This is a genomic window from Rhodococcus sp. 66b (assembly GCF_002076325.1).
Classification (GTDB): Bacteria; Actinomycetota; Actinomycetes; order Mycobacteriales; family Mycobacteriaceae; genus Rhodococcus_F; species Rhodococcus_F erythropolis.
In genome coordinates this window covers 173,015-230,685 of record NZ_MUZB01000011.1, presented here as the reverse complement: position 1 = coordinate 230,685, position 57,671 = coordinate 173,015, and the positions used below count along the sequence as shown (strand labels likewise).

The following is a 57,671-nucleotide window of genomic DNA, read 5'->3' as shown; positions in this document are numbered from 1 at the left end:
GTCGCTATCGCTGCTGGTTATCAGCGGAATAGACAAAATTTGCACACGACGAGACGGAGGAACCGTGGCCCTTCCCCAGTTGACTGATGAGCAGCGCGCTGCTGCTTTGGAGAAGGCAGCTGCTGCCCGCAAGGCCAGGGCTGAGCTCAAGGAGCGCCTGAAGCGTGGCGGCACCGACCTCAAGCAGGTCCTCAAGGACGCCGAAGACAACGAAATCTTGGGCAAGATGAAGGTTTCGGCACTGCTCGAGGCGCTGCCCAAGGTGGGCAAGGTCAAGGCTCAGGAGATCATGACCGAGCTGGAGATTGCACCGACCCGTCGCCTTCGTGGCCTCGGTGATCGGCAGCGCAAGGCTCTGCTCACCAAGTTTGACTTCGAGGCCTGAGCCGACAAGTGATGATTGCTGACGCGGCAGTGTCTGATGATTGCTGACGCAACAGTGTCAGAGAGCAAGACCGCAGTGCGGAGGGGTCGGCTGGTTGTACTGGCCGGCCCTTCGGCTGTCGGTAAGTCCAGCGTCGTTCGCGAGCTGAGAACTCGGTTGCCTGAACTCGTTTTCAGCGTTTCGGCGACCACTCGCGATCCCCGTCCCGGTGAAGTGGACGGCAAGGACTACCGATTCACCTCCCGTGAAGAATTTCAACGGATGATCGACTCCGGTGAACTTCTCGAATGGGCGGAAATCCACGGCGGTCTACAGCGCTCCGGCACCCCCGCAGCTCCGATCGAAGAAGCGCTCGAAGCTGGAAAGCCCGTACTCGTCGAGGTCGATCTCGCCGGAGCACGAGCTGTCCGCCAGGCGATGCCCGAAGCTCTGTTGGTGTTCATGGCTCCACCGAGCTGGGACGTTCTGGTGCAACGGCTGACCGGACGGGGAACCGAAACGGAAGACGTCGTGGCACGCCGACTCGAGACGGCCCGAGTGGAATTGGCCGCACAGGACGAGTTCGACACGGTCATCGTGAACGAGGATGTAAGCCGTGCTTGCGATGAGTTGGTATCCTTGTTGGTTGGGAACTGATTCCGCACCCTTCGGGAACCGATTTCCGCCCCGTTTCTCAGATATCCGGATCGATAAAACTAGTTCTTCAATGAAGATCTAATTCAGGAGACACAAGAGTGAGCAGCACTTCAGCCGCGTCCGCAGCAGGTCAGGGCGCTCTGCCTGCCTACGACACCCCGCTCGGCATCACCAACCCGCCGATCGACGAGTTGCTCGAACGCACCTCTTCCAAGTACGCCCTGGTCATCTACTCGGCCAAGCGTGCGCGCCAGATCAACGACTACTACAACCAGCTCGGTGACGGCATCCTCGAGTACGTCGGACCTCTGGTCGAGCCCGGTCTGCAGGAAAAGCCGCTGTCCATCGCGTTGCGTGAAATCCACGCTGATCTCCTCGAGCACACCGAAGGCGAGTGAGCACCACGTCTGCCGCACCCGAACCTCGTTCGGGTGTCGGGGGAGTGTCCGACGCGCCCACATCGATACGTAAGCGCATTGTCGTCGGTGTCGGTGGGGGTATCGCCGCGTACAAAGCGTGCTCGATCATCCGCAGCTTCACCGAGAGCGGTCATCACGTCCGCGTGATTCCGACCGAATCCGCTCTGGAGTTCGTCGGCCGCGCCACGTTCGAAGCACTCTCCGGCAACCCGGTTCACACCGGCGTCTTCAACGACGTCCCGCAGGTTCCGCATGTCCGCCTCGGACAGGAAGCCGATCTCGTTGTCATCGCGCCGGCAACCGCTGATCTGATGGCGCGAGCTGTCATGGGTCGCGCAGACGACCTGTTGACAGCCACCTTGTTGACCGCACGCTGTCCGGTCGTCTTCGCCCCCGCAATGCACACCGAGATGTGGGAGCACCCCGCAACGGTGTCCAACGTGGCGACACTGCGCTCGCGCGGCGTCCACGTGATCGAACCTGCCTCCGGGCGTTTGACCGGAAAAGACACCGGAGCCGGTCGACTTCCCGAACCCGACGAGATCGTCGGGTTGGCATCGTTGCTCCTCGAGCGCTCGGACGCGTTGCCGCGCGACCTGGAAGGTCGCCGCATTCTGGTCACCGCCGGCGGTACTCGCGAGCCGCTCGATCCGGTGCGCTTTCTCGGTAATCGCAGCTCCGGCAAACAGGGCTACGCGCTCGCCCGTCTGGCCGCACAACGCGGCGCTCACGTCACGCTGATCGCCGGTTACACGGCCGATCTTGCCGACCCCGCCGCTGTCGACGTCGTGCACATCAAGACGGCCGAAGATCTCCGGTTGGCAGTGGAGAAGCACGCACCGGGACACGACGGAGTCGTCATGGCTGCAGCTGTCGCGGACTTCCGCCCCACCACCGTCGAAGGCAGCAAGATCAAGAAGGGCGCAAACGAACCCGACTCGATCAGCCTCACCAGAAATGCCGACATCCTCGCCGGTCTCGTCGAAGCGCGTCGTGACGGCGATCTGGACGCTCGAACGGTGATCGTCGGATTCGCCGCAGAGACCGGTGACGCCCATGGTGACGTTCTCAGTTACGCCCGCTCCAAGCTTGCCCGCAAAGGTTGCGACCTCCTCGTGGTCAATGCGGTCGGCGAGGGCAAGGCGTTCGAGGTCGATCACAACGACGGTTGGCTGCTCGGTTCCGACGGCTCGGAGTCCGCGCTCGAGCACGGATCCAAGGCTTTGATGGCCAGTCGAGTACTCGACGCCCTGGTCAAGCTCTTCCCCGAGTAGCGACACGCGCCCGGTGGTGAGAGTTACCCCACGATAATCGGGTGAGCACAAGGGTGTTGCGCAGGCGGTCCAACCGTTATCGTCGGCTCAGCCCCCAGCTAACAAAGCATGACAAAACGGTCACCGAACGGTGATTCGGATACTTCAATAAGCTGTAGTCAAGAACTCAGTCGTCGAGAGGGAGATCTGTGAGCAAGTCCGGCAGTCGGCTATTCACCAGCGAGTCCGTCACCGAGGGGCACCCGGACAAGATCTGTGACGCGATCAGCGACTCGATCCTCGACGCGCTGCTCACCCAGGACCCGCGCGCCCGCGTGGCCGTCGAAACTCTGGTCACCACCGGCCAGGTTCACGTAGCCGGCGAGGTCACGACCACTGCGTACGCAGACATTCCGAAGATCGTGCGCGACACGGTCCTCGAGATCGGCTACGACAGCTCGGCAAAGGGCTTCGACGGTAACTCCTGTGGCGTCAACGTCGCGATCGGCGCGCAGTCGCCCGAGATCGCGCAGGGTGTCGATCACTCGCACGAGGCTCGCGTCGACGGAATCAGCGACGACGAGATCGACCGTCAGGGTGCGGGCGACCAGGGCCTGATGTTCGGCTACGCCACCACCGACACGCCGGAACTGATGCCGCTGCCCATCGCGTTGGCTCATCGTCTCTCTCGCCGGTTGACCGAGGTCCGTAAGTCCGGCGTGCTGCCGTACCTGCGCCCGGACGGCAAGACCCAGGTCACCATCGAGTACGACGGTGACAAGGCTGTCCGTCTCGACACCGTGGTCATCTCCACCCAGCATGCCGCTGACATCGACCTCGACAACCTGTTGACGCCCGATCTTCGCGAGAAGGTGCTTCACTCGGTGCTGACCGACGTGAACCTCACCGATCTCGACACCTCCGATGTTCGTCTGCTGGTGAACCCGACGGGCAAGTTCGTCCTCGGTGGCCCGATGGGTGACGCCGGTTTGACCGGCCGCAAGATCATCGTCGACACCTACGGCGGAATGGCTCGCCACGGCGGCGGCGCGTTCTCCGGCAAGGACCCGTCAAAGGTCGACCGAAGCGCTGCCTACGCCATGCGTTGGGTGGCCAAGAACGCTGTTGCCGCAGGTCTGGCCGACCGCATCGAGGTTCAGGTCGCCTACGCCATCGGCAAGGCAGCTCCGGTCGGACTCTTCGTCGAAACCTTCGGCACCGAGAAGACCGATCCGGCACGGATCCAGAAGGCGATCACCGAGATCTTCGACCTGCGTCCGGGAGCGATCATCCGCGACCTCGACCTGCTGCGTCCGATCTACGCGCAGACGGCGGCATACGGTCACTTCGGTCGCACCGACATCGACCTCCCGTGGGAGAGCACCGATCGTGCCGACAAGCTGCGTAGCGCAGCTGGTCTCTGATCACTGACGTACAGACGGGGCGCGGGTGGGCGCGGAAAGAGTAGCGGCAGAAGTCGATCCGGTCGCCCGGGTGCTGCCGATGCTCCCGCTCGCTCACCTCGACCGTGAATTCGACTACCTCGTTCCTCGTGAACTCGAAGCGGATGCGCAGCCCGGAGTCCGGGTGCGCATCCGCTTCGCTGGTCGTCTGGTGGACGGTTTCATCGTCTCGCGCGAGGCCACCAGTGACCATCAGGGGAAGTTCGGCTGGCTCGAACGCGTCATCTCGTCCGAGCGGGTCCTGACGGCCGAAATCGCGCAAGTCGTCGATCGCGTGGCGGAGCGTTATGCCGGAACCCGCGCCGATGTTCTCCGTTTGGCGGTACCGCCGCGCCACGCGAAGGTCGAGGCGGAACCGTGGGAGCCCGCCGAGCCGCCGTCCGCTCCTGAACCGATCGAAAATGGTTGGCATCTCTACAGATTCGGTGACGCCTTTCTGTCCGCGATTCGCGAGTCGAAAAGCCCGCGTGCGGTCTGGCAGGCGTTGCCTGGTGAAAACTGGCCACTGCGCCTGGCCGAACTGGCCGGGGCTGTAGCGGCAAGTGGTAAATCCGCGATCCTGGTTGTGCCCGATCAACGCGACCTGGACCGCGTCGTCGCCGCATGTACCGAACTCTCCGGAGCGGATGCAGTGGTGGGTCTGTCCGCAGGCCTGGGGCCTGCCATGCGATACCGAAGGTGGCTCGCTGCACTGCACGGGACCGCCCGGATCGTCGTCGGCACGCGCAGTGCAGTTTTTGCGCCGACGCCCGAGACCGGTCTTGTCGTCGTCTGGGACGACGGCGACGACAACTTGTCCGAGCCGCGGTCGCCGTATCCACATGCCCGCGAAGTTGCCGTCCTGCGTGGCTACGTCGCCGAGTGCGCCGTCGTGATCGGTGGGTTCTCCCGTACGGCAGAAGCGCAGGTACTCGTCGACTCGGGATGGGCGCACGATCTGGTCGCTACGCGGGACGTCGTTCGTGCTCACGCACCCAAGATCACCGCGCTCGCCGACAGCGATCAAGCCTTGGCCCGCGATCCGGGAGCCAGAGCGGCTCGTTTGCCCGCTATTGCATTCGCGGCCGCTCGGCGCGCTCTGGGTGAGGGCAACGGAGTCCTGGTGCAGGTGCCTCGGCGCGGGTACGTACCGACCCTGGCCTGCGGAAAGTGCCGTGCCCCGGCACGGTGCCGTCGGTGCAACGGCCCACTGGCTCTTCCCGCTGCGGCAGGTCCCGACGGCGCCGGGACACCGGCGTGCCGCTGGTGCGGGGTTGCCGATGCCGCCTACCGATGTCACGCGTGCGGGGCGAAAGCGTTGCGCGCGGTGGTGGTCGGTGCCGGCCGGACCGCCGAAGAACTCGGGCGGGCGTTTCCCGGTGTGAAAGTTGTTCTGTCCGGGGGCGGTGATGTGGTCAAGGAACTGCCACACGGGCCCGCGTTGGTGGTCTCGACAGTGGGTGCGGAGCCGGTGATGACCGGCGGCTACGGCGCCGCGCTCTTGCTCGACGGTTGGGCACTGCTCGGCCGGCCAGATCTTCGCGCCGCCGAGGAAACACTCAGACGCTGGATGTCGGCTGCTGCCATGGTGATTCCGCTGTCCGAAGGTGGTGAAGTTGTGGTTGTCGCAGACTCGGGTATCCCGACGGTGCAGGCGTTGGTCCGATGGGATCCGGTGGGGCACGCACAGTCTCAATTCGAGGAACGGGACGAGGTCGGCTTTCCTCCGGCCGTTCACATGGCTGCGATCGACGGTGGATCCGCAGCAATTGCGGAGTTGGTGGACTCAGCTGATCTGCCGGCAAGTGCTGTACTACTCGGGCCAGTGGAATTGCCTGCGGGGGAGAGGCTTCCGTATTCCGGTGAGGACGAGAGCGGTGTCGCGCCGGAGCGAATGCTGGTCCGCGTTCCACGCAAGGACGGTCGCGGCCTTGCGGACGCTCTGGCACATGCGAGGGCCGCGCGCAGTGCGCGGAAGTCATCGGGTCCGGTCCGCATTCAGATCGACCCACGCCGCATCGGCTGATTTTCGAGTTCTCCAAGGCCTGGTTGTGTGCAGCAAAAATCTTGCGCAACCCGATATGGCGATATATCGTCGAACTATCAACGATAGTGATGGAGGTTCGACGATGGATGCAAGTTTCCCGAACGAGGGGATGTTCGGCCGACGCGGTTTCTTCGGCGGTTTCGGCCGTGAGCAACGGCCACCATTTGTGATGTGGGTGCCGACGGACGACGGCGCGCCGGGCGATGGTCCCGGCGATCGAGACGGTGGACGACGCGGTCGACCGCACGAGCGGCCGGGCTTCGGTGACATGCCACGCAGAGGCCATCGGCGGGGGCGTTTCGGTCCAGACGGCGGACCCGGCCCCGGCTTCGGTCCGGGCGCTCAGTTCGGTCGCGGGCGAGGACGTGGCGGACGAGGTCGTCGTGGAGATGTGCGCGCTGCGATTCTGTTGTTGATCGCGGAAGAGCCGATGCACGGCTACGAATTGATTCAGCAGATCGTCGAGCGCAGCGGCGGCGTCTGGAAGCCGAGTCCGGGTTCCATTTATCCCGCGCTGTCCCAACTCGAGGACGAGGGACTGGTCATCATCGAAAAGGTCGCCGGCCGAAAGACCGCCAAGCTGACCGAGGAAGGCGTCGCATACGTCGAGGAGCATCGCGCCGATCTCGGGGCACCGTGGGATGACGTTCGTCTCAGCGTAGGGGATCCGGAGCAGGACCTTCGTGAACTGATCGGCCAGCTGATGGGCGCGGCCGGCCAAGTGGCTGCTGTAGGCACACCAGCGCAGGTCAAGGCCGCAGCCGACGTGCTTGTCGAGGCGCGCAAGTCGCTCTACCGAGTGCTTGCCGGTGATGACGCCGATGAAGGCGGCAATTGAGACGTCGGATACCTACTGTTCGGTAGGGTATGCGCCCCGAAGTTTCTGGTGTTACGGTCAGCTCCCTCGTAGGATCAGAGCAGGAGCAGGAACAATGGCTGGCGTCAAACGGTCTGTGGGACTGACATTTTCGGTAGCAGTGGCGCTGCTGATCGGAGCACCGCCGGCGATATCGGCTGCCGCACCGACGCTCCCGTCTGCGAGTGCCGACGCGATGGACGTTCCTCTCGACATCGGTCCGGGTCAGGCGACTCGTTCCGTTGCCACGGCATATGCGCATGCTCATCCAGGATCCGCACCTGCCGGGTCGAACGATTTCGCCTGTGAGCCTTCCGCCACGCATCCCCGACCAGTTGTACTCGCCCACGGAACCGACACCGAGGCGTACGCGGATTGGGCGGCCCTGTCGCCGGCACTGGCAGCTGACGGCTATTGCGTCTTCGCCCTCAATTACGGCGGTGCGATCAAAGAAGAAGACGGGGACGTCGCACACGAGACTTACGGCGTCGGTGACATAGTCGGTAGTGCCACCGCGTTCGGTTCTTTCGTCGATCAGGTGCTGACCGCGACCGGAGCGGACAAGGTCGACGTGATCGGCTACTCCCAAGGCGCGACGGTGACGCGGTACTACGTCAACAAAATGGGCGGCGACGCCTACGTCGATCATTGGGTCGGCTTGGCTTCGCCGACCTACGGAGGGGTGATGTTCGGGTTGGTTCCCATCGTCCGTGCAATCCCCGGCGGAGAAGACTTTGTCGAAGATGTCTTTTCGCGAGCTGTCCGCGAGCAGATGCAGGGGTCGGATACGTTGAACTCCCTCAACGACGGCGGCGACACCGTACCCGGAGTGCGCTACACGACTATCGGGTCCACTGTCGACGAGATGATCCAGCCGTCCTCGAACATCGCGCTCCGCGACGCCGGTGCCGAAAACATCGTCCTCCAGGATCTGTGCCCGTCGAACCTGACCGGCCACTTCCGCATGCCGTACGACCCCTACGTGATCGACGTCATCCGGACGGTCCTCGACCCCGATGCCGAGCGGCACGCTTCGTGCAGCGCAGTGCCGCTCGGCACGGATATTCCGCAAGTGGTCATCGATGCAAATTCGTGAGCTGCCAACTCGTGAGCTGCCAACTCGTGAGCACCGAGATCACGTGGGTCGGGATGTTTACTCGGCGAGCTTGGCAGTGGCCTGCGCCCACAGGAAGAACTTGTTCGTTCCGAGGTCGCGGACGGTCTTGATGTTGAACGCTGCCTTCAAATGTTCTGCGTCCGAATCGCTTACGCCGTTGAGTGCCGCGACCGGGGCGTCCGCCAATTCTTCGACGGACTTTCCTGCGTAGGCCTTGTCGAACTTACTGTCGATGCCTGCCATCTAAGTTCCTCCGTGTGATCGGTGTATCCCGTATCAGCCTCCGCCGAGTGGCGACGACAGAGACAGTCAATACCGAGGACCGGTGAATCTGCAGGGTTCTGATCAAAGAAATTGCTGAGAAAGTGGTTCGGTGTGGCGCGAGGTAGGTCGTAGCTCCCGCAGTCCTTAGACTGACAGTTCCACCCACCGACACATCCGGGAGCATTTTCGTGAGTTGCAGTCCACCGCGTTCGACAGGCCGATCGGCTGATCAGAGTCCGAAGAGCCCAACGAAACGGGAGAGCTGACATGCGCGTCGTGTTCGCCGGAACGCCCGAACCCGCGGTTCCTTCGCTGCGGCGTCTCATCGAGTCCGCCAACCACGAAGTGGTTGCCGTCGTCACGCGTCCGGACGCTGTGGCGGGCCGCGGTCGCAAAGTCACCCGCTCGCCGATCGGTCTGCTTGCCGACGAGCACGGCATCCCGGTCCTGACACCGGTCAAGGCGTCCGATCCCGACTTCGCAGCCGAACTCGCCCGCCTGGAACCGGACTGCGCACCCGTCGTCGCCTACGGAAACCTGTTGCCGCAGAACGTCCTCGACATTCCGAAATACGGTTGGGTCAATCTGCATTTCTCGCTGCTTCCGGCGTGGCGCGGCGCCGCGCCGGTGCAGGCTGCGATCAGTGCCGGTGACGAGGTGACGGGCGCCAGTGCGTTCCGTTTGGAAGCCGGCATGGATACCGGCCCCGTGTACGGAGTGATGACCGAGCGGATTCGCGACACCGATACGGCAGGCGACCTGCTCGGGCGTCTGGCGGAAAACGGCGCCGCCCTGCTCGAATCGGTACTCGACGGCCTGGAGGCCGGAGAGATCAACGCGGTTCCGCAGTCTGACGACGGCGTCTCGTACGCCCCCAAGGTGACGGTGGACGCGGCCCGCGTGCGGTGGGAATTGCCCGCTCGCACGGTGGACCGGCACATCCGAGCCGTCACACCCGCACCCGGGGCCTGGACGATGATCGGTGATCTTCGAGTCAAGGTCGGCCCGGTCACCGTTACGGACGAGACCCTGGCAGTCGGTGAGATCTCGGTACGCAAGGATGGTCTGTACATCGGTACCGCGACCACCGCGGTACGACTCGGGCAGATTCAGCCCCCGGGCAAGAAATTGATGTCGGCAGGGGACTGGGCACGCGGTGCCCGACTCGACGCGGAGGTACGAGCACAGTGACCGAATCACGACGACCGGCACGGCGGACACAGGGTCCCGGAGCCAAGAATGCAACCGGTGGCAAGAACACCAAGCCGAAGCAGGCCAAGCGGCCGGATCCGGCAACCGCCGGGCTCGATCAGCCGCGCCTGGCTGCGCGCGACGTCCTGCGCGCGGTCCGTGAACGTGACGCATACGCGAACCTGGTTCTGCCCGGGCTCCTGCGCGACCGCAAACTCGACGCACGCGATGCGGCGCTGGCAACCGAACTCGCGTACGGCGCGGCACGTGCTCAGGGCCTCCTGGATGCGGTGATCGCGCATGCGGCGGGTCGGCCGATCGAAGAGATCGACGGAACCCTGCTCGATGTACTCCGACTCGGCTCGTACCAACTACTGCGTACTCGTGTCGCACCGCACGCTGCTGTTGCCACCTCGGTCGACCTCGTTCGCGCCGAAAACGGCCAGGGCCGAGCAGGATTCGTCAACGCGGTCCTGCGCCGTGTTTCCGAACGCACCCAGGACGAGTGGGTCGAGCTGCTAGCGCCGAAGGACCCGGTCGGCCGACTCGCCTTCGAGCACGCGCATCCCCTGTGGATCGCGCAGGTATTTGCCGACTCGCTCGGCGCCGCAGCCGGAGAGCTCGAAGACGTCCTGATCGCCGACGACGCCCGCCCCGCCGTGCACCTCGTCGCCCGCCCCGGTGAGATCTCCGCCGAGGAGCTCGCACTGGTGACCGGCGGCGAGATCGGGCCGTACTCGCCGTACGCCGTGCATCTCGACGGCGGTGACCCCGGACAACTCGAGGCGGTCCGCCAAGGCCTGGCAGGAGTGCAGGACGAGGGCAGTCAGCTGGTTGCCCGCGCCCTCAGCATTGCTCCTCTCGAAGGTGAAGACTCCGGACGCTGGCTCGACCTCTGTGCAGGTCCAGGAGGAAAAGCGGCGCTTCTCGGTGCTCTTGCCGGCATCGAAGGTGGTCGACTCGACGCCGTCGAGCCGGTCGAACACCGTGCCGAGTTGATTCGCAAGACCACTCGCGAGCTTCCCGTGGACGTACACGTGGCGGACGGCCGCGTATCCGGGCTCGAACCCGGATACGACCGCATCCTCGTCGACGCTCCCTGCACCGGGTTGGGTGCGCTGCGTCGGCGCCCGGAGGCACGTTGGCGTCGCCAGCCGTCCGATGTGGCTCCGCTCGTGAAGTTGCAGCGTGAATTGCTTGCTGCCGCAATCGAACTGGTTCGCCCCGGCGGAGTGGTGCTGTACTCCACGTGCTCGCCGCACTTGTCGGAAACGCTGGCAGTGGTCGCCGATGCGGTGCGGCGTCATGGCGTCGTGGAACTCGACACCAAGGAATTGGTGCCAGGTGTCCCGGACGTCGGCGACGGATCGTCGGTTCAGTTGTGGCCGCATCGACACGGCACGGACGCTATGTTCATGGCCGCTTTGCGCAAGCCGCTGGCCTGATCGGATGACTTCTGGGCATCGGTAGTCGTATGGTGCCTACATGGTTACGTGGGAACAGGTTGTAGTGCTGGGTTCGGCTCTCCCCTCCGTGGAAGAGTCGACCTCGTACAACACCCCGGCACTCAAGGTGGCAGGTAAAACTTTTGCGCGGCTCCGCACCGAAGCGGAGGGCGCTTTGGTCGTGATGTGCGGTCTGGACGAGAAGGAGGCGCTACTCGCCAGTGGCGAGGCGGCTTTCTTCACCACAGATCACTATCACGGGCACGGATCGATCCTCGTGCACCTCGAACTGATCGACGAGGTGCAGTTGGGCGAGATGCTCGAAGATGCGTGGCGGATCAAGGCGCCCGCCAAGGTGCGAAAGCTCCGCACCGTCGTCAAGAACTGATCGGATTTCAGCGGCTCCGATGTGCATGCACGGTCGGCGATGAGTCACAGCTAAACTCGGCGGCGTGGCTTCCCCGATGATTGCACCGTCCATTTTGTCCGCAGATTTTGCTCGACTCGCCGATGAAGCGACTGCCGTGTCCGGCTCCGACTGGCTTCACGTCGACGTGATGGACGCGCATTTTGTTCCCAATCTCACGCTGGGTCTGCCGGTGGTCGAGAGTCTGCTGAAGGCGACGGACATTCCTCTCGACTGCCATCTCATGATCGAGAATCCGGAGCGCTGGGCGCCGCCGTACGCCGAGGCCGGTGCGTACAACGTCACGTTCCACGCCGAGGCCACCGACGACCCGCGTTCGGTTGCCCGCGATATTCGTGCAGCTGGTGCCAAGGCGGGGCTGAGCATCAAGCCTGGAACCCCGATCGACGACTACCTGGAAATCCTCAAGGACTTCGACACCCTCTTGATCATGAGCGTCGAACCCGGATTCGGTGGTCAGTCCTTCATGCCTCAGGTGCTCGACAAGGCACGCGCAGTTCGCAAGCTCGTCGACTCGGGTGAGCTGACGCTCCTCGTCGAAATCGACGGCGGCATCAACGCTTCCACGATCGAGCAGGCCGCTGAAGCAGGGATCGACTGCTTCGTCGCCGGTTCGGCGGTGTACGGAGCGAGTGATCCCGGTGAGGCGGTGCGCAAGCTGCGCGCGCAGGCCGCCTCGGCGTCGCCGCACCTGACGCTGTCGGTCTGAGCCGCTCGATGGCAAAGGGTGGACAGGCGTCGACGGCTGATCTTGACGCCGCGATGCAGATTGCGCTGGCCGCAGCCGATTCTGCGCGCGGATTCACCAGCCCCAACCCGCCGGTCGGCGCTGTCATCCTCGCCGCCGACGGCACCATCGCGGGCGTCGGTATGACACAACCGCCCGGTGGACCGCACGCGGAGGTCGTGGCTCTCGACGAGGCAGGCGATGCGGCACGTGGTGGAACGGCCGTGGTGACACTGGAACCGTGCAATCACCAGGGGCGAACCGGCCCTTGCTCGCAGGCATTGATCGACGCCGGGGTCTCGGCGGTCGTCTACGCAGTCGGTGATCCCAATCCCGAGGCTTCCGGCGGCGCAGCGACGCTCATGCGCGCTGGAATCAGCGTCACGGCCGGACTGAGAGCACCCGAGGTGGAAGCTGGTCCACTGCGAGCCTGGCTGCACAAACAGCGCACCGGTCGCCCGCACATCACGTGGAAGTACGCGGCCAGTCTGGACGGACGCAGCGCTGCCGAGGACGGAACGAGTCAGTGGATCACCGGTCCGCAGGCGAGGGCGCGCGTGCATGCTCAGCGGGCGCAGATCGATGCGATCGTGGTCGGCACCGGCACCGTGTTCGCCGATGATCCGTGGCTGACGGCGCGTCAGCCCACCGGTGAACTCGCGGCGCATCAGCCCGTACGCGTCGTCGTCGGAAAGCGTGAAATACCTTCGACGGCAAGCGTTCTCGATGACACCGCACCGACTTTGGTGCTCAACACCGACAACATCGACGAAGTAGTCGAGGCGTTGGGGGAGTACACAGACGTACTTCTCGAGGGTGGGCCCCGTCTGGCCGGAGCATTCCTCGCCGCCGGATATGTCGACGTCATCGAGGCGTACATCGCTCCGATACTGCTCGGCGCGGGCGCTTCCGCGCTCGTCGATGCCGGAGTGCACACCATCACCGACGCCCACCGATTCCGTTTGGAGTCCGCGGTAACGATCGGCCCCGATATTTTGTTGAGTCTGGTTCCGGAGAGTTCTGCTCCGGGGAACGAGGAGTAGGGCGCGTGTTCACAGGAATTGTGGAAGAACTCGGCGAAATTGTCGCCAAGGAAGAACTGGTCGATGCTGCACGCTTCACGGTGCGCGGGCCACTGGTCACCTCCGACGCCGGTCACGGCGATTCGATCGCGGTCAACGGCGTGTGCCTGACGGTCGTCGATGTGCTTGCCGACGGTTCGTTCACCGCAGACGTCATGCAGGAAACGCTGAACCGCTCGAGCCTGGCGAAGTTGGATGTCGGCTCTCGCGTCAACCTCGAGCGTGCCGCGGCGCTGAACAGTCGACTCGGCGGCCACCTGGTCCAAGGGCACGTCGACGGAACTGGCCACGTCATTTCCCGCTCGCCTTCCGAGAACTGGGAGGTAGTGCGGATCGCACTGCCGGACTCCATTTCCCGATACGTGGTGGAGAAGGGTTCGATCACTGTCGACGGAGTCTCGCTGACGGTCTCCGCGCTGGGCGGCGACCGCGGGTTCGAGTACTTCGAGATCTCGCTGATCCCGACAACGCTCGAGTTGACGACGCTCGGAACCGCTGTGGTCGGTACGCCGGTCAACCTCGAGGTGGACGTGATCGCCAAGTACGTCGAGCGGCTTCACTCTGCCGGTCGGTAGGACCAGGCTGATCGGACCCGTCCGATTGGTCGTAGGGTTGTCAGTGCATCCGTCGGATGCACTTGTTGTATTCGATGATGTTAAAAGTCAAGACTTTGGAGTGCGAGCACGTGACCAGGTTCGACAGTATCGAGCGCGCAGTAGCAGATATCGCTGCAGGTAAAGCTGTTGTCGTCGTGGACGACGAGGATCGCGAGAACGAGGGCGACCTCATCTTCGCCGCCGAGAAAGCCACCCCGGAACTGGTGGCGTTCATGGTCAGGTACACCTCCGGCTACCTGTGCGTGCCGCTCGACGGTGACGATTGCGATCGGCTGGGCCTGCCCCCGATGTACGCCACCAACCAGGACAAGCACGGCACCGCCTACACCGTGACCGTCGACGCCCGTGAGGGAATCGGTACCGGCATCTCGGCGTCGGACCGCGCTGCGACGATGCGTCTGCTCGCCAACCCCGAATCCGGTGCCAACGATTTCACTCGTCCCGGCCACGTCGTTCCGCTCCGCGCGAAGGAAGGCGGAGTGCTGCGTCGTCCGGGCCACACGGAAGCTGCAGTCGACCTCGCCCGCATGGCGGACCTGCGTCCCGCCGGCGTCATCTGCGAAATCGTCAGCCAGAAGGACGAAGGCGCGATGGCTCAGACCGACGAGTTGCGAGTCTTCGCCGACGAACACAACCTTGCTCTGATCTCGATCGCGGACCTCATCGCGTGGCGTCGCAAGCACGAGAAGCACGTACTGCGCATCGCCGAGGCCCGTATCCCCACCCGCCACGGTGAGTTCACCGCTGTCGGGTACACGAGCATCTACGACGAGGTCGAGCACGTTGCGCTGGTGCGCGGCGACATCGCAGGCCCCGACGGAGACGGTAGCGACGTACTCGTCCGCGTTCACTCCGAGTGCCTCACCGGCGACGTCTTCGGTTCGCTGCGGTGCGATTGCGGCCCACAGCTCGACGCCGCACTGGACATGGTCGCCCAGGAAGGCCGCGGCGTTGTCCTGTACATGCGCGGACACGAGGGTCGTGGCATCGGGCTCATGCACAAGCTGCAGGCCTACCAGCTCCAGGACGCCGGTTCCGACACAGTCGACGCCAATCTCGAACTCGGGCTACCGGCGGACGCCCGCGACTACGGCATCGGTGCGCAGATCCTCGTCGATCTGGGGATCTCGTCGATGCGTCTGCTGACCAACAACCCGGCCAAGCGTGTGGGTCTGGACGGCTACGGCCTGCAGATCACCGATCGCGTTCCGATGCCGCTGCGCGCGAATGCGGAGAACCTCACCTACCTGCGCACCAAGCGCGATCGGATGGGTCACGATCTGATCGGACTGGACGAGTACGAGGCGAACCAGAACACCGCACAGCCGGGAACCGCACTGTGAGCGGCGAAGGTCAGCCGCAGCTCGCGATCGCCGAGGCCAAGGATCTGAAGCTGGCGATCGTTGCCGGGCAGTGGCACGCGACGATCTCCGAGGCTCTGATCGCCGGCGCGCAGCGCGTCGCGCAGGAGGCACAGATCAAGGACGTGACACTGGTCCGTGTCGCCGGTGCGATCGAACTGCCGGTCGTTGCGCAGGCATTGGCTCGCACGCACGACGCCGTCGTCGCACTCGGTGTTGTCATCCGCGGCGGCACGCCGCACTTCGAGTACGTGTGCGACGCGGTCACCGCGGGCCTTACACGCGTCTCGCTCGACGAAAGCACTCCCGTGGGGAACGGTGTCCTGACCACCGACACCGAGCAGCAGGCTCTTGACCGTTCGGGGCTGCCGGGTAGCGTCGAGGACAAGGGCGCACAGGCCTGCGCCGCCGCACTGGACACCGCAGTGACCCTGCGCCATCTCCGAGCACCATGGACCGAGGATTCGTTTCGATGAGTACACCCGGCGACAACGAGAACTGGGAACTGATAGCGTCACCGCGTAAGTCGACGCGATACGCGATCGGAGTTGCTGTCCTCCTGGTGATCGTTCACGTCACACTTGCACTCCTGCTCCGCCAGGGGTCCACCGGCGTGTACTTCCGCGCCGCGGACCAACTTGCGATGGCAGGCATCGGCACCATTCTGGCTCTCGGTGTACTGATGTTGACGCGGCCCCGGGTCAAGGTGGGCAAGCAGGGAATCGCCGTACGAAACATCTTGGGCGAGAAGATCGTCGACTGGGATCTGTTCGAGGGACTCTCGTTCCCCGACGGCGCCGCCTGGGCACGCATCGAATTGCCCGACGACGAGTACATGGCAGTGATGGCGATCCAGTCCAACGACCGTGAGTACGCCGTCGACACGGTCGGCAAGTTCCGCGAACTGGCCGACCGCTACGCACCGGTCGCGCACAAGAGCAACTGACGTCTTCCGACCGGTTCGGTGCCCGCATCCTGCGCGTTTCCGAGTCGGTCGGTGGCGGCGACTAACCTGAAACCGTGCCGGATCCCTCGACTTACCGCCCCGCTACCGGAACCATTCCGGCTGCGCCGGGCGTCTACAAATTTCGCGATCCGCATGGTCGGGTCATTTACGTCGGAAAGGCGAAAAGCCTCCGTTCACGTTTGAACTCGTACTTCGCGGACGTCACGACACTTCATCCCCGTACTCGGCAGATGGTGACCACCGCCGGCAGCGTCGAGTGGACCGTCGTCAGTACCGAAGTCGAAGCGCTTCAGCTCGAGTACAACTGGATCAAGGAATTCGATCCGCGGTTCAACGTGCGGTACCGCGACGACAAGACGTATCCGGTTCTCGCCGTGACGCTCAACGAAGAGTTCCCGCGGCTGTTCGTCTACCGCGGTCCGCGGCGCAAGGGCGTCCGCTACTTCGGTCCCTACTCGCATGCCTGGGCGATTCGCGAAACACTCGATCTGCTGCTGCGAGTGTTTCCCGCACGAACGTGCTCGTCCGGAGTCTTCAAACGACACAACCAGATCGGCCGGCCGTGTCTGCTCGGTTACATCGACAAGTGCTCGGCGCCCTGCGTCGGACGAGTCAGCGCCGAGGAGCATCGTCAGATCGTCGAAGATTTCTGCGACTTCCTCGCCGGCCGCACGGACAAGCTGGTCAAAGATCTCGAAAAGCGCATGCAGCAGGCTTCCGAGGACCTCGATTTCGAGACTGCAGCCCGTCTGCGTGACGATATCGGGGCTTTGCGCAAGGCGCTCGAGAAGCAGGCCGTCGTACTCGGTGACGGCACCGACGCCGATCTCGTAGCCTTTGCCACCGATGATCTCGAAGCCGCCGTTCAGGTGTTCCACGTGCGCGGCGGACGCGTGCGGGGTCAGCGTGGATGGGTCGTGGAGAAGGCAGGCGATGCCATCGACTGGGCCGCACTCGACGCCGAGTCCGACCTGCCGATCCTGGTCGAGCAGTTCCTCACCCAGTTCTACGGTGAGCAGGCGGCACTCGAGCCGGGAGCGGGCTCCGAGGCCGGGATCAGCGCCGTTCCCAAGGAAGTTCTCGTGCCGGTCCTGCCTGCCAACGCGACCGAGATCCAGGTGTGGCTGAGCAAGCTTCGGGGATCGCAAGTGCAACTGCGGGTTCCGCAACGCGGCGACAAGAAAGACCTCGCCGAAACGGTCCAGCGAAACGCGAAAGAGGCTCTGGCGCAGCACAAGCTCAAGCGCGCCGGCGATTTCACCTCGCGTTCTGCGGCGCTTCAGGGCATCCAGGAAGCACTGGACCTGGACTCGGCTCCGCTACGAATCGAATGCATCGACATCAGTCACGTCCAGGGAACCGACGTCGTGGCGTCACTGGTCGTGTTCGAAGACGGGCTCCCGCGTAAGTCGGACTACCGCCATTACGCGATCAAGGAAGCTGCCGGCGACGGTCATTCCGACGACGTGGCGAGTATCGCCGAGATCACTCGCAGGCGGTTCCTGCGACACAACCGCGACCTGGGCATTCTCGCTGCGTCGGCGTCGACCATGGACGCGGACGGTGGGGATCTGGCTCCCGAAGCGGCGATCGACCCGGCGACGGGCCGGCCTCGGCGGTTCGCCTATCCACCCAATCTGTTCGTCGTGGACGGCGGCGCCCCTCAGGTCACGGCCGCAGCGGCGGTCCTCGACGAGCTGGGGGTCACCGACGTCGCGGTAGTCGGCTTGGCCAAGCGACTCGAAGAGGTATGGGTACCGGGGGAAGAAGATCCGGTCATCCTTCCCCGAACGAGCGAGTCGTTGTACCTCCTGCAACGCATCCGAGACGAAGCCCACCGCTTCGCGATCACGTTCCATCGCAGCAAGCGCTCGAGGCGGATGACGGCTTCGGCTCTGGACTCGGTCAAGGGGCTCGGTGAAACTCGCCGTACTGCTCTGGTGGCTCACTTCGGTTCCGTGGCGAAGCTGAAAACGGCAACGGTCGAGGAGATCATGCAGGTCCCCGGTATCGGTGAGACCACAGCCACAGCAGTTCTGGCCGCACTCGGCACGGATTCGGCTGCAGCCGATGCGGGTGCTGAAGCTCGAGCGCTGCCAGCCGCGGTAGGGGATGATGAGCTGGACAAGGAATCCGAATCGTCTGTTACCTCTGCTGACGCGCCAAGCGCCGAATCCGGTAGCGGTGACGAGGGCTCCGAGTCGCGAGAATTGTCCATGCCGACGACGGGGCCGAGTGCACAGTGACTACCGACAGCGCCAAAGACAGTCGAACGATGGATTTCCTGCTGGTGACGGGATTGTCCGGAGCCGGTTTGAGTACCGCTGCCAAGGTGCTCGAAGACCTCGGCTGGTATGTCGCGGACAATTTGCCACCTGAGCTCATTTCCCGGATGGTCGGTCTGAGCTTGACCTCCGATCCGCCGGTCGATCGTCTCGCCGTCGTGATCGACGTGCGGAGTCGACTCTTCACCGGCGACCTCGGGTGGGTGCTCACCGAACTCGAGGCGGAGCCGATCCACACTCGGGTGCTGTACCTCGAAGCGTCCGACGACGTGTTGATCCGACGGTTCGAACAGGTTCGCCGCAGTCATCCGTTGCAGAACGACGGCATCGACGGCACGTTGTCCGAAGGGATCGCAGCCGAGCGTCGGCAGTTGGCCGTGGTGAAGGCGGCCGCCGATCTGGTCATCGACACGTCGGCGCTGAAGGCACATCAGTTGCGTCAGAAGATCGAAACGGCGTTCGGGAACGATGCCAACCGCACGATGAAGGTGACGGTCCAGTCGTTCGGATTCAAGTACGGCCTGCCGATGGACGCCGATCTCGTCTGTGACGTTCGATTCCTGCCCAATCCCCACTGGATCCCTGAACTTCGCCCGCACACCGGTCAGGATGCCGACGTCCGCGACTACGTGTTGTCCCGCGAGGGTGCGGAGGACTACCTAGACACCTACCGACATCTGGTCGATTTGACGATCGCCGGATATCGGCGAGAAGGAAAGCGCTACATGACAATTGCGGTCGGGTGTACCGGCGGTAAGCACCGAAGCGTGGCCATGTCCGAAGCTCTCGCGAGGCGTTTGGGTTCCGAGGACGACATCTCGGTCAGCATCGTGCACCGGGATCTGGGGCGCGAATGAGTGAACCGACACATAGCTCGCGGGAGAAGCCAGATGGGCCGGCCATCGTCGCGCTCGGCGGCGGGCACGGATTGTTCGCCACGCTCCAGGCCGTCAGACGCCTGACGGTCGACGTCACCGCAGTGGTCACGGTCGCCGACGACGGTGGTTCGTCGGGCCGGCTGCGCGCCGAACTCGGCGTCATCCCGCCCGGTGACCTCCGGATGGCGCTCGCGGCTCTCGCGTCGGACGAACCCGAGATAGTCGACTGGACTCGGACCATTCAGCATCGCTTCGGCGGTGTCGGCGCACTTGCCGGGCACTCGGTGGGCAATCTCATCCTGGCCGGACTCACCGAGGTGCTCGGCGATCCGGTCGTCGCGCTCGACGAGATGGCGCGACTGCTGCGAATCCGTGGCCGCGTGCTGCCGATGTCGCCGATCGCGCTCGAGATCGAAGCCGACGTTCAAGGACTCGAAGAGGACCCACGCGTCAGCCGCTGCATTCGTGGACAGGTCGCCGTCGCGACCACGCCGGGCAAGGTTCGGCGTGTGAGACTGCTCCCGTCCAATCCGCCCGCGTGTCCCGAGGCTGTGACTGCGATCGATCGTGCCGATCTCGTGGTTCTCGGCCCGGGATCGTGGTTCTCGAGCGTGATCCCGCACGTACTGGTACCCGAACTTGTCGAATCACTGTCGTCGACGAATGCTCGAAAGGTGCTGGTGCTCAATCTCGCACCTGAGCCGGGGGAGACCGCCGGATTCTCCGCAGAGCGTCACCTGCACGTACTCTCCCAACACGTGCCCGATTTTCGGGTCGACTACGTGGTGGTCGACTCGGCGTCGGTACCGGCCGGGCGTGAACGTGAACATCTGCAGCGTGCGGCGGATCAATTTTCAGCCGAAGTCAGGTACGCGGATGTCGCGGACACCTCACCGGGCGCAGCGCATGTACACGATCCGGCAAAACTGGCCGATGCACTGGCTGAACTGTCGAGCAGTGCGGCAGTAGGGGATTCGACACAGTCTTCCCTGCAAGAACAGCAATCCGAAGAACAGAGGGAGAACACTTCGTGGCAATGACAGCGGAGGTCAAGGACGAACTGAGCCGGTTAGTGGTGACTCAGGTCAGCTGCCGCAAGGCAGAGGTCTCCGCGTTGCTGCGCTTTGCCGGTGGGCTCCACATCGTCGGCGGCCGGGTGGTCGTCGAAGCAGAGGTGGATCTGGGCTCCACGGCGCGACGTCTGCGCCGGGAGATATTCGACCTGTTCACCTACAGTGCCGATGTTCACGTACTCAGTGCGGGCGGGCTTCGAAAATCCGCTCGCTACATCGTGCGTGTGGCGAAGGAGGGTGAGGCCCTCGCGCGCCAGACGGGACTGCTCGATCTTCGCGGGCGCCCGGTTCGCGGCTTGCCTGCGCAGGTCGTCGGCGGAAGTGTCGGCGACGCCGAAGCAGCTTGGCGCGGTGCGTTCCTCGCGCACGGTTCCCTGACCGAACCCGGCCGTTCGTCGGCGCTCGAAGTGAGCTGCCCCGGCCCGGAAGCTGCACTTGCTCTGGTCGGAGCTGCGCGGCGTCTGGGGATCTCGGCGAAGGCACGTGAGGTTCGCGGAACGGATCGTGTGGTGATCCGCGACGGTGAGGCCATCGGCGATCTCCTGACCCGAATGGGAGCCCAGGACACACGCCTGGTGTGGGAGGAGCGACGGATGCGACGCGAGGTCCGCGCCACCGCCAATCGTCTCGCCAATTTCGACGACGCAAACCTGCGACGCTCTGCTCGCGCTGCCGTTGCGGCTGCTGCGCGCGTCGAGCGTGCGTTGGAGATCCTCGGCGAGGACGTGCCCGATCACCTCGCGGCGGCGGGCGCACTGCGCGTCGAGCATCGGCAGGCGTCCCTCGAAGAACTCGGCCAGTTGGCCGACCCGCCGATGACCAAGGACGCCGTTGCCGGACGTATCCGTCGCCTGCTGTCCATGGCTGATCGCAAGGCGAAGGAAACGGGCATACCCGACACCGAATCCGCAGTGAATGTGGAGCTACTCGAAGAGGGGTGACCTGCCCTCCGTCAGGGTGGGCTGCGCACGTTCGGGCCACGCGCATTAGGGTATGAGTCACATCGACCGATGAACCCCACGTCCGCGTCGTGCACACACGGATTCGGAGTATGCGTGGGTCAAGTTGCACACCAGAATCATGGTCAAAGGAGCGAATTGTGACTGTCCGGGTTGGCGTAAACGGTTTCGGCCGTATCGGACGTAACTTCTTCAGGGCGGTGGATGCGCAGAAGGCGCTCGGAACCACCGATATCGAGATCGTGGCAGTCAACGACCTGACTGACAACGCGACGCTCGCTCACCTGCTGAAGTACGACTCCATCCTCGGCCGTTTGCCGTACGACGTGTCGCTCGACGGTGACGACACGATCGTCGTCGGCGATCAGCGCATCAAGGCCCTCGCACACCGCGGCCCGTTGAACGAGCTTCCCTGGGGCGAGCTGGGCGTCGACGTCGTCGTCGAGTCCACCGGCATCTTCACCGACGCCGCAAAGGCCAAGGGACACCTCGAAGCCGGCGCCAAGAAGATCATCATCTCGGCTCCGGCCAAGGGTGAAGACATCACCATCGTGATGGGCGTCAACGACGACAAGTACGACGGCAGCCAGAACATCATCTCCAACGCGTCGTGCACCACCAACTGCCTCGGCCCCATCGCCAAGGTTCTCGACGACGAGTTCGGCATCGTCAAGGGTCTGATGACCACGATCCACGCGTACACCCAGGATCAGAACCTGCAGGACGCTCCGCACGCAGACCTCCGTCGCGCCCGCGCAGCTGCCCTCAACATCGTTCCCACCGGCACCGGTGCAGCCAAGGCAATCGGCCTGGTTCTCCCGCAGCTGCTCGGCAAGCTCGACGGCTACGCACTGCGCGTGCCGATCCCCACGGGCTCGGTCACCGACCTGACCGCGAACCTGAAGAAGTCGGCTACCGCCGACGAGATCAACGCCGCGATGAAGGCTGCTGCCGAAGGACCCCTCAAGGGCATCCTGAAGTACACCGACGCACCGATCGTCTCCTCGGACATCGTCACCGACCCGCACTCGTCGATCTTCGACTCGGGTCTGACGAAGGTCATCGACGACCAGGTCAAGATCGTTTCCTGGTACGACAACGAGTGGGGCTACTCCAACCGCCTCGCCGACCTCATCGGCCTCGTCGCCAAGTCTCTCTGAGCGGAGTTTCGATAACAGTGGCAGTTCAGACGCTGAAGGATCTGCTGGACGCTGGGGTCGAGGGGCGCACCGTACTGGTGCGTTCCGACCTCAACGTCCCGTTGGATGGCGGAGAAATCACGGACCCGGGCCGCATCGTCGCGTCCGCTCCCACCCTGCGGGCACTTGCCGAGGGTGGAGCGAAGGTCATCGTGACCGCGCACCTCGGGCGCCCCGACGGTCAGCCCGATCCCAAGTTCTCCCTCGCACCGGTTGCTGCGAAGTTGGCCGAAATCCTCGGTCGCAACGTGCAACTCGCCGGTGACGTCGTGGGACAGGACGCGCTGGCTCGTTCCGAAGGACTCACCGATGGTGACGTCCTGATGCTCGAGAACATCCGTTTCGACCCTCGCGAGACCAGCAAGGACGAAGCCGAGCGGGTCAAGCTCGCCAAGGCTCTCGTCGAGCTGGTCGGTGACGACGGCGCATTCGTCTCCGACGGATTCGGTGTTGTTCACCGTAAGCAGGCGTCGGTCTTCGACGTCGCGAAGCTGCTCCCGCATTACGCCGGTTACCTGGTCGGCGCCGAGGTCGAGGTGCTCGCCAAGCTCACGCAGGACGCTGCGCGTCCGTACGCGGTGGTGCTCGGTGGCTCCAAGGTCTCGGACAAGCTCGCCGTCATCGAGGCACTGGCACCGAAGGTCGACACTCTGGTGATCGGCGGCGGAATGTTCTACACGTTCCTCGCGGCTCAGGGTGTCTCCGTGGGCAATTCGCTGTGCGAAGAGTCCATGATCGAGACCTGCAAGGGTCTCCTCGACCGGTACGCCGACGTCATCCACATCCCTCAGGATGTTGTCGTCGCGGACTCCTTCTCGGCCGATGCCGAGTCGAAGATCGTTCCGTTCGACAAGATTCCCGACGGCTGGATGGGACTGGACATCGGACCGGAGTCGGTCAAGCGCTTTGCCGCGATCCTGACCGGCGCCAAGACGGTGTTCTGGAACGGCCCGATGGGCGTGTTCGAGTTCCCGAAGTTCGAGGCAGGCACCCGCGGTGTCGCCGAAGCAATCGTGGAGGCAACCGAGAAGGGCGCCTTCAGCGTCGTCGGCGGCGGCGACTCTGCAGCAGCCGTTCGTCAGCTCGGTATCCCGGACGAGGGCTTCTCGCACATTTCCACCGGTGGTGGCGCTTCCCTCGAGTACCTCGAGGGCAAAGAGCTGCCTGGCATCGCAGTACTGGAAGGCTGATCCGACATGGCACGTAAGCCGTTGATCGCCGGCAACTGGAAGATGAATCTGAACCACCTCGAGGCTATCGCCCTGGTGCAGAAGATCGCTTTCTCCTTGCCTGCGAAGTACTTCGACAAAGTGGACGTCACGGTCATCCCGCCGTTCACCGACATCCGTAGCGTCCAGACGCTGATCGAGGGCGACAAGCTCCTCCTCACGTACGGCGCGCAGGATGTCTCGGCTCAGGACTCGGGTGCGTTCACGGGTGAGATCAGCGGCTCCATGCTGGCCAAGCTCGGATGCACCTTCGTCGTGGTCGGCCACTCGGAGCGTCGCACCCTTCACGGTGAGACCAACGAGACCGTCCTCGCCAAGACCAAAGCCGCTCTCAAGAACGGCCTCACGCCGATCGTGTGCATCGGTGAAGGCCTCGAGATCCGCGAAGCGGGCGATCACGTTGCCTACAACGTCGACCAGCTCAAGGGTTCGTTGGCGGGCCTGAGCGCGGAGGAGATCTCCAAGATCGTCATCGCGTACGAACCTGTCTGGGCCATCGGCACCGGCCGTGTCGCTTCTGCCGCTGATGCACAGGAAGTGTGCGCTGCGGTACGAGCAACAGTTGCCGAACTTGCCGACGCCGAGGTCGCAGCCGGCGTTCGCGTTCTGTACGGCGGCAGCGTCAGCTCCAAGAACGTCGGAGAGATCGTCGGCCAGACCGACGTCGACGGCGCTCTGGTCGGCGGCGCGTCGCTCAAGGCTGACGAGTTCGCGACACTGTCTGCGATCGCTGCAGGCGGTCCACTCCCGTGATGTGATCGGGTAGTGGGCTGGAAACTGCAGGACACTGTCACTGCATGACACTGAACTGCATGACACTGAACTGCGGGCGTGTGACCGAGTAGGTCACACGCCCGCAGTTTTTTTGATTCGCCGGATTCAGCGCACGAGTTTGGTTTCCAAAGCGCCGACGAGTTCGGGAGCAAGGTCCAACCCGGTGGTCAGATAGTTCTCGACGGTCCCGTAGTGGTGCTCCACCTGCTCGAAGGCAGCGCCCAGGTAACTTGCGTCGACGGACAGCAGCAACCGGATCACCTCGCCCTTGTCTGCATCTGTGGCGGCGGCGATCGTTGCGACCGTCGCATCGATGAACTCGGCCGAGTACGTATTCGTGAGCAGGTAGTCCGCCATGATCGTTTCGCGCGGTACCCCGGCGAGTGTTTGCAGTAGTGCTGCTGCCCAGCCTGTTCGGTCCTTGCCTGCCGTGCAGTGGAAGAGTTGCGGCCCGGCGGTAGTGGCCAGGGCGGCGAACAACTGCGAGAATCCGCTGCGAGTGACGGGGTCTGCGACAAAGCTGCGATTGATGTTCTGCATGAAAGCTGTTGCAGCGTCCGCTGTTCGGAGAGCCATCGCTTCGGCGTGGATGTTGCCGGACAGGATGGGAATGTGGGCGTACATCGCTGGCGCAGGCACGGTGTCGGGAGTTTCGTTCGCCTCGGTTTCGGAGCGCACGTCGTAGACGGCGGTCAGCCCCAGCGATTCCACGATTGCAAGATCCTCAGGCGAGGGCGTAAGCACGTTTGCGCGGTAGAAAACTCCGCGGCTCATCGCCTGTCCGCTGGTCGTGACGTACCCGGGGCCGGCCACGTCGCGGAAGTTGTGAATCGAAGCCAGACGTGGTGTGTCAGGCAGGGGTATGTCGGGCAGGGCAGTGTCGGGCAGGGCAGTGTCGGGCAGGGCAGTGTCGGAAAGCATGGAGCCGGCCTTTCGGAGGTAGAGTCGCGTCAACTGAAAACTACTGAATCGGTATCTCGACAGTGTGATCGATGCCACTGACCAAGAGTCGTGCCTGGCCGGGTGCAAAGTCATGTGCGAGGCGGGTATGTGGTCAGGCTATCTGTGCGCGCCTGTATGGTGTTATCGGTTGTAGTTGTCCCTATTGGATTGGTGGACGTAGACAGACATGAAACTGTTCCTGGATATCCTGCTGGTCATCACCAGCTTGCTCCTCATCGCCTTGGTGCTCCTGCACCGCGGTAAGGGCGGCGGTTTGTCGAGTCTGTTCGGTGGCGGTGTCCAGTCCAGCCTGTCCGGATCGACTGTTGTCGAGAAGAACCTCGACCGGTTGACGGTCTTCACCGCGTTGATCTGGCTCATCTCGATCGTCGGCATCGGCCTGGAGATCAAGTTCGCCTGATTCTCGGCTCATGACTTGCAGCCGGTAGTTTTTCACACACGAATTTCAGACACGGAACCCCGCCTATCGAGCGGGGTCCTTTGTTTCGGTCGATAATTGAGTGATGACTGAAACCGCGTCGCATCGAGAAACACCGCGAGAGGCCACCGAGCCGCTGCGCGAAGACATCCGGCTTCTCGGTGGAATACTCGGACAAATAGTGCGAGAGCAAGCCGGCGACAATGTTTTCGATCTGGTCGAGCGAGCTCGTGTCGAGTCGTTCCGAGTCCGTCGGTCGGAGATCGACCGCGCCGAACTGGTGTCGCTGTTCGCCGAAATCAGTACGGACGACGCCATTCCCGTCATTCGTGCGTTCAGTCACTTCGCGCTGCTCGCCAACCTGGCCGAGGACATCCACCGCGAGCGTCGACGGGCCATCCACGTCAACGCGGGTGAACCGCCCCGCGACAGCACTCTCGCCGCCACGTACACCAAACTCGATGCAGCCGATATCGATTCGGCTACCGTCGAAGAAGCGCTGCGGGGCGCCCTGGTCTCACCCGTCATCACCGCTCACCCGACGGAGACTCGACGCCGCACGGTGTTCGAGACGCAGAGTCGGATCACCGAGTTGATGCGATACCGCGAGCGCACGGCGCTGAGCGTCGCAGAAACCGCTGATGTCGATCTGCAATTGCGCCGTCAGATTCTGACCCTGTGGCAGACGGCTCTGATCCGGCTCAGCCGCCTCCGTATCCAGGATGAAATCGAGGTAGGCCTGCGCTACTACGACGCGGCGTTGTTCGAGGTGATTCCGAAGATCAATGCCGAGGTCCGCAAAGCTCTGCGCACGCGTTGGCCGGACGCCGGGCTCCTGCCGGAACCGATCCTGAGGCCGGGTTCGTGGATTGGCGGTGACCGGGACGGCAATCCGTACGTGACCGGCGAAATCGTCCAGCGCGCCACGTCGCGCGCTGCGGCGACTGCTCTCGAGCATCATCTCGAGGAACTCGAACATCTAGAGCGTGAACTGTCGATGTCGGCGCGGCTGGTGTCCGTCACGCCCGAACTCGATCTGCTGGCGTCTACCTCTGGCGACGATTCTGCATTCCGGGCCGACGAGCCGTACCGTCGTGCGATTCGCGGTATCCGCGGGCGATTGAGCGCAACCGCACTGACGGTACTGGGGGAGTTGCCCGCCCACGGCTCCGACGACGGACTCGAGGCGTACACCGACCCGGCACAACTGCAGCGGGATCTCGGAATCATCGACACCTCGTTGCGTCGTTTCGGCGACGAGACCATCGCCGACGATCGACTCGATCGGCTCCGAGAAGCGGTGGAGGTGTTCGGCTTTCACCTGTCCGGTCTGGATATGCGGCAGAACTCCGAGGTACACGAAAGCGTCGTCGCAGAACTTCTGGCGTGGGCCGGAGTTCACTCGGACTACACGTCCTTGCCGGAAGCCGATCGAGTCGAATTGCTGTCGGCCGAGTTGACGACGCGGCGACCGCTGACTTCGCCGGACGCCGAGTTCAGCGAATTGACCACCAAGGAACTGGCCATCATGGCGGCCGGCGCCAAGGCGGTGCGGGTTCTCGGAGCGGGCGCGGTACCCAACTACATCATCAGCATGTGTACCTCGGTCAGCGACATGCTCGAAGCTGCGGTGCTGCTCAAAGAGGTCGGGGTGCTCGATCCGGGCGTCGGTAGCGAGCCCTCCTGCCCGATCGGAATCGTCCCGTTGTTCGAGACGATCGAGGATCTGCAGGGCGGCGCCGACACATTGCTGGCGACGCTCGACATCCCGATCTATCGTGCGATCGTCCGTTCTCGCGGTGACAGTCAGGAAGTGATGCTCGGGTACTCCGACTCGAACAAGGACGGCGGGTACCTGGCCGCCAACTGGGCGCTGTACCGTGCCGAACTCGACCTCGTCGATGCCGCGCGTAAGAGCGGAATCAGGTTGAGGCTCTTCCACGGCCGCGGCGGAACCGTCGGACGTGGCGGCGGACCGAGCTACGAAGCGATTCTCGCGCAGCCCCCCGGCGCAGTCGCTGGTTCTCTGCGAATCACCGAGCAGGGTGAGGTGATTGCGGCCAAGTACGCCGAACCGCGTCTGGCGCACCGCAACCTCGAAACACTCATCGCCGCGACTATCGAGTCGACGTTGCTCGACGTCGAAGGTCTTGGCAGCGACGCAGATGCGGCCTACGCGGTGTTGGACGAGTTGGCGGCACTCGCCCGTACCGCGTACAGCGAATTGGTGCACGACACACCAGGATTCGTGCAGTACTTCGAAGCGTCGACACCGGTCGCCGAGATCGGAGCACTCAATATCGGCTCTCGTCCGGCCTCTCGCAAGCAGACCAAGGCGATTTCCGATCTGCGTGCCATTCCTTGGGTGCTCTCGTGGAGTCAGTCTCGCGTGATGCTTCCGGGTTGGTACGGAACCGGCGCCGCGTTCGAAAGATGGATAGACGGAGACGACACTCGGCTTGCCACGTTGACGGCCCTGTACGAGAAGTGGCCGTTCTTCCGAACCGTGCTCTCGAACATGGCCATGGTGATGTCGAAGTCTGATCTCGGTTTGGCGGCCCGCTACGCGGACCTCGTGCCCGACGCCGAACTGCGCGATCGAGTCTTCGGAATGATCACCGACGAGCACGAACGCACAATTCGCATGTACAAGGCAATCACAGGCAACGAGAACCTCTTTGCCGACAACTCGGGCCTCGAGCGTTCGGTTCACAACCGGTTCCCGTACCTCGAACCACTCAACCATCTACAGGTCGAGCTGATCCGTCGGTACCGTTCCGGCGACGAGAGCGATCAGGTGCGTCGGGGTATCCAGCTGACGATGAACGGCCTGGCCACTGCGCTTCGTAACAGTGGCTAGGTAACAGCGGCTGGTTCTGCAGGTTTACCAGGGTGTGCGTGCGGCGACTCTAGAGCTGTCGCACGCACACCCAACGCTGCGCACCGGACCGAACGGGGACCGCAGTGGATCTGCAATTGGACGGACGAACTGCCGTGGTTACCGGCGCGGGAAAAGGTATCGGGTTGGCGATCACTCGGGCCTTGGCGGCCGAGGGAGTCCACGTCGTCGCGGGCCCGCGGACGCTCTCGCCGGAACTCGAATCGCTGCAGGCCGGCGGCGCCGTCAGCTTTGTCGGCGTCGACCTCGCGAGTGTCGAAGGATCTACCCGACTGCTCGAGGTTGCAGCAGCGAGGGGCGGCGTCGACATCTTGGTCAACAACGTCGGCGCCGTCACCCCGCGAACGAGCGGCTTCGCGGCTATCACGGACGAAGAGTGGGCGTCGTCGTTCAATCTGACGTTCTTGTCGGCTGTACGCACTGTTCGCGCTGCGCTGCCGGAGTTGATCCGCAGAGGTGGCGGAAGCATCGTGACGATCAGTTCGGTCAACGCATTCTTGCCTGACCCCACGGTGATCGACTACAGCGCCGCCAAAGCGGCGTTGACCAACTTCTCGAAGTCGTTGTCGAAAGAACTGGGAGGGAAGGGGATCCGCATCAATACCGTCAGCCCTGGTCCGGTGCAGACGGAGTTGTGGCTCGGCAAGCACGGAGTGGCCTCGACGCTGGCGAAGGCGAATGGTTCAGCCGCCGACGATATCGTCGAAAGTGCGGCCACCGGCGCCGAGACGGGCCGCTTCACCTTTCCCGAAGAGGTAGCGGACCTGGTGTTGTTCCTCGCCAGCGATCGCGCGGGGAACGTGACGGGCGCGGATTTCGTGATCGACGGCGGTCTGATCAAGACCTTGTGATCATTGCTGCCTGAAACCTGATCATGTGCGCGACGGTCGACGACGTGATGCACAGGATCACTGCGGACGCGATGACCACCCACAGTCCCCACCCGATGGACGGTCCGGCGGTGTGCCCTGCGACCTCGGTACTACGTCGCACAATGGACGCGGCGTTTCCGACGGCAACGATCAAGACGGCGATTCCCACCAGCGGTCCCGTGCAGTGATTCTTCATCTCGGGCGTGACGTCTCGAACCATGAGGGTGATAAGCGCGGTTACCGAGCCCAGAGCGAGGACGAGTGTGATCACTCCGCATTCGTCGATACCACTGTGGTCGAGGGCGGAGGACGACGTCCACGGGCCGAGGCTTCCGGCGACGATCCCGGCGCACGCCCACAGCGAGCCGATGAGGCTAGGTCCGAAACGGTCGGGCATGAGGGAGGGAATCGTGCGGGTCGACGGCGGCTGAAACCCGAAGGCGCGTTGGTGATCCGGCTGATTGGGTGTGAACGTCACGCGACGGACCACCTTTCCTCCGCGCCGTCGTGGCGCCCAATCCAATGCTTTTTCGGAGTCTAGGGCCGCCCACTTCACTTTTTGCCGAATCGAGCGAAATTGATCGAACCGGCAGTACCAGTCAGTGCACGAAGTCCAGAGCTTCCTTGATCCACGCATTGAACTCGACGTTCGAACTCGTCCCGGTTCGGTCGACGACGATCCATCCCTTGCTCATCGGCTTACCCCGCATCTCGGGCCAACTTGCACCCTTGTGCGTCAGGAGTTCGTCAACTCGATCGGGGTCACACCGAACCATGATGTTGCCGTGTGAGTTCGCACTGGCGGCCAGCTTCCCGTTCACCATGAAGCTCAGCCCACCGAACATCTTTACTTCTTCGACGTCGCTCTCGCCCGAGAGCGCATCGCGGATACGCTCAGCCAGCGCCTTGTCGTATGCCATGGAGGCCTCCTGGGGTGGAGTTCCAGGTTAGATCAGGTGGCGCAGGTACGTCTGCGGGTCGTGAAGGAACCGCTGCCAGTTCGAGACCAGATCGAGGTCCTCCCAGCTCGCGGCTCGGATTCCCCATTCGCCGATCTCGAGCAGATTGGCGTTCGGCAGTGCCGCGATGATCGGCGAGTGCGTCGCGATCACCGCCTGCGCGCCGGATTCCACCAGCTCACCGAGCAGCGCGACCAGCGTCAAGGTCCCTTGGAAGGAGAGTGCGGCATCGGGTTCGTCGATGAGATAGAAGCCGCCGTCGGAGGTCCTCGACGACAAGATCTCGAGCAGCGCCTCACCGTGGGAGAGGTGATGGTAAAGCGGTTCAGGTCGCGTGGGATTGGGGTTGTCCTCCAAATACGTGTACAACCCGTGCAAGGTTTCGTCTCGGAGGTAGTACGCCCACTTCGACGCGCCGGGGCTCCGCTCGACCACAAGGTCGAGGGCGCTCGGTTCACTCGATCTGGTCTGATGCCGCGTATTGGTCGACCCGCCTTCGGCATTGAGACCGAGAACGGCGGCAAGAATTTCGATGACGGTCGACTTCCCCGCTCCGTTTTCGCCGACCAGAATGGTGACACCCGGTGGAAGTTCGAGACCGTCCCGAACGATCTGCGCAACCGCGGGCACCGTCATCGGCCAGCTGCCTACGTCAGCGCCCGACGATGTCCCGGCCTTGATGCGTCGGATGGGTTGTCTCTGCACGGCCATACGCTCTCACAAGGCTCCGACGGGAACTGAGGTTAGTGGCGCTGCGCGAGCAATTCGACGATTCGAGCCACGAGATCGAGGGGGATCGGTTTGTTCAGCGGGAACTTCACGGTTGATTTCGCAGCCCGGTACGGGTCGACGGACTTCTCGAACTCTGCGTCACCTGCCGGGAGTGGGTACATCGAGATGTGGTGTTTCCAGCCTGCGAAGTGAACCAGGTTCTTCCCATTCGCCGTCATGGTCGGCATCTGATAGCTGATGGTTTCATCGAGGCCGGGCACAGTGCTGTGGATCGTCTCGCGGATGCTACCGAGGGATCGCTGCACGTCGGTGGGAAACGACGCGATGTATTCGTCGATCGTCGCGAATTCGGCCATGAAACGGATCTTAATCACTGTCGGATTCAGTTGGCTCGCCAAAAATCGGGGCGGCTGCCGTCGGTGTCGGTGAACCCGTATTCCGTTCCGAGTTCGCCTGAACTGACCGATCGCTGATTCCATCGCTTCCGATTCGAATCGGCGGCGAGGGCGGCGATCGCACGTCCTGTGAATCTTGGTGACTCGGAGCGGGCAAAATCCGGAGGTGCAGTCGGCCCATCCCGCTCCGGCGACAAAGCGTCACGCCAATTCGATTCGCCGACACCAAAATTGTCGAGCATCATCTCCGATCGCAGGAACCCCGGAGTGATGGCGACGGCAGTACAGCCGAACGGGGCAAGTTCGTGGCCTTGCGAAAATGCAAGCCTGTTCACGGACACCTTCGCCAGGTCGTAGAACACCGAGATGCGATAGTTCGATGCGTTGTATTCGGTAGTGCCGTCAGTTATTTCGGCGACCAGTCCGCCTGGCCGATCGATCATCAGCGGCAGGAGGTGGTGCGACGTGGTGATGTGGGTGTCGATCGCCAGGCGCAGAATGTGAAAGCCCTTGTCCAGATCGTGTTCCCATACCGGCGTGTTCCACTCCGCCGGCCCACCCTTGAGTAGTTCCGCGCCCCAGATGTCATTGACCAAGATGTCGACATGTTGATAGTCGGCGCGCAAGCGTTCGGCGAGATCAGCCACTTGTTTGCTCTTGAGATGATCGACGGCAATCGGCACGCCGACGCCCCCCAGTTCGGTGACAAGCTCTGCCGTCTCCTCGATGGTTTCGCCGCGCGGATAGTCCGACTGAAGTATTCCGGCAGATGTGCTCCGGCCAGTGCAGATGACGGTTGCACCGGCCTCACCCAGGGCTGCGGCGATTCCGCGTCCGGCGCCCCTCGTCGCCCCGGCAACAACAGCCACTCGCCCGCGAAGTGCATCCGGATTCGGTGTCCACGACATTGTTCGATTGTTCTCGCCTGGATTGATTCGTTCAAGAGTGAAAGCGATCTACGGAACCGAACCCTACTTCGCGGCGTCCAAGGTAGTAATCGCTCGAAAGAACGAGACAGGGGGAGAGATGAATCGTTGTGCAGGGCAGAGTGCCCGTTGGAGACAAGGGATCTCGGGATTGAGTTCCGTTCCGTCAAAAGGAAATTCGCATCGGATCCGGACTCGGCGGGTAGTCATGACTCGCCACTGTGAAAATGTCCTCGATGTACCACCGGGCCGGGAATCGCCTGAAGACGATTCCCGGCCCGGTGTGAAATCAGATCCGTGAAATCAGATCAGAGCTGCGAGGCAGCGTCGGTATCGAGGAACCAACGCGTCGCCACCAAACCGGTGGCGCCGGCGGACGGCCAGTCCTCGGACGAAGCACCTCCGACGGCTTCGGCAACGGCCTCGGCCTTTGCAGCACCCGAGACGAGCAGCCAGACCTCTTTGGCACGCCGAACAGCAGGCAGCGTCAGGGTGATCCGTACCGGTGGCGGCTTGGGGGAGTCCGTCACCGCGACAACGAAACGAGCTTCTTCGCGGACGGCGTCGGTATGCGGGAACAACGAGTTGACGTGTCCTTCTCCACCCATACCGAGCAGGTGCACGTCGAACGTCGGAACCTGATTGCCGTGTGCCTGAGCGCCCAGCAGTTGTTCGTACGCCGTCGCCGCCCCGTGCGGATCACCGTCGTAGATACCGTCGGAGGCGGCCATCGCATGCACCCTGTCGGGATCGACCGGCACGTGATCGAGAAGCGCCTCACGAGCCTGGACTTCATTCCGCTCGGGATCGCCGGACGGCAGGAACCGTTCGTCGCCCCAGTACAGATCGATCTGCGACCAGTCGATGTCGCCGGGAGCGTCACGCAACTTCTCGAGAAGTGCGATCCCGGTTCCGCCACCCGTCAGCACGATGGATGCGAACCCGCGAGCCTTCTGGGCATCAACGATCGTCGTGACCAGGCGTGCGGCAGCGGCATCGACCAGTTGGCCGGCGTCGGGAAACTTCTCTACGACAACATCACTCATAGGTCACCTTGTCCAACCCAGCCAGAGCTTCTTCGTAGATCTCGTCCGGATCGAGCCGACGCAATTCCTCGGCGAGGCAATCGCGCGTCTCTCGACGACCGAGCGAGACCAGCGAGTCGGGCTGACCGGTGCGGATCAGGGTTGCGGTCGTACCCTCCTGTGGGCGGCTGATGGAGATGCTGCGAGTCTCCAGCTTCAGCTCGACGGTGAGCTCACCCGTACGTCGGATGACCGGACCGTCGATCTTGGCAGCCAACCAACCGGCGAGAATATCCAGTGCCGGTTCGGTTTTGAGACCGGAGACCACCGCTGAGGTGATCTTCTCGTGCGGCGGCTGATCGAGAGCCGACGCGAGCAGTGCGCGCCAGTAGGTGACGCGACTCCAGGCGAGATCGGTGTCACCGGCGGTGTACGACGCGAGTCGTCCCTTGATGGTGGCAGTCGGATCCGGGGCACCGGTGGCGTCGGTGATACGACGGATCGCAAGCTTTCCGACGGGGTCCTTCGCCGGAATCTCGGGTGCCTCGAGGGGCCACCACGCGACTACCGGTGTGTCGGGGAGCAGGAACGGGATGACGACGCTGCTCTCGTGGTCCGCCAGGGGACCGTAGAGGCGCAGCACCACGACCTCAGAGGCGCCGGCATCCCCACCGACGCGGATCTGAGCATCGAGCCGAGGCTCGCTCTGCTCGTCGCCACGCAGAAGCACGATGACGCGGCAGGGGTGCTCGCGGCTTGCTTCGTTGGCGGCCTCGATTGCGGCCTCGGCGTTCCCGGTGTCCCTGGTGCAGACGACAAGCGTGAGCACACGTCCCAAGGTGACAGCGCCGCCGGTCTTACGTACCTCGACCAGTTTCTTGCTGACCTGGACCGTGGTGGTGGAGGGCAAATCGAGAATCACTAGGGTCGCCTCCATTCGCGTCCGGTGCGTTGCATCATTTCGTCCGCAGACGGTGGTCCCCACGTTCCAGCCTCGTAGGGTTCCGGCTTGCCGCCGGCTGCCCAGTGTTCGAGGACGGGATCGAGGATTTCCCAAGACAATTCGACTTCGGCATTGACGGGGAAGAGAGACGGCTCGCCGAGCAACACGTCGAGGATGAGTCGCTCGTACGCCTCCGGTGACGACTCGGTGAAAGCCTGACCGTACGAGAAGTCCATGTTGACGTCACGGACTTCCATGCTCGATCCGGGAACCTTCGAGCCGAACCGCATGGTGACGCCCTCGTCAGGCTGCACGCGGATCACGAGTGCGTTCTGGCCGAGATCTTCGGTCATGGTCTTGTCGAACGGCAGGTGTGGTGCGCGCTTGAAGACCACTGCGATCTCGGTGACGCGGCGGCCGAGACGCTTGCCCGTGCGCAGGTAGAACGGCACGCCCGCCCAGCGACGGGTGTCGACCTCGAGGGTGATGGCGGCAAAGGTCTCCGTTGTGGAGTCCGCTGCGAAGCCCTCTTCTTCGAGGAGCCCGACCACCGGCAACCCGCCCTGCCAACCACCTTCGTATTGTCCGCGGGCAGTGGTCTCGTCGAGTGGTTCGGCCAGACGCGTTGCCGAAAGAACCTTGATCTTCTCCGCCTGCAGATTGAGCGGTTCGAAGCTGATGGGTTCTTCCATCGCCGTGAACGCGAGCAATTGGAGCAGGTGGTTCTGGATCACGTCACGGGCCGCACCGATGCCGTCGTAGTACCCGGCACGCCCACCGAGGCCGATGTCCTCGGCCATCGTGATCTGGACGTGGTCGACGTAGTGCGCGTTCCAGATCGGATCGAACAACTGGTTCGCGAAGCGCAGAGCCAGGATGTTCTGGACCGTTTCCTTGCCGAGGTAGTGGTCGATACGGAAGACCGTGTCCTCGGGGAACACCTTGTTGACGACGGCGTTCAGTTCGCGAGCGCTCTCGAGGTCGTGACCGAACGGCTTCTCGATGACAACTCGTCGCCACTGACCGTCCTCGGCCTGCGCGAGGCCCGACGCCGACAGTTGCTCGAGCACCTGAGGAAACGCGTTGGGCGGAATCGCAAGGTAGAACCCGTGATTGCCGCCGATACCACGTTCGTTGTCGAGCGTGGCCAACGTCTCGGACAGGTTCTGGAAGGCCTCGGCCTCGTCGAAACTGCCCTCCACGAACCGGATACCTTCGGCGAGCCTCTCCCAGACGTCCTGACGGAACTTGGTGCGAGCACCGTCCTTGACTGCTTCGAGGACGACGTTCGCGAAGTCCTCGTCCGTCCATTCACGCCGGGCGAACCCGACCAGAGCGAATCCGGGCGGCAACAGTCCACGGTTGGCGAGGTCGTAGATGGCTGGCATGAGCTTGCGCCTGGCGAGGTCGCCGGTAACACCGAAGATCACCAGGGCGCAGGGCCCCGCAATGTGCGGAAGCCGTTTGTCGGTGCTGTCCCGAAGGGGATTCACCCAATCTGATGCCGCCGCGGAATCGCTCACAGGCTCAGCTCTTCTGGGTTGCTGCGCGAAGCTGCTCGGCAGTTGCGTCGAGCAACTCGTTCCAGGACACCTCGAACTTGTCGACGCCCTCGGTCTCGAGGACCTTGAACACGTCCGCAAGATCGATGCCGACAGCTGCGAGCTGATCGAAGACGACCTGCGAGTCCTGAGCGGTGCCCGAAATCGTGTCGCCCGTGATCTCACCATGGTCGGCGAGAGCGTCGAGCGTCTTCTCCGGCATGGTGTTGACCGTGTTGGGCGCAACCAGCTCGGTGACGTAGAGCGTGTCCGGGTAATCCGGGTTCTTCACGCCGGTCGACGCCCACAGCGGGCGCTGAGCCTTGGCGCCATCGGCCAGGAGAGCCTGGAAGCGCGGCTGCACCTCGAAGATCTGCTGGTACGCGTTGTACGCCAGACGAGCGTTTGCGAGTGCAGCCTTGCCGCGAAGCTGGAGAGCTTCCGGCGTGCCGATCGCCGTGAGGCGGTTGTCGATCTCGGAATCCACACGGGAGACGAAGAACGAGGCGACCGACTCGATGGACGAGATGTCGCGGCCGGCAGCCTTGGCGGTGTCCAGACCGTCGAGGTAGGCGCCCATGACAGCTTCGTAGCGCTCGACCGAGAAGATCAAAGTGACGTTGACGCTGATGCCTTCACCGATCACCTTGGCGATGGCGGGGATACCGGCCAGCGTTGCGGGGATTTTGATGAGGACATTCGGGCGGTCGACGATCTTGTGCAGCTCGATCGCCTGCGCGACAGTCGCGTCGGTGTCGTGCGCCAGACGAGGATCGACCTCGATGGACACGCGGCCGTCGACGCCGTTCGATGCCGCGAACTGCGGGGTTAGGATGTCGCACGCAGCGCGCACGTCGTCGGTGGTGACGGCCGTGATGGTGGCGTCGACATCGGCGCCGCGCTCGGCCAACTCGCGAACCTGAGCGTCGTAGTCGGAGCCCTTGGACAGTGCCGCCTGGAAGATCGACGGGTTGGTCGTGACACCCACGATCGACTTCGTGTCGATGAGGTTTTGCAGGTTGCCGGACTGGATGCGATCTCGCGAGAGGTCGTCGAGCCAGATGGAAACGCCTGCAGCGGAGAGCTTTTCGGTATTCACGTTCTGTGTCATCGAGATCATCCCTTCACAGCTGCGAGGGAGCGCTGCGCGGCTGCGACAGTCGCGTCGGCGGTGATGCCGAACTCCCGGTACAAGGTCTTGTAATCGGCAGAAGCGCCGTAATGCTCGAGCGAGACGGCCTGACCGGCGTCGCCGAGGATGCGCCACCACGGCATTGCGATACCGGCTTCGACGGACACGCGTGCGCGGACGGCGGGCGGAATGACCTCGTCGCGGTACGCCTGATCCTGCTCGAGGAACCAGTCGAGGCACGGCACGGAAACGACGCGGGTTGCGACGCCCTGAGCTTCGAGGGTCTCGCGAGCCTCGGTGGCCAGATGCAGTTCGGAACCGGTCGCAAGCAAGATGACCTCGGGCGAACCGTTGGCAGCGTCGACGAGGACGTAAGCGCCGCGCTTGACGCCTTCGGCAGCCTTCTCCTTGGTGCCTTCGAGAACCGGGATGTCCTGGCGGGTGAGCGCCAGAGCCGTCGGGCCCGTCTTGTTCTCGAGTGCTGCCTGCCATGCGAACGAGGTCTCGTTGGCGTCACCCGGGCGGACGACGGCGAGGTTCGGGATCGCACGAAGAGCAGCGAGGTGCTCGACCGGCTGGTGAGTCGGGCCGTCTTCGCCGAGACCGATCGAGTCGTGGGTCCAGACGTAGGTGACGGCAGTCTTCATCAGTGCAGCCAGGCGAACCGCCGGACGCATGTAGTCGGAGAAGACCATGAAGGTTCCGCCGTACGGGCGGGTCGGGCCGTGCAACGCGATGCCATTGAGGATCGAGCCCATCGCGTGCTCACGGATACCGAAGTGAAGCGTGCGGCCGTAAGGCTGCGCAGTCCAGTCGCTCGTGGAGATGGAGAAGGGGCCGAACGAATCTGCGCCCTTGATGGTGGTGTTGTTGCTGCCGGCGAGGTCGGCGGAACCGCCCCACAGCTCGGGCAGGATCGGTCCGAGCGCGTTGAGAGCCGAACCGGAGGCCTTGCGAGTCGCAACGCCCTTGGCGTCGGCCTCGTAGGTCGGGAGAGCGTCGGCCCAGCCGGCAGGGAACTCACCGGCGAACAGGCGGTCGAAGAGTTCCTTGCGCTCGGACTCACGTGCGGCCCACGCGTCGAACTCGACCTGCCATGCCTTGTGTGCGTCGGCTCCGCGCGAGACGACCTCACGGGCGTGAGCCAGAGCGTCGGCGTCGACGTCGAAGGACTTGCTCGGATCGAACCCGAGGGCTTCCTTGACCGCGGCGACCTCGTCGGCACCGAGTGCGGAGCCGTGAACGTCGCCGGTGTTCATCTTCTTCGGCGCCGGGAAACCGATGATGGTGCGGAGCAAGATGATGGACGGACGATCGACGACGGCCTTGGCAGCGGCAACCGCGTCGAGGATGCCGGAGACGTTCTCGCCACCCTCGACGTGCTGAACGTGCCAGCCGTATGCCTCGTAACGCTTTCCGACATCTTCGCCGAGAGCGATGGCGGTGTCGTGCTCGATGGAGATCTTGTTGTCGTCGTAGAAGACGATCAGGTTGCCCAGTTCCTGGACACCCGCGAGTGACGACGCCTCGGAGGTGACGCCTTCCTCGATGTCACCGTCGGACGCGATCACGTAGATGTGATGGTCGAAGGGGGAGGAGCCGACCGGGGTCTCCGGATCGAACAGCCCGCGCTCACGACGCGCAGCCATGGCCATGCCGACTGCGGACGCAAGGCCCTGGCCGAGCGGACCGGTGGTCATCTCGACACCGACGGTGTGGCCGACCTCGGGGTGACCGGGGGTCAGTGCGCCCCACGTGCGGAGAGCTTCGAGGTCAGCAAGCTCGAGACCGTAGCCCGACAGGTAGAGCTGGGTGTACAGCGTCAAGGACGAATGGCCACAGGAAAGAACGAAGCGGTCACGGCCGACCCATTCTGCATCCGAAGGATCGTGGCGCATGATGCGCTGAAAGAGGGTGTATGCCAACGGCGCCAAGCTCATTGCAGTTCCGGGATGGCCGTTGCCGACCTTCTGAACCGCGTCGGCGGCGAGCACGCGGGCGGTATCGACAGCCTTGGTGTCCAGGTCGGTCCAGTCCGAGGGGTGGACGGGTTGCGTGAGGACGTGGATCTCGTCTGTGATCGACACTGGCAGATGTCTCCTGACATGGTGTACGTGGATTGCGAGGGTGGGGTGTCCCTCCACTGCGTAACCCAGCCTAATGGTCCTGGCTGTCCGGGTCGATTCGGTTCCTCAATGGCTGCGGTCTACCATCGTTCGTAGTAGAGGACAGTGTCAGCAGTGTGTCGTGAACAGTTAGTGCGGTAACGCGTGGTGCAAGGAGAGAACGTGCGGACAGGGCAACAGCCGAGCGGACATGGCTTCGGCAGCCCAGGTGCCGCCCCGCGGGCGACCAATACCGATACGGTGTGGGGTCGCGCAACGGGCAAGGTTCTGGCTTATATCGCGCTCACGAAGCCGCGAGTTATCGAATTGCTGTTGGTGGCAACCATTCCGGCAATGCTGCTGGCAGATCGCGGAACGGTCGACATCGTTCTGATCCTCAGCACCCTCTTCGGTGGCTGGATGGGCGCGGCGAGTGCGAACTCGCTCAACTGCGTCGTCGACGCCGACATCGACAAGGTCATGAAGCGCACCGCGAAGCGTCCGTTGGCCCGCGAGGCGGTGCCGACCCGTAACGCACTCGTCTTCGGGCTTCTTCTCGGACTCGCGTCGTTCCTGTGGCTGTGGTGGCGAGCCAACCTCCTGGCCGGCATCCTCGTCGTGATCACGATCGCGTTCTACGTCCTCATCTACACGATGGTTCTCAAGCGTCGCACCTGGCAGAACGTCATCTGGGGTGGCGCAGCCGGATGTATGCCCGTCCTCGTAGGCTGGGCCGCTGTCACCGGGTCGCTGAGCTGGCAGCCCGTCGTGCTGTTCCTGATCATCTTCTTCTGGACGCCGCCGCACACCTGGGCGCTCGCGATGCGATACAAAGAGGACTACAAGGCGGCAGGCGTTCCCATGCTTCCGGTGATCGCCACCGAGGAGCACGTGACCAAGCAGATCCTGTTCTACAGCTGGGCGATGGTCGTCACGACGCTTGTCCTCGTCCCCGCGTCGGGCGTCATCTACGCCGCCATCGCCATCGTCGCCGGTGCGTGGTTCCTGCTCATGGCTCATCAGCTGTACCGCAGCGTTCGCGGCGGTGCTCAGGTCAAGCCGCTGCGCCTGTTCCTGCAGTCGAACAACTATCTTGCGATCGTTTTCGTCGGCCTCGCTGTCGACTCGGTTCTCGGACTCCAGACGATCAGCGACATGCTCAGCTGATTCTGCTGTGCGCCTTTATTAACCGCGGGCGGTTAATAAAGGCGCACAGCACTTCGCTAGGGGATCAGAACGATCGACCCGGTCGTTGCTCTACCTTCCAGATCCCGATGGGCTGTTGCCGCGTCGGCGAGGGGATACTCGGCGCCGACGCGAATATCGAGCTTCCCGGCCGCAATGGCGTCGAAGACATCGCCGGCACGCCAGGTCAGTTCCTCACGAGTGCGAATGTGATGCGCGAGCGTCGGACGCGTCAGGAACAACGAACCCGATGAATTGAGCCGCTGCGGATCGACGGGCGGAACCGGGCCACTGGCCGCACCGAACAACGCGACAGTGCCGCGAATACGGACGGAAGCCAGGCTCGAATCAAAAGTTGTCGCGCCGACGCCGTCGTATGCCGCCGCTACTCCTTCGCCGCCGGTCAACTCCCGGACTCGCGCTGCTATGTCCTCGTCGTACCGCAGGATCTCCGAGGCACCGGCGCCGCGCGAGAGTTCTTCCTTCGCATCCGACGACACAGTCGTGATGACCTTCGCCCCGAGGCTGACGGCCATCTGCGTCAGGATCAACCCGACGCCGCCCGCGCCTGCGTGCACGAGCACGGTGTCGCCGCTCTGGATCGGATACGTCGACTTCGCGAGGTAGTGCGCCGTCATCCCCTGCAGGAGCGCCGACGCTGCGGCCGATGCCGGGACACCGTCAGGCACTTTCACGGCGACTGCGGCGGGAACAGCCACCTTCTCGGCGTAGCTGCCCGTGGCGGCCGCCCACGCGACACGGTCACCAACGGCGAATTCGGTGACGTCGGAACCGACAGCTTCGACGACGCCGCTGCCCTCGTCGCCGGGAACATAGGGGAGCGGGCATTTGTACTGGCCCATTCGGAAATACGTGTCGATGAAATTGATGCCGATCGCTTCGGTCCTGACGAGTAGATCGCCTGGGCCGGGTGTCGGTTCGGGTTGTTCGGTCAGAGTCAGAACCTCTGGTCCGCCGGTCTCGGTCACGTAGATGGCTCGCATGGTTTCTGTTCTACACCCGGGACGGCCGACGCTCAGTCCATGCCTGGTGTCGCTTCCGGGCTACCGACCAGTATTGTCGAGTGATGAGCACCGATACCGAGAAGTCGGACGCCACCCCGTCCGCGCCGGAACTGCCGAAGTCCACGGTGAACGCCATCACCAAGTTCGTCGCCGAGCACGGCGGCTCCGCCAGCGCCGTCATTCAGCCGGTCGGCCTGGCCGGCGTTCGCATCACTCTCGTGGGTGCCGACGGCATCCTCGGTGATCAGGTCGTCGAGGACCTCGCCACGGCCAATGCCGTCGTTGCGTCCTTCGACACCGTCACCGTTGCCGAGTGGGAGCGTGAGCTGACGAGCATCGTCACCCCCCAGGAAGGCCACTTCAAGAAGATGGCCGGTTGGGTCGCCAACCAGACTCGGTTCCCGAAAGCACGCAACGAAGCCTGAAATGACGTGTGGGGCGTAGGAACACTTCTTGGTGTTCCTACGCCCCACACGTGTCTTGAAGCGTCAGAGGGCCGGTATCGGCGAATCGGTCGGCGTGTACTGGCGGGTCTTACCCGCAGCCCAAACTGCTGCGGTCGCAGCCGTGCACAGTCCCGCACCGGCGACGTGCATGATCACCAGAACTTCCGGCACATCGGTGAAGTACTGCACGACCCCGATGAGCGCTTGGGCGAGGATCAGTCCGAGCAGGACCTTCAGACGGATCTTCACGGCCGCAGATGTCCCGACCGCATATAGACCGAATGTCAGACCCACGACCAGCGCGAGATATCCGACCAGCAGCTGTGAGTGCAGATGAACAAGCGTCACGATCTCGACCTCCAGGCGCGGAACCGTGCGCTCCAGGCCCTTGTCGCCCGCGTGGGGACCTGCACCCGTCACGAGAGTTCCGGCGACCAATACGCCGGCGAGCGCGACACCTGACAGCGCGGTAAGCCAGCGCAGCGGCTTCGGCATCACGACCAGAGTTGTTGCCTCGTCGGGTTCCGCGATCTTCGCGTACATCACCGTGGCAACCCAGACCATCAGCATCGACGCAACCAAGTGAATGGCGACCGTCCACCACAGGAGACCTGTGAGGACGGTGATACCGCCGATCACTGCCTGAACGACAGTGCCGAGCGGCATCATCCAGGCGTAGACAAGCACCTCTTTGCGGCGGCGAGCGCGAGTCACCGCGAGCACGATTGCGGCAGCGACGATGACGACCAGGAACGTGAGTAGGCGGTTGCCGAACTCGACGGCTTGGTGAATCACCGCGACCTGTCCGTGGCCGACCGGGACGAAGCTACCGGGGAAGCACTGCGGCCACGTCGGGCAACCGAGTCCCGAGTCCGTCACGCGAACCACCGCGCCGGTGACAGCGATGCCGCCCTGCGTCAGGATCACGATGAACGCGATGATTTTCTGCGTTTTCAGCGAGGGGAGAGGTAGTCGATCCACCAAGCGTAAAAATCCGGCATACACACGATTCACCACGCCAACGATCGTAGTTCCCCATCAACTACACAGTGTCGTTGGGGCCAGCTCGCTCCGCGCCTGCCCCGCGTCGTTGGGGGCAGGCGTTGAAGCAGGCGCGAAGCGAGCTGCCCCGCGTCGTCGGGACCAGCTCGCGTCAGTTCGCGCGAACGCGCACGATTCCCGAGATCGTTCCCTGGAAGTACTCGCCCGACTCGGTGATGAGTGCCGACATCTGCAGGGTGTCGTTGAGGATCGTCGACGGCAGGGGAGTCGAACCGATCTGTGACCCGTCCTTCGAGTCGATCACCGCGAACGAGTACCCGTCGAGCGGAGAGGTGCTCGGATTACCGTCCCGCGTGACGGTGTAGATCGAGCCGTCCGCCGTCGAGAGGTGCGGTACCGCGGAGCTACGAATCGTGTTGTCCCACACGACATGGCAGCCGACCGGATCGATGTCGACCCGGGTCATTCCGCCGTTGAAGGGTGCCGTGGCGGGGACCGCTGGACCGGCACCTTCAGGAGTCGTGGGGTACGGGTATCCGTAAGTACCGGCCACGTAGACCGAATGACCGATGCCGACGGGGGAGTTCTCGCTGCCACTCGGTGAGCCGTCCTTGCTGGCCGCGGACAACACCGGCTGCGTGCACACCTCGGCGCCCGTGTCAGCGCGATAGACGTGCAAGCTCACTGTCGGGTGGGCGTTGTCGACGATGGTCAAGAAATCGCTGCCCGTCGACGGGCCGAAGTATGTCGGAGTCGATCCGGTTCCCCAGCTGAGCTGACCCGGATTGCGGGCCGGCCCTCGGTCGTACGGCTGACGCCAGTCGATGACGACTTCGTCGCCACTTCGCTTCAGTTGGTAGAGCGCGTGGGTCGTTGCGACGGCAGTGCCCGTCGGGGAGGTGGAGATGCTGTTCTGCACCTGCTCACCCTCGGGGAGCGCAATGCTGTGCGCGATTCGATCCGTGCCGACGTACCCGACGGTGCCGTGCCCGGTGGCGAACCAGACATTGCCGTCCCAATCCGGGGCGAGGCCGGTGACGTTGTCGTCGGCGGCAACCGCACCACTGAGATCGATGACATCCGCGAGTTCCAGCCGCCAACTGCCGTCCGGATTCTGCGCATGGGAAATGCGGACCAGTTGACGGTTTCCGTCGACGGCTACGAGACGGTTCTCGTTGTCGAGGTAGGCGTAGACGCCGCCGAGGAGGCTGCCCTTCGCGAGCGGCAGTTGCGCGACCGACCGGCCCAACGGCGTGGCGTCGGCCTTCGGATCGATCAAATGGATGGTCGGGATCTGGCCGATCATCGTCGTGCAGAGCGAGACGATCATGCCGTCGGAACCCTGGAGGACCGTCGGGCAGGCGGCCATCATCGGGAAAGCTGTCACCTCGTGTGGGCCGGTTCCTGGACCAGGCAGCGGCGTGACGTCGGACGAGCCCGCGTCACCGTGCATGGTGGAAGTACCGACGGGACCGAGGTGCGGATTTGCAGGTGCGAGTGGACCGGACACCGAAGGGGTCGCCGTTGCGGGTCCGGCACACAACATCACTGTTGCGGCCACACAGCCGACGATCTGAGCTGTCCGTCGTGTACTCACGTGAACTTGAACCACCTTGCTGCGCAGACTCCGGCCACTGCGGCCCAGATGAGAAGTACGAGAATCGAGAACCAGTCCATCGAGGTGTCGAGGGCCGCTTCGAGTGCGTGTGCCAGAGCGCCGGACGGAACAATGCGCACCAGCGTGTGAACAGCGGTCGGGAGTTCACCGCTGGCGAAGACCACACTGCCGATGCCCACCATGATGAACCACAGGATGTTGGCGAGCGCGAGAACGATTTCTGCTCGCAATGTACCGCCGAGCAGGAGGCCAAGCGCTGCAAATGTGACAGTACCGATGGCAATGACCACTGCGCCGAGTACAAGTTCGACGAACGACGGACGCCACCCCAACGCCAAACCGATAGCGCCGAGCAACAGCGACTGCAGCGCCACGACGATGATGACGGCAGCGCTCTTGCCTGCGATGATTCCCCACCGCGGTAGAGGCGTTGCACCGAGTCGTTTGAGCGCGCCGTATCGGCGATCGAATCCGACGGCGATGGCCTGTCCGGTGAACGCCGTCGACATCACGGCAACCATCATGACACCAGGGAGCACGGTATCCACCCGAGAATCGCCCAAATCGCCGATCGGAAGCAGACACAGTCCGATGAGCAGGGTGATCGGGATGAACATGGTGAGCAGCAATTGCTCACCGTTGCGGAGCAGAAGAGTCAGCTCCAGTTTGGTCTGCGCCGCCAGCATCTTGGCCGCCGAATTGGGGCGGGGATCCGGCGAGAAGGTGCCTGGCTCGAAGCGGTTCTCGGCGAGCCGTCGGTCTCTGGCAACGCTGATGGGACTGTTCTGGCCGTTCGACGCTGTTTCGTTCATGACCTTGATCTCCGTCATCCCCTCAGTTCCCGGCCCGTCAATTCGAGGAAGACGTCTTCCAGACTCCGTTGATCGACGCGAATGTCGTTGATCAGCACGTCCTGATCGGCACACCACGTCGCAACTGTTGCCACGGTTGCCGGATCGATTGCACCTTCGACGACGTAGGTGCCTGGGTTGGATTCCTCGATGCGGAACCCGGCGAGTGAACCGGCCAGCGAATCGAGGCTCAAACCGGGGACCGTCGTCAGACGGAGTTGTCCTTCGGCGCCCTTGCTGGTGACCTCGGCCGGCGTTCCCGACGCGACGATCTTGCCGTGGTCGATGATGACCAGTTCGTCGGCGAGTGCTTCGGCCTCGTCCATGAGGTGTGTGGTGAGCAGGACGCTCACGCCGTCGCGTCGCAGAGCGTCGATGAGTTCCCACACCAGCAGGCGCGCCTGAGCGTCGAGCCCAGCGGTGGGTTCGTCCAGAAATACCAATTCGGGGCGGCCGACCAGCGCGCACGCCAGGGACAGTCGTTGCTGCTGGCCTCCGGAGAGACGGCGGTACGGGGTCTTGCGCGCATCGGTGAGGCCGAGTTTGGAAAGGAGCCAGGCGGGATCGAGCGGGTCGGCCGAGTATGCGGCCACGAGGTCGAGCATTTCTCCGGCCTTGGACCCGGGGTACGCGCCGCCGCCCTGCAGCATGACGCCGATTCGTGAGCGGACTTCACCGGAGTCGGCGATGGGATCGAGACCGAGCACTCGAACCGTGCCGGCATCGGGGGTGACAAACCCTTCGCACATCTCGACGGTGGTTGTCTTACCGGCTCCGTTGGGGCCGAGCAGGGCAACGACCTGGGCCGTCTCGACAGTGAGATCGATACCGTCGACGGCTCGAACACCGTCGAAGGACTTGACGACACCCTGGATCTGTACCGCCGGCGTCGACGATCTGGAGGCTCTCGAGGTCACGGGGAATCAGCGTAAGCCCCCGCCGAGTTGTCTTCGTCTACCGGTCCGCCTTTCGTGATCTCCGCTACTGGCTTGTCGCTACGCCAGGGGAGTGAATTGCGGGTGAAGACGATGAGCGTTCCGGCGGTGAGGATGGTCGCGATGACGGCCTGCACGATCATGAACGGAAGGTATTCGGCGCCGTTGGACATCAACATGACGCTGACGATCGAGGTGAAGACGACGGCAGGGATGCGGAAAATCGGTGCGGTGGCCCACGCCGCCAACGGAAGGATCGCCCACAGCAGGTACCACGGCTGAACGACGGGGAACAGGAGAACGATCGCTCCGAGTGCGATGCCGAGTCCACCGACCGGGTGTATGCGGCCCATGTACACCGAGATCATCATCCGTGCGGTGACGAGCATGGCGACGAGAGTTGCGATGGGCCGCGTGATCGTGAGGATCGCCGTCGTGTGATCGCCGAGTCCGAGTAGTACACCGGCCAATCCCGTGCCGACGCCCAGGAGCGTCGGGATGGACATCCAACTCCGGACTGCGGTGGCGGTGTCGAGGGTGTTGATCCAACCCATACCGAGCCCACTGGCCACGCTGATGACAAACGTGACGACAGCGGCAACGACGCCCAGGAGAATCGCGGCTCCCGCCAGGGCTTTCCAGGTTCCACCCCAACGCCGAGCCAAGGCCATGCCGACAAATCCCAGCGCAAGCAAGGACGGAATTTTGACCGTCGACGACAACGCGATCAATCCAGATCCCGCAATGAGATAGAACAGCGCTCGCCCACGGATCGGCCCGGACCCTTCGACTGCGCGGAGGGCGATCTCGATTCCGGCGAGCATCAACCCGAGCATGAGCGCTTCGTTGTGGATGCCGGCCACCAAGTGGAAGAGCAACAGCGGGTTCGCGGCACCGAGCCAGAGCGAACTGACGGCAGAGACACCGCATCGCTTGGCCAGTCGAGGTATCGCCCACACGATGAGCGCGACGCCGGCCAATGCGAGCAAGCGGTGCAAGAAGATTCCGGCCACGATGTTGTCGCCGGTCAGTGAGCTGATCCCGCGTCCCAGCCACAGGAAGAACGGACCGTACGGAGCCGGGGTGTCGCGCCAGATCGTCGGAACCGTGCGGGTGAGAACGTGGTCGACGCCCAGTGCCGCCTTGGGGCCGATGGCGTACGGATCGAGTCCACGGGCCGCGATTTCGCTTTGTGCCAGATACGAGTAGACGTCGCGGCTGAACATCGGCGGTGCGACCGAGAGCGGCAGGATCCACAGCAGGAGTGTGCGGTCCAACTGGGAACGGGTCATGCGCCGCGGTGCGCCGGAACGGCTGCGTATGTCCCCGACTGCAAATCGGCCCATCATCAGCCAGGCGAGAACGACGAGCACGGTTCCGGTCATCGTCATGGTGAGTGAGACCGTCGGCATACGTCCGGGAAGGCTGAGGACTCGAAGTCCTGCGGTCGGATTCTGCAGGACGGGTTGTGCGCCGGCGCCGAGCGCTCCGACTGCCATCAAGACCGCGCCGGTCGCGCCGAATCGGCGGATCCCTCGCAGTTGTGCGGTTTCCTTCGCGTTCAGGCCCGGGCGCTCGTCCTCGTCGCCGTGCAGCACCGCGGCCATACTCTGCCGGGGAGCGGATCCGAAAGGTCGAACGCCGATTGTGGAAAGCGCGAGTGCCTTGGGTTTTTCCAGCAGGATCGCGCGCGCCGATCGCGCGGTCGTCGTCTTCTCGGGGGTCTGCGGCACACCAGGCAGCGTAGCGGCTCCATCCAGCCGGACAGACAAGCACAAACAACGTACGTTGTCCGGATATTCCCGAATGTAATGCAGGTTGCCCTTAGTAGACCTGCGAAAAGAATTCCGTCACACTTGTGTTGTGAAAAGAAATGCGTCAGACCCACGAAGCAAGGAAGTTGCAGGTCAGCCCACTGTAGCGGCCTCGCCGAGTGCTGCCGCAAATCCGGTTACGGTGAGCGTCGAAGGTCAGACGCGGGCGGCAGTGGTCAAGCTGCTACTCGAAGAAGGCCCCATTACCGCCTCCGAAATCGGCACACGCCTCGGTTTGAGTGCCGCAGGTGTCCGACGTCACTTGGATGCGTTGATCGAGTCGGGCGAAGCCCGTACAGCTTCGGCGTCGTCGCTGCGTCAGCGCGGACGAGGTCGTCCCGCCAAGCAGTTCCAGATCACCGCGACCGGTCGCGGCCGCCTCGGCCACACCTACGACGATCTGGCGGGAGCCGCGATGCGGCAACTCCGTGAAATCGGCGGAGACGCGGCAATCGAGGAGTTCGCCAAGCGTCGGGTCCAGGCGATCGTCGGAGACGTCGAACCGGCTGATCCGACAGATGTCGACAACGTCGAGGCGACAGCGGACGCAATCGCCGAAGCCTTCAACGCGGTGGGGTTCGCAGCGTCGACCCGGCCGGTCGGCAACGGCGTGCAGATCTGCCAACACCATTGCCCGGTTTCCCATGTGGCAGAAGAGTTTCCGGAACTGTGCGAGGCAGAGCAGCAAGCATTCCGGCAATTGCTCGGGACTCATGTCCAGCGTCTGGCGACCATCGCCAACGGTGACTGCGCCTGCACGACGCACGTGCCCCTCGTGTCCACCGGGAGTAGATGACCGGACCACAGTGTTCTACCGAGCGTTGCCACCGTGCAGCGTTCGAATAGAGATTTTTCAGCTAGTTCTTCAAAGTCAGAACTGCTCGACCACAGCGACCAGCCCTCGCTGAACCCGAGCAGCCGTCAAGAAACAAGACTCCGGAAGGAGCTCGCATGACCGTCACATCAGACCAGGCGACTACCACTGCGGCAGCAGGCACCGAGCCGCTCACGCAGGAAGAGACCATCGCGTCCCTCGGTCATTACGGCTACGGCTGGTCCGATTCCGACGAAGCCGGAGCCAGCGCGCAGCGCGGGTTGTCCGAGGCTGTCGTGCGGGACATCTCCGCCAAGAAGAGCGAGCCCGAGTGGATGCTCGACATCCGTCTCAAGGCGCTGCGCACCTTCGACAAGAAGCCGATGCCGAACTGGGGCAGCGACCTCGAAGGTATTCACTTCGACAACATCAAGTACTTCGTCCGGTCCAGCGAGAAGCAGGCCGAGTCGTGGGAAGATCTGCCCGAGGACATCAAGAACACGTACGACAAGCTCGGCATCCCCGAGGCGGAGAAGCAGCGCCTCGTTGCCGGCGTCGCAGCTCAGTACGAGTCCGAGGTCGTCTACCACTCGATCCGTGAGGACCTCGAGGAGCAGGGCGTCATCTTCCTCGACACGGACACCGGTCTCAAGCAGCACCCGGAGCTGTTCAAGGAGTACTTCGGATCGGTCATCCCGGCCGGCGACAACAAGTTCTCCGCGCTGAACACCGCCGTGTGGTCCGGTGGCTCGTTCATCTACGTTCCGCCGGGAGTCCACGTGGACATCCCGTTGCAGGCGTACTTCCGCATCAACACCGAGAACATGGGTCAGTTCGAGCGCACCCTGATCATCGTCGACGAAGATGCCTCCGTGCACTACGTCGAGGGTTGCACCGCGCCGATCTACAAGTCCGATTCACTGCACTCGGCCGTCGTCGAGATCATCGTGAAGAAGGGCGGCCACTGCCGCTACACGACCATCCAGAACTGGTCCAACAACGTCTACAACCTGGTGACCAAGCGCACGAAGGTCGAGGCAGGCGGATCCATGGAGTGGGTCGACGGCAACATCGGCTCCAAGGTCACCATGAAGTACCCGGCCGTGTGGCTGATGGGCGAGTACGCCCGCGGTGAGGTTCTCTCCGTTGCGTTCTCCGGCGAGGGCCAGCACCAGGACACCGGCGCCAAGATGCTCCACCTCGCGCCGCACACGTCCTCGACCATCATCAGCAAGTCTGTCGCCCGTGGTGGTGGACGTGCGTCGTACCGCGGTCTGGTGCAGGTCAACAAGGGTGCCCACGGCTCCAAGTCGACCGTCAAGTGTGACGCTCTGCTGGTCGACCAGATCAGCCGAAGCGACACCTACCCGTACGTCGACATCCGCGAGGACGACGTCACCATGGGTCACGAGGCCACCGTCTCCAAGGTCAGTGACGATCAGCTCTTCTACCTGATGAGCCGCGGACTGACCGAGGACGAGGCGATGGCCACCATCGTGCGTGGATTCGTCGAGCCCATCGCGAAGGAACTCCCGATGGAGTACGCGCTCGAGCTCAACCGCCTTATCGAACTTCAGATGGAAGGGGCTGTGGGTTAGTGACCACGCCAGAGACCGGAGTCATCGGAGCTGTTGCCGGGGAGAACCCGACCGCTCCTGTAAAGGGTGCAGCCACAGGCTCACCTATCACGAACAAGGGCGAGCAGTTCTCCTCGTTCGACGTCAATGCATTCGAGGTTCCCGGCGGACGTGACGAGATCTGGCGGTTCACCCCGCTGCGTCGTCTCCGGGGACTGCATGACGGCAGCGCCGTCGCCAACGGACAGGTCACCGTCGAGGTCGACGGGGGAAGCGACATCACCGTCGAGACCGTCGGCCGTGACGACGTGCGTCTGGGCAAAGCCGGCGTTCCCGCTGATCGCATTGCAGCGCAGGCGTATTCGAGCTTCGAGACTGCAACGGTCATCTCGGTGGGCGCCGAGGTCGAGGTCGAGAAGCCCGTCGTGGTCACCATGACCGGCCCCGGAGTCGACAACGTCGCCTACGGACACACCCAGATTCACCTGGCACAGTTCGCCAAGGCGACGTTCGTGATCGACCAGCGCGGCAGCGGAACCTTCGCGGAGAACATCGAATTCGTTCTCGGTGACAGTTCGCAGCTGACCGTGGTGGCCATCCAGGACTGGGCGGACGACGCAGTTCACGTGACGTCACACCACGCTCGCCTGAACCGCGACGCAGTGCTTCGATACACCTCGATCAGCCTGGGCGGCGACCTGGTTCGCCTGTCCGCCACCGTCAAGTACGACGGACCGGGCGGCGACGCCGAACTGCTCGGCCTGTACTTCGCCGACGCCGGCCAGCATCTGGAACAGCGTCTGCTGGTGGATCATTCGCAGCCCAACTGCAAGTCCAACGTGGTCTACAAGGGTGCGCTTCAGGGCGATCCCGGATCCGGCAAGCCCGACGCGCACACCGTGTGGATCGGCGACGTTCTCATCCGCGCCGCAGCGGAGGGCACCGACACGTTCGAGCTCAACCGCAACCTGGTGCTGACCGACGGCGCCCGCGCCGACTCGGTTCCGAACCTCGAAATCGAGACCGGTGAGATCGTCGGTGCCGGCCACGCAAGTGCAACGGGACGTTTCGACGACGAGCAGCTGTTCTACCTGCGTGCTCGTGGTATCCCGGAGGATCAGGCTCGTCGTCTGGTCGTACGTGGGTTCTTCCACGAAATCATCAACAAGATCGCTGTTCCCGAGGTGCGCGATCGCCTCGAAGCCGCAGTCGAAGCCGAACTCGCAGCCGTCGGCTCCTGACCGCCCCGCCTGCGACACCACCCCGTCGCTACGCTCGCCCGCCTCATCTTGAAGGAATTTCATGTCTACCAGTGACAACACCACCACCTCGGTCCTCGAGGTTCGTGACCTGCACGTCGAGGTCGCCAACTCCGATGCCAACGCCGAGCCCATCCAGATCCTCAAGGGCGTCGACCTGACGGTCCGCTCGGGGGAGACCCACGCGATCATGGGCCCCAACGGCTCCGGCAAGTCGACTCTGTCGTACGCCATCGCCGGTCACCCCAAGTACCAGGTCACGTCCGGCTCCATCACCCTCAACGGTGAAGACGTCCTCGCAATGAGCGTCGACGAGCGTGCACGTGCCGGGCTCTTCCTGGCGATGCAGTACCCCGTCGAGGTTCCCGGCGTTTCCATGTCCAACTTCCTGCGCACCGCCGCCACGGCCGTGCGAGGCGAGGCTCCCAAGCTGCGCCACTGGGTCAAGGAAGTCAAGGAAGCCCTCAGCGAGCTCGAGATCGATCCCTCGTTCATCGAGCGCTCGGTCAACGAAGGCTTCTCCGGTGGTGAGAAGAAGCGCCACGAGATCCTGCAGTTGGGCATGCTCAAGCCGAAGATCGCGATCCTCGACGAGACCGACTCCGGCCTCGACGTCGACGCTCTGCGCACCGTCTCCGAAGGCGTCAACCGCTACAAGGAGCGCGAGAACGGCGGTGTTCTGCTGATCACGCACTACACGCGCATTCTGCGCTACATCAACCCCGACTTCGTTCACGTGTTCGTCGGTGGCCGCATCGTCGAGTCCGGTGGACCGGAGCTGGCCGACGAGCTCGAGACCAACGGCTACGTTCGTTTCACCGCGGACACCGCAGCTACCCAGGGAGCGTAATCACGATGACCACCTCGGTGCGCGAGCTCGACGTCACAGCGGTTCGGGCCGACTTCCCGATCCTGGCGCGAACCGTGCGCGACGGAAAACCTTTGGTGTACTTGGATTCCGGCGCTACCTCGCAGCGTCCGGTCCAGGTTCTCGATGCCGAACGGGACTTCCTGACCACGTGTAACGCGGCAGTACACCGGGGTGCTCATCAGCTCGCAGAAGAGGCGACGGACGCGTACGAGAATGCTCGCGCCACCATCGCTTCTTTCGTGGGCGCGGATTCGGACGAGTTGGTGTTCACCAAGAACGCCACCGAGGCTCTCAATCTGGTGACCTACGTTCTCGGTGACGATCGCTTCGACCGCCATGTCGGTCCTGGCGACGAAATCGTCATCACCGAACTCGAACACCACGCCAACCTCGTTCCCTGGCAGGAACTTGCGCGCCGAACCGGTGCGACGCTCAAGTGGTACGGCGTCACCGACGACGGCCGGATCGATCTCGATTCGCTGGAGCTGACGGACGCGGTGAAGGTCGTTTCGTTCACCCACCAGTCCAACGTGACCGGCGCGATCGCGCCCGTCGAGGAATTGGTGCGACGAGCACGCGCCGTCGGTGCACTCGTCGTGCTCGACGCGTGCCAGTCGGTGCCTCACATGGCCGTCGACTTCCACGAACTGGGAGTGGACTACGCGGCGTTCTCGGGCCACAAGATGCTCGGCCCTTCGGGGGTCGGAGTTCTCTACGGCCGTCGTGAACTGCTGGCAGCGATGCCTCCGTTCATCACCGGCGGATCGATGATCGAGACGGTCACCATGGAGGTCAGCACCTACGCGCCGCCGCCTCAGCGTTTCGAAGCCGGCGTACCGATGACCTCACAGGTGGTCGGACTGGGCGCTGCCGTGGATTACCTGAACACCTTCGGGATGGACGCCGTCGCCGCGCACGAGCACGTGTTGGTGGAGGCTGCTCTCGAAAAGTTGTCGGCGATCGAAGGTCTGCGCATCATCGGACCGCAGACGTCCGAGAACCGCGGCGGAGCGATTTCCTTTGTCGTGGACGGTATTCACGCCCACGACCTCGGACAGATCCTCGACGACGAGGGCGTCGCGATCCGCGTCGGACACCATTGCGCGTGGCCGCTGCATCGTAAGTTCGGTGTCGCTGCGACGGCCCGTGCGTCGTTTGCGCTCTACAACACCACCGCGGAAATCGATGTTCTCGTTGCAGCGATCAAGCGTGCGCAGGAATTTTTCGGTGTCGCAGGGGAGTTGAACTGAATCATGCGCATGGAGCAGATGTATCAGGAAGTGATCCTCGATCACTACAAACATCCGCACGGCCGCGGACTCCGTGAGCCGTTCGGCGCCGAGGTGCACCACGTCAACCCGACGTGTGGCGACGAGGTGACGTTGCGCGTCCAGATATCCGAGGACGGAACGGTCTCCGACGTCTCGTACGACGGGCAGGGTTGTTCGATCAGCCAGGCGTCGACGTCGGTGCTGAACGACCTCGTCATCGGGATGCAGGTCACCGACGCACTGAAGACGGTGACGGCGTTCAACGAGATGGTGAGCAGTCGGGGCACCGTCGAAGGGGACGAGGACGTTCTCGGCGACGGCATCGCGTTCGTCGGTGTCTCGAAGTATCCGGCACGCGTGAAGTGCGCCTTGCTCGGATGGATGGCATTCAAGGATGCTGTAGTCCAGATTGTCGACGGCAGTGCTGTGACGACGGCGGACAGCAGCAGTGAATTGGTCGACACGACTGAAGGACAGGGATCATGACCGAGACACAACCAGTGCAGGACGCCGAGGTCGGCGCTCCGGTGAATCCGAATCCCGATTCCACTGCGGAATTCGGTGGCGCACAGGGCAGTGGCACTGTCCCGTCGCCTGAGCGACTCGACGAACTCGAAGAAGCGATGCGCGACGTCGTCGACCCCGAACTGGGAATCAACGTCGTCGATCTCGGCTTGGTCTACGGACTCTTCGAAGACGACGGTGTCGTCACGATCGACATGACTTTGACGTCGGCGGCGTGCCCGTTGACCGACGTGATCGAGGACCAGGCGCGCGGCGCACTTGTGCGTAGCGATCTGTGTACCGACATGAAGATCAACTGGGTGTGGTTGCCGCCGTGGGGACCGGACAAGATCACCGAAGACGGACGCGAGCAACTGCGCGCACTCGGCTTCACGGTCTGACAAGCAGCCTCGCTGCACGATCAACTGAATACATTTCACCGGAGCGTCGGTGCCCGTTCGTCGGGTACCGGCGCTTCGGTTTGTTATATAGGGCCGTTTTAGCCATGATATTCAGGACAATAGTCCCAAATGGTTGTTTGATGAATATTTGCTGGAAGCTGACTGATCGGTAACATCGCAGCTGATTGTCACGATGTGATCTCCGGCGGGCGATTTGCCAGTTTCCACCCGAGCTTTCCAATGTATTCGTCTCATTTCGAAGTGCCCCGATCAGTTCGAAGCGTCCAGCGGACGCATATACCTGTTTGCATCATGATCAAGTTGTAAGAGGGAGATTCGTGTGGATGGCAGTCCCGACCGAGAAATCGTTTCCGCAGCTCGTCCGGACGACGAACTCACCTTCCCTCTTTCTGCCGCGCAACTTTCCCTGCTTGTCGCACAACAGCTTCGACCCGAGATTCCCGTCAGCATCGCTCAGTACGTCGACGTGGACGGCCCGCTCGACATCGAGCTGCTGACCGCTGCCAGTAAACAGACCGGCCGTGAGATCGGCTCCGGATACCTGCGCCTGGTCGAGGTGGACGGGGTTGCGCGTCAGTGGCTCGATCTCGACATGGACGACTCCCTCGACGTGGTCGACCTGCGCGCCGAATCCGATCCGGAATCGGCGGCGCGAGAATGGATGCGCAAAGAGCACACTGCTGCCATCGATCCGTTCACCGATCGCCTGGTCAGGCTGGCAGTCCTGGTGCTTCGCGACGACCATTACTACTGGTACAGCCGTATTCATCATGTGGCGCTCGACGGTTTCGGCGCGATGTCGATGATGAACCGCACAGCCGAGATCTACACCGCCGCGGTGCGGGATCTGCCAGTTCCCCCAGCGGTAACTGCCCCCCTCCAATCGTTGGTGAAGGCAGAGGCCGACTATCTGGGCTCTTCCCGGTGGGAACGCGATCGCGACTACTGGAACACCAAGATGGCCGACAAGCCGGGCGGAACCTCGCTCGCGTCCTCGACTGCTCCGTCGCAGGCGTGGTCACGCCTACGGTCGGCGACGGTACCTACGGAACTGCGAAGCTCCCTCGAACGGCTTGCCGTCGCTCACGACGTGACTACGTCGTCAGTGGTGATCGGTGCACTGGCGGCTTACCTCGCCCGGGCCACCGGGACCCGCGACGTGGTCCTCAGCCTGCCGGTCTCGGGGCGGACGACGAAAGCTGCTCGCAGGTCCGGCGGAATGATGTCGAACGTCGTCCCGATACGTGCGAGTGTCGATCCGCACTTCGCGGTGGGAGACTTGCTGCACGAGGTGAAGATCGAACTCACCGGCGCACTGCGTCATCAGAAGTACCGCCACGAGGACCTACGACGCGACCTCAACGCCGGTGATCACAGCATCGCCGACGGACGCGGCTTCCACGGGCCGTTGATCAACCTCATGCTGTTCCACTCGGGAATCACTCTCGGGGACGCGCACGGCGAACTGAACGTGATCTCGACCGGGCCGATCGAAGACCTCTCGGTCAACGTCTATCAGACTTCCGCAGCCGAAGAGATCCAGATCGACTTCGCCGCGAACCCAGACCTCTACACCAACGAGGACATCACGCGTCACCACCGACGTTTCCTCGAATTCCTCGAATTGTTCTGCGCTGCGGAATCGGGAACTCGATTGATGGACATCGACCCGGACGCCGCGGGGAAGTGGATCGCCGAAGTTCAACACGCCCGCAACGTCGAGTACTGGTCTTCGACATTGTCGAACCCCGCCGAGGATCTGGGTTTGCCGGTCGTCGCCGGATCCGGTCGGACGTCCACGCCCCTCGAGATCGAGGCAGACCTCTGCCGCCGCCTCGAGACGATGGCGACGACGATGAACACGAGTCTGTTCGTGCTGTTCCAGTCTGCGATGGCCGGACTGCTGCGCCGCGTCGGTTCGGCTGACGAGGTGTCGATCGGCGTCTCGGTCCGCGGGTACGGCGCCTCGAACCCGGACGATTTCGTCTCGATGTTCGCCAACCAGTTGGTGCTTCGCTCGACGGTGTCGAACACCATGACGCTCAACGACCTGGTCGGTGCGGTGGACACCGTCGCAATCGAAGCTTTCGAACACGCAGACATTCTTCTGTCTTCGGTGACCGCCGCACTCGGTGACGGCCGCTGGGTGGAGACGGGCCCGTTGTTCCGGGCGATGGTCTGCTTCGAGGAGCCGCTGGATGCTCACCCGAGATTTCCGGGGCTCATGGTCGGTGCGCCTATCGGATCGGATCTGGCCACCGTGCCGGAACTGTTTGTCTCCCTGGCGATTCCGACTGGTGAGCATGCCGATTTCGATCAGCCGATCTCCGGTGTTCTGGATTGGCTCGGCACGAAGGAGCAAGCCGAGGACCTCGCCGACCGTTATCTACGAATCTTGACCGCGATGGTCGGTGCTCCGCACTCGGCGCTCGGCTCAGTGGATCTGCTCCGCCCGGACGCGCGCCAGGCGCTGGTGCCGCCCGTTCTCCCGATTACCCCGGTCCGAACGCTCTCCGACATCCTTTCCGATCGCA

At 63.5% G+C, this 57,671-nt stretch carries 55 protein-coding genes (1 of these 55 cut by a window edge); 37 read left to right on the top strand and 18 right to left on the bottom strand.

Going from position 1 to position 57,671, the window contains the following annotated elements; translation table 11 throughout:
• The first annotated feature begins 64 nt into the window (after nucleotides 1-64).
• The 8 genes from mihF to B0E55_RS21375 all read left to right on the top strand — a co-directional run bounded on the left by mihF (nucleotide 65) and on the right by B0E55_RS21375 (nucleotide 8,134).
• Nucleotides 65-385: an integration host factor, actinobacterial type gene (gene mihF, locus B0E55_RS21415; RefSeq protein WP_003944825.1), complete on the top strand. Its 321-nt coding sequence runs from the start codon at nucleotides 65-67 to the stop codon at nucleotides 383-385.
• A 36-nt stretch (nucleotides 386-421) separates the two neighbouring features.
• Nucleotides 422-1,021: a guanylate kinase gene (gmk, locus tag B0E55_RS21410; protein WP_029255329.1), complete on the top strand. Its 600-nt coding sequence runs from the start codon at nucleotides 422-424 to the stop codon at nucleotides 1,019-1,021.
• 98 nt (nucleotides 1,022-1,119) lie between these two features.
• Entirely contained in the window at nucleotides 1,120-1,419 is a 300-nt protein-coding gene (gene rpoZ / locus B0E55_RS21405) for a DNA-directed RNA polymerase subunit omega (RefSeq protein WP_003944996.1), read from the top strand.
• A complete protein-coding gene (coaBC, locus tag B0E55_RS21400) occupies nucleotides 1,416-2,714 on the top strand; it encodes a bifunctional phosphopantothenoylcysteine decarboxylase/phosphopantothenate--cysteine ligase CoaBC (protein WP_020969581.1) in 1,299 nt (432 codons plus the stop codon). Before rpoZ ends, coaBC begins: the two co-directional genes overlap by 4 nt.
• A 188-nt stretch (nucleotides 2,715-2,902) precedes the next feature.
• Nucleotides 2,903-4,117 carry a methionine adenosyltransferase gene (gene metK, locus B0E55_RS21395; protein WP_003944827.1) on the top strand — a complete coding sequence of 405 codons (1,215 nt, stop codon included), beginning with the start codon at nucleotides 2,903-2,905 and terminating at the stop codon, nucleotides 4,115-4,117.
• 25 nt (nucleotides 4,118-4,142) lie between these two features.
• Nucleotides 4,143-6,161, top strand: coding sequence for a primosomal protein N' (locus tag B0E55_RS21390; RefSeq protein ID WP_080910417.1), 2,019 nt, complete (start codon nucleotides 4,143-4,145; stop codon nucleotides 6,159-6,161).
• Between the two features lie 190 nt (nucleotides 6,162-6,351).
• Nucleotides 6,352-7,020, top strand: coding sequence for a PadR family transcriptional regulator (locus B0E55_RS32230; RefSeq protein ID WP_443216815.1), 669 nt, complete (start codon nucleotides 6,352-6,354; stop codon nucleotides 7,018-7,020).
• A gap of 94 nt (nucleotides 7,021-7,114) precedes the next feature.
• Nucleotides 7,115-8,134 (top strand): esterase/lipase family protein, encoded by a 1,020-nt coding sequence (locus B0E55_RS21375; protein ID WP_060938545.1) that lies wholly within the window; start codon nucleotides 7,115-7,117, stop codon nucleotides 8,132-8,134.
• A gap of 57 nt (nucleotides 8,135-8,191) precedes the next feature.
• Here B0E55_RS21375 and B0E55_RS21370 read toward each other — a convergent pair whose 3' ends face one another.
• On the bottom strand, nucleotides 8,192-8,398 hold the full coding sequence (locus B0E55_RS21370) for a hypothetical protein (protein WP_003944900.1): 207 nt from the start codon (nucleotides 8,396-8,398) through the stop codon (nucleotides 8,192-8,194).
• A 288-nt stretch (nucleotides 8,399-8,686) separates the two neighbouring features.
• Here B0E55_RS21370 and fmt point away from each other — a divergent pair, with 288 nt between their 5' ends.
• From fmt to tpiA, 16 genes are all read left to right on the top strand, one after another.
• A complete protein-coding gene (gene fmt, locus B0E55_RS21365) occupies nucleotides 8,687-9,610 on the top strand; it encodes a methionyl-tRNA formyltransferase (RefSeq protein ID WP_070386058.1) in 924 nt (307 codons plus the stop codon).
• On the top strand, nucleotides 9,607-11,055 hold the full coding sequence (locus tag B0E55_RS21360) for an RsmB/NOP family class I SAM-dependent RNA methyltransferase (RefSeq protein WP_080910415.1): 1,449 nt from the start codon (nucleotides 9,607-9,609) through the stop codon (nucleotides 11,053-11,055). Before fmt ends, B0E55_RS21360 begins: the two co-directional genes overlap by 4 nt.
• Before the next feature lie 40 nt (nucleotides 11,056-11,095).
• Nucleotides 11,096-11,443 carry an MmcQ/YjbR family DNA-binding protein gene (locus tag B0E55_RS21355; protein WP_019748383.1) on the top strand — a complete coding sequence of 116 codons (348 nt, stop codon included), beginning with the start codon at nucleotides 11,096-11,098 and terminating at the stop codon, nucleotides 11,441-11,443.
• A gap of 64 nt (nucleotides 11,444-11,507) precedes the next feature.
• Nucleotides 11,508-12,191: a ribulose-phosphate 3-epimerase gene (gene rpe / locus B0E55_RS21350; RefSeq protein ID WP_019748384.1), complete on the top strand. Its 684-nt coding sequence runs from the start codon at nucleotides 11,508-11,510 to the stop codon at nucleotides 12,189-12,191.
• An 8-nt stretch (nucleotides 12,192-12,199) separates the two neighbouring features.
• Complete coding sequence (ribD, locus tag B0E55_RS21345) at nucleotides 12,200-13,252, top strand: bifunctional diaminohydroxyphosphoribosylaminopyrimidine deaminase/5-amino-6-(5-phosphoribosylamino)uracil reductase RibD (RefSeq protein ID WP_019748385.1); 1,053 nt, start codon at nucleotides 12,200-12,202, stop codon at nucleotides 13,250-13,252.
• Between the two features lie 5 nt (nucleotides 13,253-13,257).
• A complete protein-coding gene (locus B0E55_RS21340) occupies nucleotides 13,258-13,866 on the top strand; it encodes a riboflavin synthase (protein WP_003944892.1) in 609 nt (202 codons plus the stop codon).
• Nucleotides 13,867-13,976: 110 nt separating this feature from the next.
• Entirely contained in the window at nucleotides 13,977-15,251 is a 1,275-nt protein-coding gene (locus tag B0E55_RS21335) for a bifunctional 3,4-dihydroxy-2-butanone-4-phosphate synthase/GTP cyclohydrolase II (RefSeq protein ID WP_003944833.1), read from the top strand.
• Nucleotides 15,248-15,745, top strand: coding sequence for a 6,7-dimethyl-8-ribityllumazine synthase (ribH, locus tag B0E55_RS21330; protein WP_003944999.1), 498 nt, complete (start codon nucleotides 15,248-15,250; stop codon nucleotides 15,743-15,745). The genes B0E55_RS21335 and ribH overlap by 4 nt, the downstream gene beginning before the upstream one ends.
• Nucleotides 15,742-16,215 carry a PH domain-containing protein gene (locus B0E55_RS21325; protein WP_007727982.1) on the top strand — a complete coding sequence of 158 codons (474 nt, stop codon included), beginning with the start codon at nucleotides 15,742-15,744 and terminating at the stop codon, nucleotides 16,213-16,215. The genes ribH and B0E55_RS21325 overlap by 4 nt, the downstream gene beginning before the upstream one ends.
• Before the next feature lie 74 nt (nucleotides 16,216-16,289).
• A complete protein-coding gene (gene uvrC, locus B0E55_RS21320) occupies nucleotides 16,290-18,482 on the top strand; it encodes an excinuclease ABC subunit UvrC (protein WP_080910414.1) in 2,193 nt (730 codons plus the stop codon).
• Nucleotides 18,479-19,378 (top strand): RNase adapter RapZ, encoded by a 900-nt coding sequence (gene rapZ / locus B0E55_RS21315; protein ID WP_003944872.1) that lies wholly within the window; start codon nucleotides 18,479-18,481, stop codon nucleotides 19,376-19,378. The genes uvrC and rapZ overlap by 4 nt, the downstream gene beginning before the upstream one ends.
• Nucleotides 19,375-20,439, top strand: coding sequence for a gluconeogenesis factor YvcK family protein (locus tag B0E55_RS21310; RefSeq protein ID WP_080910413.1), 1,065 nt, complete (start codon nucleotides 19,375-19,377; stop codon nucleotides 20,437-20,439). Before rapZ ends, B0E55_RS21310 begins: the two co-directional genes overlap by 4 nt.
• Nucleotides 20,436-21,413 (top strand): DNA-binding protein WhiA, encoded by a 978-nt coding sequence (gene whiA / locus B0E55_RS21305; protein ID WP_021344225.1) that lies wholly within the window; start codon nucleotides 20,436-20,438, stop codon nucleotides 21,411-21,413. Before B0E55_RS21310 ends, whiA begins: the two co-directional genes overlap by 4 nt.
• Before the next feature lie 158 nt (nucleotides 21,414-21,571).
• Nucleotides 21,572-22,591: a type I glyceraldehyde-3-phosphate dehydrogenase gene (gap, locus tag B0E55_RS21300; protein WP_080910412.1), complete on the top strand. Its 1,020-nt coding sequence runs from the start codon at nucleotides 21,572-21,574 to the stop codon at nucleotides 22,589-22,591.
• A gap of 17 nt (nucleotides 22,592-22,608) precedes the next feature.
• On the top strand, nucleotides 22,609-23,820 hold the full coding sequence (locus B0E55_RS21295; RefSeq protein WP_019748389.1) for a phosphoglycerate kinase: 1,212 nt from the start codon (nucleotides 22,609-22,611) through the stop codon (nucleotides 23,818-23,820).
• A gap of 6 nt (nucleotides 23,821-23,826) precedes the next feature.
• Nucleotides 23,827-24,612: a triose-phosphate isomerase gene (tpiA, locus tag B0E55_RS21290; RefSeq protein ID WP_019748390.1), complete on the top strand. Its 786-nt coding sequence runs from the start codon at nucleotides 23,827-23,829 to the stop codon at nucleotides 24,610-24,612.
• Nucleotides 24,613-24,738: 126 nt separating this feature from the next.
• Here the strand turns inward: tpiA and B0E55_RS21285 are convergent, their stop codons facing one another.
• Nucleotides 24,739-25,554 carry a tyrosine-protein phosphatase gene (locus B0E55_RS21285; protein WP_080910448.1) on the bottom strand — a complete coding sequence of 272 codons (816 nt, stop codon included), beginning with the start codon at nucleotides 25,552-25,554 and terminating at the stop codon, nucleotides 24,739-24,741.
• A 208-nt stretch (nucleotides 25,555-25,762) separates the two neighbouring features.
• Here B0E55_RS21285 and secG point away from each other — a divergent pair, with 208 nt between their 5' ends.
• From secG to B0E55_RS21270, 3 genes are all read left to right on the top strand, one after another.
• The gene (gene secG, locus B0E55_RS21280) at nucleotides 25,763-25,996 is read left to right on the top strand and encodes a preprotein translocase subunit SecG (RefSeq protein ID WP_003944946.1); all 234 of its coding nucleotides are present in this window, start codon (nucleotides 25,763-25,765) and stop codon (nucleotides 25,994-25,996) included.
• A gap of 103 nt (nucleotides 25,997-26,099) precedes the next feature.
• Nucleotides 26,100-28,874 carry a phosphoenolpyruvate carboxylase gene (gene ppc / locus B0E55_RS21275; protein ID WP_021344227.1) on the top strand — a complete coding sequence of 925 codons (2,775 nt, stop codon included), beginning with the start codon at nucleotides 26,100-26,102 and terminating at the stop codon, nucleotides 28,872-28,874.
• Nucleotides 28,875-28,978: 104 nt separating this feature from the next.
• The gene (locus B0E55_RS21270) at nucleotides 28,979-29,764 is read left to right on the top strand and encodes an oxidoreductase (protein ID WP_080910411.1); all 786 of its coding nucleotides are present in this window, start codon (nucleotides 28,979-28,981) and stop codon (nucleotides 29,762-29,764) included.
• Here B0E55_RS21270 and B0E55_RS21265 read toward each other — a convergent pair.
• The 10 genes from B0E55_RS21265 to tkt all read right to left on the bottom strand — a co-directional run bounded on the left by B0E55_RS21265 (nucleotide 29,751) and on the right by tkt (nucleotide 39,525).
• The gene (locus B0E55_RS21265) at nucleotides 29,751-30,263 is read right to left on the bottom strand and encodes a hypothetical protein (protein ID WP_235867798.1); all 513 of its coding nucleotides are present in this window, start codon (nucleotides 30,261-30,263) and stop codon (nucleotides 29,751-29,753) included. The genes B0E55_RS21270 and B0E55_RS21265 overlap by 14 nt on opposite strands.
• A 121-nt stretch (nucleotides 30,264-30,384) precedes the next feature.
• A complete protein-coding gene (locus B0E55_RS21260; protein WP_019748395.1) occupies nucleotides 30,385-30,705 on the bottom strand; it encodes a TfoX/Sxy family protein in 321 nt (106 codons plus the stop codon).
• Nucleotides 30,706-30,732: 27 nt separating this feature from the next.
• Nucleotides 30,733-31,455 carry an AAA family ATPase gene (locus B0E55_RS21255; protein WP_080910410.1) on the bottom strand — a complete coding sequence of 241 codons (723 nt, stop codon included), beginning with the start codon at nucleotides 31,453-31,455 and terminating at the stop codon, nucleotides 30,733-30,735.
• A 32-nt stretch (nucleotides 31,456-31,487) separates the two neighbouring features.
• The gene (locus tag B0E55_RS21250) at nucleotides 31,488-31,832 is read right to left on the bottom strand and encodes an iron chaperone (RefSeq protein ID WP_080910409.1); all 345 of its coding nucleotides are present in this window, start codon (nucleotides 31,830-31,832) and stop codon (nucleotides 31,488-31,490) included.
• Nucleotides 31,833-31,858: 26 nt separating this feature from the next.
• Entirely contained in the window at nucleotides 31,859-32,779 is a 921-nt protein-coding gene (locus tag B0E55_RS21245) for an SDR family oxidoreductase (RefSeq protein WP_019748398.1), read from the bottom strand.
• Nucleotides 32,780-33,105: 326 nt separating this feature from the next.
• Nucleotides 33,106-33,843: a 6-phosphogluconolactonase gene (pgl, locus tag B0E55_RS21240; protein WP_080910408.1), complete on the bottom strand. Its 738-nt coding sequence runs from the start codon at nucleotides 33,841-33,843 to the stop codon at nucleotides 33,106-33,108.
• Nucleotides 33,836-34,744: a glucose-6-phosphate dehydrogenase assembly protein OpcA gene (opcA, locus tag B0E55_RS21235; RefSeq protein ID WP_097388189.1), complete on the bottom strand. Its 909-nt coding sequence runs from the start codon at nucleotides 34,742-34,744 to the stop codon at nucleotides 33,836-33,838. The genes pgl and opcA overlap by 8 nt, the downstream gene beginning before the upstream one ends.
• Nucleotides 34,744-36,288 carry a glucose-6-phosphate dehydrogenase gene (gene zwf, locus B0E55_RS21230; RefSeq protein WP_020907722.1) on the bottom strand — a complete coding sequence of 515 codons (1,545 nt, stop codon included), beginning with the start codon at nucleotides 36,286-36,288 and terminating at the stop codon, nucleotides 34,744-34,746. Before zwf ends, opcA begins: the two co-directional genes overlap by 1 nt.
• Nucleotides 36,289-36,292: 4 nt before the next feature.
• On the bottom strand, nucleotides 36,293-37,417 hold the full coding sequence (tal, locus tag B0E55_RS21225) for a transaldolase (RefSeq protein ID WP_080910447.1): 1,125 nt from the start codon (nucleotides 37,415-37,417) through the stop codon (nucleotides 36,293-36,295).
• 5 nt (nucleotides 37,418-37,422) lie between these two features.
• Nucleotides 37,423-39,525 (bottom strand): transketolase, encoded by a 2,103-nt coding sequence (gene tkt, locus B0E55_RS21220; RefSeq protein WP_080910407.1) that lies wholly within the window; start codon nucleotides 39,523-39,525, stop codon nucleotides 37,423-37,425.
• A 201-nt stretch (nucleotides 39,526-39,726) separates the two neighbouring features.
• On the opposite strand from tkt, the gene B0E55_RS21215 reads away from it, so the two are divergent.
• Complete coding sequence (locus B0E55_RS21215) at nucleotides 39,727-40,710, top strand: heme o synthase (protein WP_080910446.1); 984 nt, start codon at nucleotides 39,727-39,729, stop codon at nucleotides 40,708-40,710.
• Between the two features lie 56 nt (nucleotides 40,711-40,766).
• Here B0E55_RS21215 and B0E55_RS21210 read toward each other — a convergent pair whose 3' ends face one another.
• The gene (locus tag B0E55_RS21210; RefSeq protein ID WP_080910406.1) at nucleotides 40,767-41,732 is read right to left on the bottom strand and encodes a quinone oxidoreductase family protein; all 966 of its coding nucleotides are present in this window, start codon (nucleotides 41,730-41,732) and stop codon (nucleotides 40,767-40,769) included.
• Nucleotides 41,733-41,815: 83 nt separating this feature from the next.
• On the opposite strand from B0E55_RS21210, the gene B0E55_RS21205 reads away from it, so the two are divergent.
• Nucleotides 41,816-42,178 (top strand): hypothetical protein, encoded by a 363-nt coding sequence (locus tag B0E55_RS21205; protein WP_019748406.1) that lies wholly within the window; start codon nucleotides 41,816-41,818, stop codon nucleotides 42,176-42,178.
• A 63-nt stretch (nucleotides 42,179-42,241) separates the two neighbouring features.
• On the opposite strand, the gene B0E55_RS21200 is transcribed toward B0E55_RS21205, so the two are convergent.
• From B0E55_RS21200 to mptB, 5 genes are all read right to left on the bottom strand, one after another.
• Nucleotides 42,242-43,216, bottom strand: a complete 975-nt coding sequence (locus B0E55_RS21200; protein WP_175413843.1) for a COX15/CtaA family protein — start codon at nucleotides 43,214-43,216, stop codon at nucleotides 42,242-42,244.
• Nucleotides 43,217-43,352: 136 nt separating this feature from the next.
• On the bottom strand, nucleotides 43,353-44,747 hold the full coding sequence (locus tag B0E55_RS21195) for a hypothetical protein (RefSeq protein WP_223257842.1): 1,395 nt from the start codon (nucleotides 44,745-44,747) through the stop codon (nucleotides 43,353-43,355).
• Nucleotides 44,748-44,794: 47 nt separating this feature from the next.
• Entirely contained in the window at nucleotides 44,795-45,631 is an 837-nt protein-coding gene (locus B0E55_RS21190; RefSeq protein WP_370627686.1) for an ABC transporter permease, read from the bottom strand.
• Nucleotides 45,632-45,645: 14 nt separating this feature from the next.
• Entirely contained in the window at nucleotides 45,646-46,587 is a 942-nt protein-coding gene (locus B0E55_RS21185; protein WP_007727917.1) for an ABC transporter ATP-binding protein, read from the bottom strand.
• On the bottom strand, nucleotides 46,584-48,338 hold the full coding sequence (gene mptB / locus B0E55_RS21180; protein ID WP_080910404.1) for a polyprenol phosphomannose-dependent alpha 1,6 mannosyltransferase MptB: 1,755 nt from the start codon (nucleotides 48,336-48,338) through the stop codon (nucleotides 46,584-46,586). Before mptB ends, B0E55_RS21185 begins: the two co-directional genes overlap by 4 nt.
• A 130-nt stretch (nucleotides 48,339-48,468) precedes the next feature.
• On the opposite strand from mptB, the gene B0E55_RS21175 reads away from it, so the two are divergent.
• The 8 genes from B0E55_RS21175 to B0E55_RS21140 form a co-directional block, all read left to right on the top strand.
• A complete protein-coding gene (locus B0E55_RS21175; protein ID WP_269455348.1) occupies nucleotides 48,469-49,215 on the top strand; it encodes a helix-turn-helix transcriptional regulator in 747 nt (248 codons plus the stop codon).
• A 155-nt stretch (nucleotides 49,216-49,370) separates the two neighbouring features.
• Entirely contained in the window at nucleotides 49,371-50,831 is a 1,461-nt protein-coding gene (sufB, locus tag B0E55_RS21170; protein ID WP_003944799.1) for a Fe-S cluster assembly protein SufB, read from the top strand.
• Nucleotides 50,831-52,051 (top strand): Fe-S cluster assembly protein SufD, encoded by a 1,221-nt coding sequence (gene sufD / locus B0E55_RS21165; protein ID WP_019748412.1) that lies wholly within the window; start codon nucleotides 50,831-50,833, stop codon nucleotides 52,049-52,051. The genes sufB and sufD overlap by 1 nt, the downstream gene beginning before the upstream one ends.
• 61 nt (nucleotides 52,052-52,112) lie before the next feature.
• Entirely contained in the window at nucleotides 52,113-52,919 is an 807-nt protein-coding gene (gene sufC, locus B0E55_RS21160; protein ID WP_003944795.1) for a Fe-S cluster assembly ATPase SufC, read from the top strand.
• 5 nt (nucleotides 52,920-52,924) lie between these two features.
• The gene (locus B0E55_RS21155) at nucleotides 52,925-54,190 is read left to right on the top strand and encodes a cysteine desulfurase (RefSeq protein ID WP_003944865.1); all 1,266 of its coding nucleotides are present in this window, start codon (nucleotides 52,925-52,927) and stop codon (nucleotides 54,188-54,190) included.
• Between the two features lie 3 nt (nucleotides 54,191-54,193).
• Nucleotides 54,194-54,697, top strand: a complete 504-nt coding sequence (sufU, locus tag B0E55_RS21150) for a Fe-S cluster assembly sulfur transfer protein SufU (RefSeq protein ID WP_003944894.1) — start codon at nucleotides 54,194-54,196, stop codon at nucleotides 54,695-54,697.
• Complete coding sequence (locus B0E55_RS21145; RefSeq protein WP_003944963.1) at nucleotides 54,694-55,116, top strand: metal-sulfur cluster assembly factor; 423 nt, start codon at nucleotides 54,694-54,696, stop codon at nucleotides 55,114-55,116. Before sufU ends, B0E55_RS21145 begins: the two co-directional genes overlap by 4 nt.
• A gap of 340 nt (nucleotides 55,117-55,456) precedes the next feature.
• Nucleotides 55,457-57,671: the 5' end (the start) of a non-ribosomal peptide synthetase gene (locus B0E55_RS21140; protein ID WP_080910403.1), read on the top strand. 12,086 nt of this gene lie beyond the right edge of the window; only the first 2,215 of its 14,301 coding nucleotides appear in the window; its start codon is at nucleotides 55,457-55,459; its stop codon lies beyond the right edge, outside the window.

Coding starts and splice junctions, on each gene's coding strand:
- B0E55_RS21195 (WP_223257842.1), bottom strand. CDS start 44,747: ATGTTGTGTGCCGGACCCGCAACGGCGACCCCTTCGGTGTCCGGTCCA.
- B0E55_RS21205 (WP_019748406.1), top strand. CDS start 41,816: ATGAGCACCGATACCGAGAAGTCGGACGCCACCCCGTCCGCGCCGGAA.
- whiA (WP_021344225.1), top strand. CDS start 20,436: ATGACAGCGGAGGTCAAGGACGAACTGAGCCGGTTAGTGGTGACTCAG.
- B0E55_RS21245 (WP_019748398.1), bottom strand. CDS start 32,779: ATGTCGTGGACACCGAATCCGGATGCACTTCGCGGGCGAGTGGCTGTT.
- B0E55_RS21145 (WP_003944963.1), top strand. CDS start 54,694: ATGACCGAGACACAACCAGTGCAGGACGCCGAGGTCGGCGCTCCGGTG.
- secG (WP_003944946.1), top strand. CDS start 25,763: ATGAAACTGTTCCTGGATATCCTGCTGGTCATCACCAGCTTGCTCCTC.
- sufB (WP_003944799.1), top strand. CDS start 49,371: ATGACCGTCACATCAGACCAGGCGACTACCACTGCGGCAGCAGGCACC.
- B0E55_RS32230 (WP_443216815.1), top strand. CDS start 6,352: ATGTGGGTGCCGACGGACGACGGCGCGCCGGGCGATGGTCCCGGCGAT.
- B0E55_RS21190 (WP_370627686.1), bottom strand. CDS start 45,631: ATGAACGAAACAGCGTCGAACGGCCAGAACAGTCCCATCAGCGTTGCC.
- ppc (WP_021344227.1), top strand. CDS start 26,100: ATGACTGAAACCGCGTCGCATCGAGAAACACCGCGAGAGGCCACCGAG.
- tal (WP_080910447.1), bottom strand. CDS start 37,417: ATGACACAGAACGTGAATACCGAAAAGCTCTCCGCTGCAGGCGTTTCC.
- B0E55_RS21355 (WP_019748383.1), top strand. CDS start 11,096: ATGGTTACGTGGGAACAGGTTGTAGTGCTGGGTTCGGCTCTCCCCTCC.
- B0E55_RS21250 (WP_080910409.1), bottom strand. CDS start 31,832: ATGGCCGAATTCGCGACGATCGACGAATACATCGCGTCGTTTCCCACC.
- B0E55_RS21260 (WP_019748395.1), bottom strand. CDS start 30,705: ATGGCATACGACAAGGCGCTGGCTGAGCGTATCCGCGATGCGCTCTCG.
- B0E55_RS21370 (WP_003944900.1), bottom strand. CDS start 8,398: ATGGCAGGCATCGACAGTAAGTTCGACAAGGCCTACGCAGGAAAGTCC.
- B0E55_RS21375 (WP_060938545.1), top strand. CDS start 7,115: ATGGCTGGCGTCAAACGGTCTGTGGGACTGACATTTTCGGTAGCAGTG.
- gmk (WP_029255329.1), top strand. CDS start 422: ATGATTGCTGACGCAACAGTGTCAGAGAGCAAGACCGCAGTGCGGAGG.
- B0E55_RS21255 (WP_080910410.1), bottom strand. CDS start 31,455: ATGGCCGTGCAGAGACAACCCATCCGACGCATCAAGGCCGGGACATCG.
- B0E55_RS21155 (WP_003944865.1), top strand. CDS start 52,925: ATGACCACCTCGGTGCGCGAGCTCGACGTCACAGCGGTTCGGGCCGAC.
- fmt (WP_070386058.1), top strand. CDS start 8,687: ATGCGCGTCGTGTTCGCCGGAACGCCCGAACCCGCGGTTCCTTCGCTG.
- B0E55_RS21325 (WP_007727982.1), top strand. CDS start 15,742: ATGAGTACACCCGGCGACAACGAGAACTGGGAACTGATAGCGTCACCG.
- B0E55_RS21210 (WP_080910406.1), bottom strand. CDS start 41,732: ATGCGAGCCATCTACGTGACCGAGACCGGCGGACCAGAGGTTCTGACT.
- sufC (WP_003944795.1), top strand. CDS start 52,113: ATGTCTACCAGTGACAACACCACCACCTCGGTCCTCGAGGTTCGTGAC.
- pgl (WP_080910408.1), bottom strand. CDS start 33,843: ATGAGTGATGTTGTCGTAGAGAAGTTTCCCGACGCCGGCCAACTGGTC.
- tpiA (WP_019748390.1), top strand. CDS start 23,827: ATGGCACGTAAGCCGTTGATCGCCGGCAACTGGAAGATGAATCTGAAC.
- B0E55_RS21285 (WP_080910448.1), bottom strand. CDS start 25,554: ATGCTTTCCGACACTGCCCTGCCCGACACTGCCCTGCCCGACACTGCC.
- B0E55_RS21310 (WP_080910413.1), top strand. CDS start 19,375: ATGAGTGAACCGACACATAGCTCGCGGGAGAAGCCAGATGGGCCGGCC.
- sufU (WP_003944894.1), top strand. CDS start 54,194: ATGCGCATGGAGCAGATGTATCAGGAAGTGATCCTCGATCACTACAAA.
- ribD (WP_019748385.1), top strand. CDS start 12,200: ATGGCAAAGGGTGGACAGGCGTCGACGGCTGATCTTGACGCCGCGATG.